Raw genomic sequence first — 57,671 nt, 5'->3', positions numbered from 1 at the left:
TGTTTCTGCACTTGTAGTTACAGTAACTGTTTTTGTAAAAGCTCCTTTGTTTGCTGCGTTATAAGTTGCAGTAACTTTAGCCGATTTACCTGGCTGAACTGGTTCTTTTGTGTAATCTGTTGCAGTACAACCACAAGAACCTTGAACATTTGTAATTACTACAGCTGTTTTTCCAGTATTTTTAAATTCGTAAACAATTGCTTTTGGAGTTCCTTGTGGGATTTGTCCAACATCAATTGTTTCTGCTTTCCAAACAATTGTAGAGGCTGTAGTTTCTGAAATTGCAGTTTCTGAAACTAAAGATTTTACCGGAGCAATTGCCGAAAAAGACATTAGGCCTAAAGCCAAAGCTAACATCGAAATTTTGATCATTTTCATAATGGATATATTTAAAATGGTTTGTAGTTCATTTTGATATTACAAAGGTAATTCAGACAAAACCGAATCGCTGTTAACCGCTTTCAAATGTTTGTTAATGACTTGTTAATCGCCTGTTTTCAGGCTAAAATTCATTAATATTACACTCTCAAAATCCCATATTCTTGAAAATTAATAAACTCAACAGCATCATTCTCTTAGGATTGGTAGCCATCATTAGTATTTTGGTGGCACAATTGCTTTGGACAAAAGAGGCTTTTACGATTGAACAGAAAAAACTGAGTCAGAAAGCACACATTGCTTTACTAGAGGTAGCTAAAAAATTGTACGAAGGAACGAATCATGAACTGCCTGCTCAGAATCCGGTTCAGAAAATTTCTAATGACTATTATATTGTAAATGTTGATAATGAATTTGAACCCGAAATTTTAGAGTTTTATCTAAAGACGGAATTCAAAAAAATGAACATCACGACCGATTTCGAATATGCCATGTACAATTGTCAAAGCGATGAAATGATTTATGGCGATTATATTACGCTAACGAAGAAAAAAGCGGAATGCAAAAAGACTGTTTATTTTCCCAAACATAAAAATCTGGTTTATTATTTCGCTGTTCGTTTTCCGAATGAAACTACTTATTTGTTTAGTTCCATGCGATTTTGGTTTATCCTTTCAACCGCTTTGATTTTAATTTTATTGATTTACGTTTATTCTATTTTTAAACTTTTACAGCAGAAAAAATACTCTGAATTACAGCGTGATTTCATTAATAATATGACGCATGAATTTAAAACGCCTTTGGCTTCGATTCTGATTGCTTCCAAATATTTGATCGAACAAAAGCCGATTAAAGAAGATAAAAAATTGTATACTTATACGGATATTATCATCAATCAAGGAAATAAATTAAATGGTCATATCGAAAAGATTTTAAACATTGCCAAATCAGATTATACGCCTTTAGAACTTAAAAAGGAAAGTGTTTTAATTGTTCCAATAATTGAAGAAGCGATAGAAAATATCAAGCTGAAATATCCTGAAGCTTCTCTTTCTATTGAAACGGCATCCACTAAATATTCAATAGAAACAGATTCTTTTCATTTTGGCAATCTGGTTTATAATTTATTGGACAATGCAGTGAAATATTGCAATGAAAAACCTGAAATCAAAATTAAAATCACAGAAGAAAACAGCTGTTTAAAATTAGAGTTTAATGATAATGGAATTGGGATTAATCCTAAAAAAATATCTTTTATCTTTGATAAGTTCTATCGCGTTCAGAATGAAAAAAGCAATGAAGTCAACGGATTTGGTCTTGGCTTGTACTATGTCAAAGAAATCTGCAGTATTCAGAGCTGGAAAATAAAAGCCGAGAATAATCCAGAAAAAGGTGTTACCATAACTTTATCTATTCCTTATAAAAAATGAGAAATTTCAAAATACTTTATGCAGAAGACGATGAAACTCTTGCGTTTTTAACCAAAGACAATTTGGAACAAAATAATTATGATGTAATTCATTGTCCGGATGGAAAATCGGCATTAAAAATATTTGAAGAGGAAGAATTTGACATCTGTATTTTTGATATTATGATGCCAAAAATGGACGGTTTTGATTTGGCTCAAGCTGTGCGAAAAATTGATATTGATGTGCCGATTATTTTCCTTTCGGCAAAAACCTTAAAAGAAGATAGAATTAAAGGCCTTCGTTTAGGTGCCGATGATTATTTGGTTAAACCTTTTAGTATTGAAGAATTGCTTTTGAAGATCGAGATTTTCTTAAAGCGCTCGCAGAAAAATATTCCGCCGGTAAAAACCATTTACGAAGTTGGAAAATATCAGTTTGACACTAAGAATTTTATTCTTTTTAATGATGAAGAAAAAGTCGGACTAACACAACGTGAAGCCGAATTATTGAAACTTTTTCTAGATCATAAAAACTCCGTCTTGAAGCGTGAACAAATCTTAACTTCTTTATGGGGAACCGATGATTATTTTATGGGAAGAAGTTTGGATGTTTTCATTTCTCGTCTTCGTAAAATTCTAGCCAATGAAGACGGAATTTCTATCGAAAACCTGCATGGAATTGGGTTTAGGTTTTCTATTGGGTAAAACATTCTATTTTTTTTAAAGCAAAGTAACCACAAAGATTTGTCATTCCGACGAAGGAGGACACGAGCGATAGCGAACTGGCGAAGCAATCTCCGCGACAATATTCTGCAAAGTTATCCCAATCTTTGGCGAGCTACTTGCGGAGATTCCTCGTTCCTCGGAATGACAAACTAAACTTGAAATTAGGCAATTAAATATCCGGTAACCGCAAAGATTTGTCATTCCGACGAAGGAGGAATCTCCGCGACAATATTCCGCAAAGTTATTCCAATCTTTGGCGAGCTACTTACGGAGATTGCTCGTTCCTCGGAATGACATACTAAACTCGAAATTAAGTAATTAAATATCCAGTAACCACAAAGATTTGTCATTCCGACGAAGGAGGAATCTCCGCGACTATATTCCGCAAAGATATTCCAATCTTTGGCGAGCTACTTGCGGAGATTCCTCCTTCGTCGGAATGACAAACTAGACTTGAAGTACTGTGTTTACAACTAATAATCCAAAAATTCTAAATCAGGATTCATGGTTTTTATAAGCGCTATTTTCTTTTCTCTTCTCCAACCTTTAATTTCCTTTTCTCTTGCAATTGCTTCCTGAATCCAGGTAAATTTTTCATAATATAATAGAAACTCAACATTATATTTTGAAGCAAAAGTTTTATTTCTACCCAAAATATTCTCTTTATGTTTCAATAATCTATTTTTTAAATTATTAGTAACTCCAACATAAAAAACAGATTTTGCTTTATTTGTCAAAATATAAATGAAATAAGTATGAAAACCTTCTTGTAAATACATAAATTTAAATAATAACAATTCTGCTAAAAATAAAGAAAAATCTGTAAATACATTTTCGAAAAACTTTGTATTTTTAATATCTAAATTTCCTCGATATGAAATTACATCACTTGCGAAATGCCACTTTGGTAATTGAAACAGAAAAGCATGTTATTTTAGTGGATCCTATGTTAGGTAAAAGAAAAACGATTCCGCCTTTTACTATTTTCAGATATAAACCCAAACGAAATCCGCTGGTAGCACTGCCAAAAAACAGTCGCGATATTTTAAGCCGTGTGACACATTGTTTAATAACGCATTTGCATCCTGATCATATTGATAAAGCAGGCGAAGTATTTCTAAGAAGAAAAAGTATTCCCGTAATCTGTAGTGCTAAAGATGAAAAAGCGCTTGTACAACGCGGACTCAGCGTGATTCAAACTTTAGAATATTGGGAACCACAAAAATTCCTCGACGGAAAAATCACTGGAATTCCAGCTATTCATGGTTATGGTTTTATTGCCAAATTAATGGGAAATGTAATGGGATTTCATATCGAATTAGCTGATCAAAAATCAATTTATATTAGTTCTGATACCATTTTTACAGAACATGTAGAAAAAGTTTTGACGCAATTAAAACCAGATATTTCGATTGTTGCTTGCGGTACAGCAAGACTAGATTTTGGACAACCATTATTAATGCGAATGGATGATATTCTAAAATTTGTTACTCTTGCTCCAGGAAAAGTTCTTGCCAATCATTTAGAAGCTTTAAATCATTGTCCTACGACTAGATTACAATTAAAAACGGCATTGTCTGATCATGGACTTTTAAACAAAACTGCTATTCCGAAAGATGGAGAATGTTTGGAGTATTAATTTATAAAACTAATAATCCAAACTCCCGTAAAGTATTGACAGGTTTTGAATACCAAAACAATTCAAAATCTTCTAATTGGGTTTCAAAATCATTTTTCACTTCTTGGAAAGTAAAGTTTTTAGTATTTGAAATCGAAATTTTAGATAGAATTGAAATCAACCAATCTCCTTCATCTTTACTGGTTTGAATATCGAAACTTTGTTTTTTGTCATGAAATGTTAACGACATCATTTCCCAGCTTCTTCCCTTTTTTGATTTTGTGAAAAGTTCTGCCGAAGGTTTTCCGCCCAACCAAACTACTTTTGCATTTGGTTTTGTGTTGAAATCATTTTGTTCTTCAAGCGCATTAAAAATAAAATCGGGATGAATTTTAGTTTTCGGAATTTTAAAATCGAACCATTCCTGAAGTTCATAATCAAAACAGATTCCATGCATGAAGTTGAAAAGCGATTTCTTTAATCCGAAACTAAATTTATCATGATTGATGCCTGTTGCATCGGTATATTCAATGTCATTATTGGCAAAAGTTCCAATTGCTTCTGTTTTCTTGGTCACGCCAAACTGTTCCGGATACAACCCAACCGGACTATGAGCCGTCAAAGCAAATTGATGCCAAAAACCCGATTGTAAAACCCCAGCTTCAAACAATTGGCGAACCATTTCTAAACTGTCAACCGTTTCCTGAATCGTTTGAGTCGGATATCCATACATTAAATACGCATGAACCATAATTCCGGCTTCGGTAAAATTTCGTGTTACTTTGGCAACTTGTTCCACTGTTACTCCCTTATCAATTAATTTCAGTAATCGATCTGAAGCCACTTCTAAACCGCCAGAAACAGCTATACAACCAGAAGCTTTTAATAATAAACACAAATCTTTAGAAAAACTTTTTTCAAATCGAATGTTTGTCCACCAAGTTACTGCCAGTTTTCTTTTTAAGATTTCAAGTGCTAAAGCACGCATTAAAGCTGGCGGTGCCGCTTCGTCTACAAAGTGAAATCCGTTTTGACCTGTTTTTTCAATCAATTCTTCTATTCTATCGCAAAGCAGACTTGCCGCAACGGGTTCGTACACTTTTATATAATCTAAAGAAATATCGCAGAAAGTACATTTTCCCCAATAACAGCCGTGCGCCATTGTGAGTTTATTCCAACGTCCATCACTCCACATTCTGTGCATCGGATTTACAATTTCTATAACCGAAATATATTTATCCAAAGGTAAATCGGAATAATCTGGAGTTCCAACCTGTGATTGTTTGTAATCGTGTTTTAACGAATTATTTTTATAAACTACTTCTCCATTTTCCAACAGAAAAGTTCTTTTATAAGAATTGTAATCAGGATTTTCTAAATTGGCTATTAATTCCACGATTGGAACTTCGCCATCGTCTAAAGTAATAAAATCAAAAAACTCAAAAACGCGTTTGTCCGAAAGCGAACGTAATTCTGTATTCGGGAAACCGCCACCCATCGAAATCTTAATTTCGGGATGATTTTGTTTTACCCATTGAGCAGAACGAAATGCACTATATAAATTTCCTGGAAACGGAACAGAAATTAAAAATAACGTAGGTTTTACCGCTTCGATTTTTGCTTTTAAAAGTGAAATTAAAATGGAATCGATATAAGTTGGTTCTTTTTGAAGCTCCAAATATAATTCATCAAAAGAATTGGCGCTTCTTCCTAAACGTTCCGCATATCGGCTGAAACCAAAATTCTCATCCACACATTCTACAATAAAATCTGAAATATCTTCAAGGTATAAAGTAGCTAAATGTTTGGCTTTATCCTGAGTTCCCATTGTGCCAAAAGCCCAATCCAATTCTTCCAACTGCGCAAAACGAGAAGCCTCGGGCAGGAAATCTTCCTGACAAATCTGCAAGGCTAAAGTTGGATTTTTTCCCTGTAGAAATTGAATTACAGAATCAATTGTTTTGATGTATTCATCCTGTAAAGCAAAAATACGTTTTGAGTTATCCGAAACATCAGAACCTGAAACTTGAAACCTAAAACTTGAAACTTCAAACAAATCTGAAAGCCCTTTCTTAGAAAACAATTCCAAAATGACATCAATACCCAAATCAGCCTGAACCGATTCTATATTTTTGGTATTCAGAAAACCTTTTATATAAGCCGTTGCCGGATACGGGGTATTCAGTTGGGTAAAAGGCGGTGTAATTACAAAAAGTTTCGTTTTCAAAAGGGAATTATTTTTTTGCAAAAATACGGGATATTTAATGACTTTTAAGGAAAAGATTCAAGTTGTGATTTTAGTTTTATTTCGTAGATATTTAATTACATTTGTCACTATACCAAAATAAACCTATGAAGCATAAATTACTTTTTATTTTTTTGTTTTTTTCAATATTTTGCTATTCTCAGGAAAATTGTAATAACGGAATTGATGATGATGGTGACGGCAAAATAGACTTAAATGATGAAGATTGTATTTGTAATAATACGATTTCTATTTTACAAAATCATTCTTTTGAAGAAAAAACAAATTGTCCTCAGGGTTATGATGACATTCCAACAACCACTTACTGGACAAAAGGAACAACCCCATCCCCAGATTATTTAAATAAAGACTGCTCTCTTTTTAGTACTATTTACAGCAAAAATCTTCAAAATTTCCCCGATGGTAAAGGAATTTTCAGGGCAGTATACAAAAACAATAAAAAAGAATATATCGCTACAAAATTATCAAGCCCATTAAGTACCGGAATAAATTATCAGTTAACACTGAATATTGCTACATTGATGAGTATTGAAACAAATAACCTAAGTAAACGTTTTGATTTTAATTTCTTAGCGCCTACTTATATAACACTTTATGGATGTACCAATAAAGATAATTTACCATTATATACCAATTCAGATCCAAATTCGTTTGACTCATCCTGGATTGAAATTGGAAAAGTTTTATACCAACCTCAGACTAATTGGGGAGAAGTAACAATTAGTTTTACTACAAATACTGCTATTAACGCAATAATGCTAGGGCCAGAAAAGATATTGCCTCCATCCTTTAACACAGACTATGAACCTTCTTTCTTATATGATAATTTAAGATTAAATACTGCTGAAAATTTTGGTGTTACTATTGTTCAAAGCGGCAATTTCTGCAATAATGATTTAATATTGACTGCTAATCTGAATAAAACCATTAATTTAGCAACAACTTTTCAATGGTATAGAAATGGAATAGCGATCGATGGGGCCACTAATAAAACGTATCCAATTCCGTCAGTTAAAACAAATCTGGGAGAATATGCTGTAAAAGTTACAGATCAAAATGATTGCTTCATAAGTTCAAAATTAACTATAAACAATTCAATTCTTAATCCTTCTATAACAGTAGTTCAGCCTACGTGTCAAGATATAAATGGTTATATCAAAGTTAATGATCCTGGAATAGAATATAGCTTTGATAAAGGCTTGCCCTTCCTTTCAGATGACAACTATGTTACAAAAGATTTGGTTTGGCAAACAGATGCCAACTTTGCCACAAAAGAATATGGCAAATATTATGTCCAAATGAGAACCGCTTCGGGCTGTATTTCTACACCTACGATTGTAACAATTAATCCCCCAATATTACTAGACCGCCCAACATTTTCGATTGTTCAGCCAACTTGTAATTCTGGTGGAACTATTACTATCACAACTCCGGGATCACAATTTAGTTTTGATAATGGTTTGACTTGGGAAAACAGTCCTGTCAAAACAAATTTACCTACTGGAAATTATTTACTTAAAATAAAAAACAGCAGCGGATGCGAATCCTATTCTCAAAGCGTCTTGCTTTTTACTTCATACATTAATTCTCCAATCTATACTTTAATCCAGCCTAACTGTAGTCAAGGTGGCAGTATTACTATTACCAGCCCCGCATCCGAATATAGTTTTGATAATGGAGAAACATGGACAACAAATCCAACGGCAACTAATTTACCTTCTGGTTATTATAATGTTAGAATTAAAGATGAATTTGGATGTGTATCCAAACCATATTTTAATCAAATTTATTTAAATCCATTTTCTAAATCATACCCGGAAGTTAAAATTACTCAACCAAATACTTGTAGTAATACCGGAAGTATTATCTTTTCAAAGCTTTCATCTAAATATAGTATTGACAATGGGCAAACATGGCAGGAAACACCTACTTTTAATAATTTAAAACCTGGCAATTACGTAATTAAAACGAAAAATGAACTAGGTTGTGAATCCGATATCTATCCAGTTAAAATAAATTTTTATTTATCTAAACCAGCTTATACGACAATAAATCCTGCATGTACAACAAACGGCAGTATCACTATTACCAGCCCCGCATCCGAATATAGTTTTGATAATGGAGAAACATGGACAACAAATCCAACGGCAACTAATTTACCTTGGGGTTCTTATAACATTAAAATTAAAAATGAATTAGGTTGTGAATCCGATGTTGCATATGCCTACTTACCAGCTTTCTATCTTAATGATCCTACATTCAAAATAATAAATCCCGATTGCGAAACGGAATCAAAATGGAGCATTTTAATTACAACCCCGGCTGCATCTTATAGTTTTGATGGGGGAAGAACATGGGGTACAAGTCCAAGCATTTCTAATTTAGATTATGGAACTTACTTCTTGAAAATAAAAAATTCTTTAGGCTGTGAATCAAATTATGCAATTGCCAATATAAGTAATGCTTATTATTTAGCTCGTCCCGAATTTTCAGTTACACAACCTACCTGTGCCACTCCAGGACGTGTTACCATAACCACTCCTGCTGCATTTTATAGTTTTGATGACGGAGCCACATGGAGTACAGATCCAAATCTTACTAAATATCCTCATGGTAACGTAAGTGGTTATCTTAGGATTAAAAATAAAGCAGGCTGTGTAAGTGAACCCAATTGGTTTAGTCTTAACCATAATTATCTTAATCCTCCAACTTATACAATAGTACAACCAACGACTTGTGACAGTAATGCTACCGGAAGTATTACTATTACAACACCAGCCGCCTCATATAGCTTTGATGGTGGTTTAAGCTGGAGTACTAACCCTAAAGCTTCAAATCTTCCCGTAGGTTTTAAATATCAATTAAAAATAAAAAATAACGAAGGATGTGAATCAGGAAACCTTGTAGTTGAATTCACACCTCTTAAAATAAAGGAGGTCGATTACAAAGCCACTTATCCTAGCTGTGGTAAAGGAGGTTCTATTACAATTACTACACCAGCGCCATTTTACAGTTTTGATGGCGGTGAAACTTGGGGCACAAATCCAACTGCTTCAAATTTACCAGTTGGTTTTTATTATCCTAAAATAAAAAATGAATCCGGATGTATCTCACAAACACTTTATTCTGTGAATTTCACTGAAGAATATTTATCTAATTTTAATGTAGCAGTAACTCAACCTACTTGTGAATCAAAAAATAAAGGGAGTATTACAATAGATCCCATATTTGATCAATATAGCTTTGATGACGGTAGAACCTGGAGTCAATACAACTCAGCTACAAATTTATCTCCTGGTAATTATTACATAGTAGTTAAAAATAATTTAGGTTGTGAGTCCTGGTGGCGAACTGTAACACTTTATGATTTTTATCTACCCAGACCAAATTATACAGCAACTCCTCCTGAATGTGGAACTGGAGGAAGTATTACGATAACTACTCCAGCTGCATTATACAGTTTTGATAATGGAGAAAATTGGACAACTAATCCAACAGCTGTAAATTTAGATGAAGGATATTATACAATAAAGATAAAAAATGAATTAGGATGTGAATCCTATTCGCAAAATATTTATATTCCAAAATTTTACCTTAGTTCCCCATTATATTCAACAATACAGCCAAATTGTGAATCTTTAGGCAGCATAACTTTTACTACAGTTGCTTCAGAATATAGTATAGATAATGGTAGCACGTGGAAAACTGACCCTACTTTTCCTAATTTAACTCCTGATAATTATTATTTAAAAATAAAAAGCAAATTAGGATGCGAATCAAATTCAAAATACATTTCTCTAAGTAATACGAATCCATCGCCTCAAAAGCCAAATGTTACTGTTCAACAGCCAAGTAGTTGTACAAGTACAAAAGGAATTATTACAGTGTCAACAAATGCTTATCAATACAGCTTTGATGATGGACTTACCTGGACAACAAATTCTAAGGCAGTTGATTTAGACCCCGGCACTTATTTTATTAAAATCAAAAACAGCAGTACAGGCTGTCCTTCTCTTGCAACAAAAACAAGTATCAACTCTCCTTTAGACGCCATGGTACCTCCAAATTATACAGTTTCTCAACCTATAAGTTGTACCAATCCTTTTGGAACAATTACTATTACAACCACAGCTTCAAAATATAGTTTTGACAATGGATTAACATGGAAAACAAATTCCGATTCTGGAAATTTAGCTGTAGGAAATTACAAGGTTAAGATTCAAAATGCTGCAGGATGTGAATCCGAAGCTGTTTCGATTAACATAAATGCTCCTACAGATTTCCCAACTATCCCAACAAACAGTATAATTCAACCTAATTGCAATAATAGCCAAGGAAAAATAACTATTCTTTCTACAGCATCAGAATATAGTTTTGATAATGGTCTAAACTGGTCTACTAACGCAACATCGCCATTTTTAAATCCAGGCGAATATTATCTAAAAATAAAAAATGCCAATGGATGTATTTCTGAAGCAATAAAAGCCACTATAACAACTTTTGTTAATTCTACACCATTACCTGAAAATATAAGTCCAAAGACCTTCTGTATTCAGGAAAATGCAACTTTAGACAATATTCAAATTATAGGGAACAACATAAAATGGTATAACGCTCAAACTGGTGGAACACTTTTACCCAATACAACATTACTTCAAAATAATGGAGCTTATTTTGTATCACAAACTATTGATGGGTGCGAGAGTTTGAGAGTTCCTATATCGGTTACGATTCAAAATACATTAACACCAACCGGAAATGCAAATCAGACATTTTGTACAGGACAAAATCCAACAATTGCTAATATTCAAATAACCGGAGATCAAATTAAATGGTACGATGCAATAACCAATGGTAATTTATTGGCCGAAACAAATAATCTGATTGATGGAAAAGTCTATTATGCTTCTCAGACAATCAATACTTGTGAAGGTCCCAGATTTGGAGTTACAGTTTCTATTGTCAATACACCTTCTGCTCCAACTGTAAAAGGAAATGTAGCGTTTTGCAAAATTGAATTTGCAAAATTGAGCAACATTCAAATGACTGGCCAAGATATAAAATGGTATGACACCAGTTTTTCTGCAGCTCCTCTGCCTAATAACACTTTACTGGAAAACAACAGAACCTATTACGCTTCGCAAACTGTTGGCTGCGAAAGCGACCGAATATCTGTTTTAATAAAAGTTCATGACACTGGTTTGCCTACTGGCAACAATAATCAACAATTTTGCATTGATGAAATTGCTACTTTAGAAGACCTTAATATAATGGGAACGAACCTTAAATGGTACGATACCGAAACAGACGGAACTATTTTACAAGAAACAACCTTATTGCAAACTGCAGTTTATTATGCTACCCAAACTTTAGATAATTGCGAAAGTCCGCGATTCGCTGTAACAGTAAAAATTCAGGATACCCAAATTCCTATTTCTGATTCTCCCCAGCAATTTTGCATCCAAAAAAATGCTAAAATCAGTAATATTGATGTTTTTGGACAAAATATAAAATGGTATGAAAGTATTTCTTCAAACAATTCTATATCAGAATCAACATCTCTTGAAAATGGTATGACTTATTATGCTTCACAAACCATAAGTAATTGCGAAAGTGACAGAATTCCTGTTGTCATAAATATCCTGGAAGCAACAACTGGTGATTGTATCAATTTTGTTGAAGAACTTCCATATCCAAAATTCTTTACTCCAAATGGTGATGGTTATAATGACCTTTGGACAATTGATCCCGCATATTTAGCTCCAAACACAGGAATTAAAATCTATGATCGTTACGGAAAACTCATAAAAGAATTAACGCCACACACTTCCTGGAACGGAACTTATTTGGGCAACCAGCAACCCGCATCAGATTATTGGTTTATTGCGAAAAGATTAAATGGAACAGAATTTAGAGGGCATTTTAGTTTGAAAAGGTAGATAAAAAAGTACAAACCCCACAAGATTTAAAATAATCTTGTGGGGTTTGTACTTTTGAAGTTTCATAATCACGAAATTTTCGGTTACATCGACTCTAAAACTTATGCTCGTCTTTACTAATTACCAAAAATGAAATTAAGGATATCAGTGCGGCAGTAACTAAATAAAAGCCCACATAACTCACATCATATGTCTTGGCTAACCAAATTGCAATCATAGGTGCAAACGCAGCTCCCAGAATTCCTGCCATATTAAAAGTCAAAGATGCTCCGGAATAACGAACATTGGTTGGAAATAACTCCGATAAAAAAGTTCCTAAAGGACCATAAGTAAATCCCATCAAACTCATTCCGATACAGGCAAAAATGGTTACTAAAGTGATGTTTCCTGAACTTAAAAAATAAGAAAAGAAAAATCCAAAAATGGCAATAGCGGCTGTAGCCAGAATCAACATTTTACGACGACCGATTTTGTCTGCAACAACAGCAGAAATTGGAATAAAAAGAGCAAAAAATAACACAGAAAACAATTGAATTAATAATCCGTCTCTTTTTACAATCCCTAAATCTGAAGTTGCCCAGCTTAAGGTAAAAACTGTCATTAAGTAAAAAACCAAGAATGTTGTAATAGCCGCAAAAGTTCCAAAAATCAATTGGTTTTTATATGATTTCACTAATTCTAAAAACGGCACTTTAACTTCTTCCTGTTCTTTTTTAGCATTTTCAAAAGAAGGTGTTTCGGTAATTTTTGTTCTGATATAAAAACCAACAATTACCAATAATGCACTGGCAATAAATGGAATTCTCCATCCATAATCCATAAAATCTTCATTACTCATCGAATCGGTTAACAATAGGAAAGTCCCCCCTGAAAGCAATAATCCAATTGGAGCTCCTAATTGCGGAAACATTCCATACCAGGCACGTTTATTTGGTGGTGCATTTTCTATTGCCAATAAAACAGCTCCTCCCCACTCGCCTCCTAAACCTACACCTTGTCCGAATCGGCAAAGCATCAATAATAAAGGAGCAGCAACACCAATACTGGCATAACTTGGCAGAAATCCAATAGTAACAGTCGAAATTCCCATGGTTAATAAAGCGGCGACTAAAGTAAACTTACGTCCGATCTTATCCCCGTAATGTCCAAAAAATGCAGATCCTAAAGGTCGTGATAAAAACGCAATTGAAAAAGTTGCTAAAGATTCCAGTGTCGCCATTGTCGAATCTGAACTAGGGAAAAATAACTGAGGAAAAACCAATACTGCTGCATTGGCATAAATATAAAAATCAAAAAATTCGATTGTTGTGCCAATAAGGCTTCCAAAAAGAACATGTTTTAGAGAGTTTTTTTTATTTGGGTTCGTTTCCATGTAAAATTGATATAACTTTTTTTTTGCTTACAAAAATAGAGTTTCATTATTAATAATTCATCTTTCGAAGCATTAGTTTTAAAACACCTTCTGTTTTTTAACAAAATTCATGTATTTTACATTTTAAAAACCATTATTTCTTTTGTTTTCAAAAACCTGATTTTCGGAACTTTAAAACAAAATTTAAAAATCAAATCTTAAGCAATCGTTAAAAGCGTTTTTAACTGTATATTTTCATTAAATTTACAGCTGTCAAAAATAAATTCAAAATTATGCCTACCGACTGTATCAGCTTTCAATCTTCTGGTTATTTTTCTAAACTAATGCAAGATTACTTAGATCAAAAAGCAGAATTAAAACCGCTGTACAACAATTTTCCAACTCTAGAAAATTTCGAAAAACAGATTGCTGAAAAAGCTTCCAATTTTGATAATAGCAACAGGACAACATTATTTGAAACTTTGCAAAAGCAGTATCAAAATATTGCAACTTCAGAGTCGACCCAACATAATATTACGCTTTTAAAACTCGAAAATACATTTACCATTACAACTGGACATCAGTTAAATTTATTCACCGGTCCATTGTATTTTTTATATAAAATCATTTCGACCATTAATCTTACCAAAGAATTAAAATCGAAATATCCTTCCTATAATTTCGTTCCGGTTTATTGGATGGCAACAGAAGATCACGATTTCGAGGAAATTAATTATTTTAATTTTAAAGGAAAAAAAATCCGCTGGAATGCTGAAAGTACTGGGCCTGTTGGAAGATTATCTACTAACGGATTAGAAGATTTATTTGAAATTTATTCTAAAGAATTAGGTTCAAGCACGAATGCAAACACGCTGAAAAGGTTATTTGAAGATGCCTACTTAAAGCATGAAAAACTAGCTGATGCTACACGCTATTTAGCCAATACCTTATTTGCGAATTATGGTTTAGTGATTATCGATGCTGATGATGCTGATTTAAAACGCAATTTTATTCCATATGTAAAAGAAGAATTAGAAAATCAAACTTCATTTAAAACGGTACAAAAATCAATTGAACAGCTTTCTGATTATACAGTTCAGGTAAATCCGAGAGAAATCAATTTATTTTATATTGAAGATAAGCTTCGCGAAAGAATCATTTTTGAAGATGATAAATACATTGTCAATAATACCAGAATCTCATTTTCAAAAGAAGAAATTTTAAAATTACTGGAAAGCAATCCTGAAAAATTCAGTCCGAACGTAATTATGCGTCCGTTGTATCAGGAAATTATCCTGCCAAACCTTTGTTACATTGGTGGAGGCGGAGAAATTGCCTATTGGCTTGAATTAAAAGGATTTTTTGATGTTGTAAATGTTACTTTCCCAATTTTATTAGTTCGAAATTCCGTTCTTTTAGCAACCGAAAAACAAGCTAAGAAAGCAGATAATTTAGGTTTAACCTGGAAAGATTTATTCAGCAAATCAGATAATTTAATCAATTCGATCACACATAAACTTTCTCCATTCCCAATTGATTTAACAGAACAGAAAGAAGCTCTTGAAAAACAATTCAATTATCTATTCGAATTGGCTGAAAAAACAGACAAATCATTTTCTGGTGCTGTAAAAGCACAGGAAGTAAAACAGAAAAAAGGATTAGAAAATTTAGAAAAACGTTTACTTAAAGCGCAAAAAAGAAAACTACACGATCAATTACAACGTGTTAATGATTTACAATGCGAATTATTTCCAAATCACAGCTTACAAGAACGTCAAGCCAACTTTTCCGAATTTTATTTAGAAAACGGAGAACAATTGATTCCACTTTTAATTCAAAAATTAAAACCTTTAGAACATAATTTTAATATCATAATCACCTAAAATAATTATCTTTAAAAATTCAAAGTAATCATTTCGGAAACAAATAACCAGCTCATCTCCGAAATTATTGCTCTCTCAAACCAAATAGAATTATATTTTATAACCTATTAACGAACTAACCAAATGGTAAGAGAACGCCTAATTTCGCTTGATGTCTTTCGCGGACTGACTATTCTATTAATGACTATTGTAAACAATCCCGGAGACTGGGGCAATGTTTATCCACCACTTTTACACGCACACTGGAACGGCTGTACACCAACCGATCTTGTTTTTCCTTTTTTTATTTTTATAATGGGAGTTGCTGTTCCGTTGGCTATGCCGGACAAAACTTATGACGATACGACATTCAACAAAATCCTCGTTCGTTCCTTAAGAATGCTTTGTCTTGGAATATTCTTTAATTTCTTTGGAAAAATCCAGTTGTTTGGTTTGGAAGGTATTCCCCTACTTATTGCCCGATTAGCTGTAACTATTGTCGTTGGCTATGCATTAATGGGAAACTTCAGTACCAAATTAAAAAACATCTTTGCTTTCGGCATACTGGCATTATATCTCATTTTAGCGTATGGAGGTTTTGAAAATTATCAGGATGTAAGACTTCCAGGTGTTTTACAACGTATTGCCGTAGTCTATTTTATTGTTTCTCTTTTGTATTTAAAAACATCACGAAAAACACAATTAATTACAGGAATCGTTTTGCTTTTAGGTTATTGGGCAGTTATGACCTTAATTCCCGTTCCCGGATTTGGAGAAGCCAATTTAGAAAGAGGAACCAATTTAGCCGCTTGGTTAGACAGCGTTTTGCTAAAAGGACATATGTATCACGAAACCAAAACTTGGGATCCAGAAGGAATATTAAGCACAATTCCGTCTATTGTAAACGGGATTATCGGTTTATTCATTGGACAAATTTTATTACTCAGCATAACTAAAATCCAAAAAGCGCAAAGAATGGGAATAATTGGTGTCGGACTTATTTTTTTCGGATTAATGTGGGATTTAGTTTTCCCGATAAACAAATCGATCTGGACAAGCAGCTATGTTTTATACACTACTGGTTTGGCAACTGTATGTTTAACGGCACTATATTATGTTATTGATATAACAGAATATAAAAAAGGATTCAAACTATTTGTAATTTGGGGAGTTAATCCAATGATTGTGTTTTTTGCATCACAGATTATTCCACAGGCATTAACTATGATCCGATTTCAAAATCCACATAATCCAGAAGAACAAACCAATCTTTTAGATTATTTATATCGTTTCGGAATTGCACCATTTTTTAGCAATCCAATGACCGCTTCACTAGCAGGAGCATTAACCTATGTAGCAATTTGGACTTTTATCCTTTGGATTTTCTATAGAAACAAATTAATATTTAAAGTCTAATTTTTATCCTAATATGTAAAGACGCACCGCAGTGCGTCTTTTTTTTTATTATAATTCAGATCATTCTCATTAGATGCACTGCAGTGCATCTCTACAAATATGGTTTCAAAAAATACATTTTTTATCCAAAACATCCTTTTTAAGGAGTTTTAATTAAGAATTTATTAAAATCAATTGATAAAAAAAGTATACTTTTGCACAAAATTTAATAAATACAAAATGGCAACAAATAGAACTTTTACAATGATTAAACCAGATGCTGTTGCAAACGGACACATCGGGAACATCTTAGCAATGATTACTAATGGTGGTTTCAAAATCGTTTCATTAAAATTAACTCAATTAACTGTAGCAGATGCTAAAGCATTCTACGCAGTTCACGCAGAAAGACCTTTCTACGGAGAATTAGTTGAATTCATGTCACGCGGACCAATTGTTGCTGCTATTTTAGAAAAAGAAAATGCAGTAGAAGATTTCAGAACTTTAATTGGAGCTACAAACCCAGCTGAAGCTGCTGAAGGAACTATTCGTAAAGCATACGCTACTTCAATTGGAGAAAATGCAGTGCACGGATCTGACAGCGACGAAAATGCTGCTATCGAAGGTGCATTCCACTTTGCAGGAAGAGAGCAGTTTTAATTTAAGATTTTAGAGTTCAGTCCCAATAGCTATCGGGATAGATTGTTGAGCTTACACATAAAAATAAAAAATCCATTCGCACAGCGAATGGATTTTTTTATATCGTAAATCTAAAATCAGCGCAGCACAACATCTTTAACAACATCACGCCTAAGTTCCTCATTAATCATTTTAACAATTTTAGATTTTCCGTGGCTTAATTCTTCACGCAGTACTGCCGAACCTAATTCAACATACAGCGTGCTACCTTTTAGAACAACATTTTTTGTATACGTGTTTACCCCACTTCCCATAAGATTTTTCCATGCGTCACGCACATCAATCTGATCCATTCCCGCTTGCAGTTTATTGACCTGAATAATCTGCTGTAAAACAGCACTAATTGTAGATTCGCTATTTAGTCTTTTCGCCATCGTTTAAGAGATTAATTGGTGCTGCTTTTTTATAATGATATTCTATTTTTTGTGGATTTTTAACCACTAATTCTTTATCCGAAAGCGAAATAATCTCTTCGCTCCATTTTGTGTAATCTGTTTTATAATCCAAGAAAACATGTTCTCCCGCAAAACGAACCGAAACATTTTCAAAAGTATCTGTAGTTAAAAATGTACCGTCAAATTGTGGCATTACTTTCGTTCTAACTCCTTTATTATTCTTGATCTGGAAAAAATCAAAAGTTTCATTCATCTTATAATCTTTCTGTTCGCCTTTATCAAAAATTACCTTTTCAATTTCCCAGTAACCATTTAGTTTAGCAATATCAGCAGGTTTTATTTCCTGTTTGCAACTAACAAACAAAACTGACAAAACCCAAATCATCCAAGTGTTCTTCATAATTATATCTACTATTAATAAGGAGCTGAAACCTGCTGTCCGCTGTATCTTTTTCTTTTTAAAGAAAAAAACAAAAGGATGCCGCTTCCATCAGAGCTAGGATTTCAGTTTTCAAAAAAAATCCCAGACTACAAAGGTAGTCTTATAATCATCAAAAGAAATAGTTTCTTTCTTAATTCTTTATCAAAACATAAAACAATTTTTTAACCAAACAAATCGTCTTATATTATCAACATTAAAACGTATAGGTGCTAAAACTGATCTAAAAGTTAAAGATATTTAGACCAAAAATAAACCGTAAAATTATTGAAAAGATTAAAACTAAAGTTCAAACCTCCTTTTCTGAATTAAAATGAAAAATATACCAATACTACTTTTAAGTACAATGCTTTTATTTTTTAAATGCGCTAAAACAACGGACCTACATAACAAGCAGCACCATTCAGAATTAGTAAAAAATAGCACCATTACTTCAACAAATTTTAAATCAAACGACGGCCTTCCTGCGAAAAACAAACTTATCTCGCCTATAAAAATCATAAATGCATCATTACACAAAAACAACTACTCAGACCATAAAGATATTAAGATCACTTTTAAAAACTTAGGAACGAAAAGCATTAAAGCTATTAAATTTGAGTGGCTCTGTACCAACTCATTTGATGAACCTGCAAATGGAAAATATTTCTATGGTGAAGGAAGATTTACAGAAAACTCTATAAACATATTAAAACCAAATCAGACAAGAAGTGAATTCTGGGAAGACTTTTCAACAGATGCAGATAAAATAATTGAAATAAGAGCTTACTATATTGTTTTTACTGACGGCACAAAATGGGAACTTGATGAAGAATTTAATCATAATTTACTAAAGGATATAGAATGAAATAAACTCAAAAGCCATTAAACTTTTTTGCCTATTTTTGGTCAAACCCCAAACCAAAAACAAATAGACATGACCAAAATTTTTCACACAACAATTGCAGTTCTGTTGTTTATAAGTTGCACAAAAGATTCAACAGACCCCAACACAACTCCAACAGAAAACATGTATTTCCCTCCTCTTACGGGAACAACCTGGGAAACAAAATCAATCGCAGATTTAAAGTGGAATCAAAATGCCGTGCAGCCTCTTTTAGATTATCTGGAACTAAAGCATACCAAATCCTTTATAATTTTAGTAAACGGAAGAATCGTATTAGAAAATTACTTTAACAACCATACAGCTACTGCAAACTGGTACTGGGCTAGCGCAGGAAAGACATTAACTTCAACCGTTACAGGAATTGCACAACAAGAAAATCTCGTAAACATTAACAACAAAGTTTCTGATTATATTGGAACAGGGTGGACAAGTGAAACACTTGCAAAAGAAAATCTCATAACCTGCAAACACTTATTAACCATGACATCCGGCTTAGACGATTCTACCGATGATGTAAATCCGGAAAACTTAATTTACAAAGCCAACGCCGGAACGCGATGGGCTTATCACAATGTTTATGTAAAACTGCAGGATGTTGTTGCAAAAGCCAGTGGACAAACCTGGGAAAACTATTTCAACACCAAAATAAGAGACAAAATAGGAATGAATGGCACTTGGGTTCAACTCGGAGTCAACAGTGTTTATACGAGCACAACAAGAAGCATGGCACGATTTGGTCTATTAATGCTTAACAAAGGAAAATGGGAAAATAACGTAATCCTAAACGAAGCTTTTTTCAACGAAGCAACAAATACCTCGCAAAATATTAATTTAGGTTATGGCTATTTATGGTGGTTAAACGGCAAAGCAAACTATCATTTACCGCAATCCCAATTAACCTTTCAGGGAAGTGTAATTCCAACCGGACCAAACGATATGTTTATGGCTTTAGGGAAAAATGATCAAAAAATTTATATAATACCAAGTAAAAATATGGTAGTTATAAGAATGGGAGATGCAGCAGATAATGTTAATTTAGCTCTATCTGATTTTGACAAAACTTTATGGGAGAAAATTAATGCCTTGTATCAATAGCTATTAAATCAACTGCCATCCTTTATCCTTTAAAAAGCTTTTGCATTTTTTACAAAAATCTTTTTCCTCATCCAGTGGGTTTCCTCCTTCAGCATCACGCATTAAACAAGTTTTAATATTGCAATGTGCCAAACCCGCTGTATGACCTAATTCATGAAGAACCAATTTATAAAACTGATTATTTCTGTTCTTTTTAGATAATCTAAAATCAGAAACAACACAGGCTTTTCCGGGCATATATCCCAGCCCCATTACTCCCCAGTCTACAATATTGTTTTTTGTTGTACTTATATCAAAATGAGACAACCCAACGATAACAGAATCATTGCCGATCTTATTTTTAAGACTTTTAATAATACTATCAGCGCGATATCTATTACGTGGTTTATAAAATGAAGTTTCAGGAAACTCAATATTCTGTTTTAAAATAACCTTTGGATTGATTGCTTTTATTTCAGAAAAAACTTTTTGGGATTGTTTGGAATCAAAATTACCTAAAGGTTGAATTACAATAACCTTTTGATTCTTTTCTGCACTTTCATTCTCTCGTTTGTTTGTACAACAACACAAAATAAATATCAGAATAAAAATACTATATTTCATATTATCACAATACGAATCAATTCTTCTTATTAGAATTTACTCTTTTAAGAACTCCTAAAAAAAACAAAATAATTCCGGCTACCAGTAAAATATAATAAACCGAAATATTATTATCCTTCAATACATTTGCCAAAACAAAACATATCACACTGGCAAAATAAAAAGCAACAGCTGATATATTTTTTAAAGATTCGAAACCCATTATTTTTTATTTAAAGAAACTGTCAACAAATTCATATTTATTAAAGACTTGTAAATCTTCAATTCCTTCGCCGACACCAATATATTTTACCGGAATTTGAAATTGGTCTGAAATTCCAATTACCACACCCCCTTTTGCAGTTCCGTCCAGTTTCGTTACAGCAAGTGAAGTAACCTCTGTTGCGGCTGTAAATTGTTTAGCCTGTTCAAAAGCATTCTGACCTGTAGAACCGTCCAAAACCAAAAGCACATCATGAGGAGCATCAGCAACTACTTTCTGCATTACACGTTTTACTTTTGAGAGCTCATTCATCAAGTTAATTTTATTATGAAGACGTCCTGCAGTGTCAATAATAACAACATCTGCATTTTGAGCTACCGCAGATTGCAAAGTATCAAAAGCAACAGAAGCCGGGTCGCTCCCCATGTTTTGTCTCACAATTGACACACCAACACGATCTGCCCAAACCTGCAATTGATCAATTGCTGCTGCACGGAAAGTATCTGCTGCACCCAAAACCACATTATGCCCTGCTTTTTTAAACTGATAAGCCAATTTACCAATTGTTGTTGTCTTACCTACTCCATTTACTCCAACAACCATTAAAACGTAAGGCTTTTTATCTTTCGGAATTTCAAATTCAGTAGCTTCTCCTGTATTTGTCTCAGAAAGCAAAGATCCAATTTCATCTCTCAGAATCTGGTTCAATTCATCTGTTCCCAAATATTTATCTTCAGCAACACGTTTTTCAATTCTTTCAATGATTTTTAATGTTGTATTTACACCAACGTCCGAAGCTACAAGAACTTCTTCAAGATTATCTAAAACATCATCATCAACTTTAGATTTTCCTGCAACCGCCTTGCTTAACTTTGAGAAAAAAGTAGTTTTTGTTTTTTCAAGACCTTTGTCTAAAGTCTCTTTTTTTTCGGTAGAGAATAATTTTTTAAAAAAACTCATTTTTTGTAGATTATTTAGATTTACTAGATTTCCTGATTTTCAGACAAGAAATCCAAATCTTTAAAGAAAGTGCAATGGTTTCCTTAAAAAGAGCCAATTGTTACGATTCTTCAAATTTTTAGACAAATATAGGTAATAAAAAAGCTACTTCCGAAAGAAAGTAGCTTTTCTATATATTGTAATTGTAATTATTTCTTTTTCAAGAATTCATCAACTTCTTCAGGAGCCATAATAGATTCTACGAATGTATATGCACCAGTTTTAGGAGATTTCACCATTTTGATGGCTTTTGATAATCTCTTAGAAGATGTTTGTAACGATGCTACGGTTTTCTTTGCCATGATTCAAATGTTATTGAACTTTTCATAAAACTCGAATGGCCAAACCATTTGAGATTTATAAAAATCTCTAATTATTACTTAATTTCTTTGTGAACAGTTACTCTTTTTAAGATTGGATTAAATTTTTTAATCTCTAATCTGTCTGGAGTATTTTTTTTGTTCTTAGTTGTAATATATCTAGAAGTTCCTGGAACACCAGAAGTCTTGTGCTCAGTACATTCTAAAATTACTTGGATTCTATTACCTTTCTTTGCCATCTTGCTATATATTTATTTAGGAAAAGATTATTTGATAAATCCTTCTGACTGCGCTTTTTTCAAAACAGCAGTGATTCCATTTTTATTAATTGTTTTTATCGTAGATGCTGCTACTCTAAGAGTAATCCATCTATCTTCTTCTGGAAGATAAAAACGCTTTTTAACTAAGTTTACAGAAAACTTTCTCTTAGTTTTGTTCATAGCGTGAGAAACGTTATTTCCTACCATCGCTCTTTTACCTGTAAGGTCACAAACTCTTGACATTATACTTATCTTTTATCGTTATTCAAAATCAGGGTGCAAAGAAAAGAAAAATAAACCATTGTAGCAAAAAATTATTGCACAAATTTTAAAATTTCTTTCTGTAATATTTCCAAACTCTTAACAGATGCCCTATCTATCACTTTTTCACGAGGTTGTCCGAAGTTAAATTCCTCCACAATTACTCCGTCTGGCGTTGCCAAAGCAATAAAAACAGCCCCTATTTCGGCATCAGAATCGCCTTTTGAAGGTCCTGCATTGCCCGTCGTTGCCAGAGCATAATCGGTTTTTAGCAAATCTTTCACACTCAAAGCCATAGCCGAAGCTACCTCAGCACTTACAACCGAAAACTGATCAACTAAATTTTGTGGAATTCCCAAAACACTTATCTTGGCTTCTGTCGCATAAGAAACAACACTTCCTTTAAAATAACCTGAAGAACCAGGAACAGCCGACAATAAGGAAGCTATTCTTCCTCCCGTACAACTTTCTGCTGTTGAGATCGTTTTATTTTCTTTAGAAAGCAATTTACCAATAACCGTTTCAATTGTTTCATTTTCTTCGTAACCCACAATAATATCGTGAATTATTGCATCCAATGACTGAACATTTCTTTCTATCGCTTCTTCTAATTCTTCTTTATTAGTTCCTCGGGCAGTCAAACGCAGACGAACTCGTCCCGGATTTGGCAAATAAGCCAGCTTTATAAACTCCGGAAGATTGTTTTCCCACTGCTCAATACGTTCTGCTACTAAACTTTCTCCCTGACCATAAGTCAAAATTGTTTTATGAATAATATAAGGACGTTTGTATTCGCGTACAATTTTTGGAATTATTTCTTCTTCAACCAAATATTTCATTTCATAAGGAACTCCCGGAAGCGAAATAAAAACGGTATTCTCTTTCTTCATCCACATTCCTGGCGCGGTTCCCACTTTGTTATGTAAAACAGTGCAAGTAGACGGAACCAAAGCCTGATCTTTATTTAGTTGCGAAATCGGTCTTTTATAAAATCCTTCAATTAATTCTGTCACATGCGCCAGCACTTTTTGATCAACCACTAATTCATCATCAAAGTATTCGCAGAAGGTTTTCTTTGTCACATCATCTTTCGTCGGCCCCAATCCGCCTGTCACAATCACAACATCTACTTTGTTTTGCAACTGCGCAAAAGTATTCAAAATATGTTTTTTATCATCGCTTATCGACAGCATCTCTGCCACCTCAACTCCAATCCTATCGAGTGATTTGGCAATAAAAGCTGAATTTGTATCTACGATTTGGCCAATTAAGATTTCATCTCCAATAGTAATAATTGCTGCTTTCATATCAGTGAAATATTTTTGTTGCTTAAATAAGTAAGCCTATAATTTATAAGTAGAAAATTTAAATTTTGTCTTGAAGGAAGGTATTAACGGCTTTTACAGACTATAAGCCCGTTTACAAAATTTAAAAAATGTTTTGACTTATTCCTTTTATCAAAATTAGGAATAAGTCAAATTTTATATTAAAGATCAAAATCTTTTTTAATTTCTTTAATCGCTTCTTTTACTTGTACTTTAATACTTTTAAAAGTTTCGATAATATCTTTTTTCTTGCCCTCAGCTTTTGTCCAGGCTTCTACCTGCAAAATTTCTTCAAAAGCCACATTTAACCCCATCAAATCCAATGTAGGCTTTATTTTATGAGCATAGGAATAGGCGTATTTATGATCCTTTTTTTTAATTCCTTCTTTGATTTGTTTCAAATCTTCCGGAACTTCTGTAACAAATAAAGTTAAAATCTGATTTACAAATTCAGGATCGTTATCTGAAAGCGCATACACTTTCGAAAGGTTGTACTTTAAAGCCATTATTTTACTTGTATTCTGAATAATTTTTTATCTTCTAAAAAGCCTTCTAAAACATCATTTGGTTTTACAGCCGACACACCTGCCGGAGTTCCTGTAAAAATAATATCTCCAATTTTTAAAGTAAAAAACTGAGAGACATGCGAAATTAATTCATCAATCTTCCAAAGCATCATACCTGAATTTCCTTTTTGAACTGTTTCGCCATTTGTTTTCAATTCAAAATTAAGATTTTCCATAGAAACAAAATCAGTTTTTGGCAAAAAATCACCAATAACTGCCGAGCCGTCAAATGCTTTGGCTTTTTCCCACGGAAGTCCTTTTTCTTTTAATTTACTTTGTAAATCTCTTGCTGTAAAATCGATTCCAACACTTATTTCATCATAATATTTATGAGCAAATTTTGGTTCGATGTATTTTCCAACTTTATTAATCTTTACAATTATTTCTATTTCATGATGAACATCCTCAGAAAACTCCGGAATCACAAACGGATGTTGTTTTAACAAAACCGCTGAATCCGGCTTCATAAAAACAACCGGCTCACTCGGACGCTCATTTTTTAATTCTTCTATATGATTGGCATAATTCCTGCCTACACAAATGATTTTCATTCTTTTTAGTTTTCAGTCACAGTTTTCAGTCGCAGTTCACTAAATACAGAAATAGTCCCAGTTAAAACTGAAAACTGAGACTGCGACTGATAACTTACTTGGTATTTAATTTTCTCAATTTAATTGCCGTCAAAACCTTTTTGGTATACAATGGAAAATCAGCATTTTGAATCCAACTGAAATATCCTGGTTCTGCTTCTAAAACCTTCTCCACTTTTGCGCCCTTGTGTTTTCCAAAAGTAAAAATTTCCTCGTCATCTTTATCAAAAGCAATCATTCCTGCAAAATCAGCGATTTTTTTACGAGTGGTAAACTCAGCCAGTGATTTCATGTCGTTTTCCAATTCCGGATAGCGATCCAACTGTGCTTTTAAAATTTCATAGGTTGCCATAGTATCAGCTTCAGCAGAATGGGCATTTTCCAAACTTTTTCCACAGTAAAATTTTAAAGCTGCACTTAAAGTACGTTCTTCCATTTTGTGAAAAATAGTCTGTACATCAACAGAAACTTTATTTTTCATATCAAAATCAACTCCGGCGCGAAGTAATTCTTCTGCCAAAAGAGGAATATCAAAACGATCTGAGTTAAAACCACCCAAATCACTATCTTTAATCATATTATGAACTTGCGGCGCTAACTCTGCAAAAGTAGGCTCGTTAGCTACTTTTTCGTCTGTAATACCGTGAACAGCCGTTGTCTGAGGAGGAATTGGAATTGTTGGATTAACCAGCCAGGTTTTACTTTCTTTATTTCCGTTCGGAAAAACTTTGAATATTGAAATTTCTACGATTCTGTCTTTACCGATATCAATTCCCGTTGTTTCGAGATCAAAAAAGCAAATTGGTTTGTTAAGTTTTAATTCCATTTCTAATTTTTATAAGTTTACAAATGTAATTTTTAAAGCCGAATATCCTCCTTTATTCTCATTTTTTTTGTCGAAAAAAGCTTTCATTTCGCTAATTTAACTTTTAAAAAATATATCGCTAATAAGTTCACACTTTCAAACATAACCTTTTCTTACAAAATAAAAAAAATCCGATTAGCATAAACTAATCGGATTTGAAATATTTTTTATAATTGATTTTAGAAATCTCTGTCTACATCAAAAGCTTCTAAATATTCTGCAACTCTTTTCACGAAACTTCCTCCTAAAGCTCCGTCTACAACTCTGTGGTCGTAAGAGTGCGATAAGAACATTTTCTGACGGATTCCTATAAAATCTCCTTCCGGTGTTTCAATAACCGCAGGAACTTTACGAATTGCTCCAAGAGCTAAAATTCCAACCTGAGGCTGATTGATAATTGGCGTTCCGAAAACACTTCCAAAAGTACCAACATTTGTTACTGTATAAGTCCCGCCTTGTGTATCGTCTGGTTTTAGTTTTCCAGCTTTTGCACGGTTTCCTAAATCGTTAACCGCTTTTGCCATTCCAACCAAATTCAACTGATCTGCATTTTTAATTACAGGAACAATTAAATTTCCATTTGGCAATGCCGCCGCCATTCCTAAATTAATATTTTTCTTTTTGATGATATAATCCCCGTCAACAGAAATATTCATTCCAGGGAAATCTTTTAAGGCTTTAGCAACCGCTTCCATCATAATTGGCGTAAAAGTCAATTTCTCGCCTTCTCTCTTTTCGAAAGCCGTTTTTACTTTATCTCTCCATTTCACAATGTTTGTTACATCTACTTCAATAAACGACTGTACGTGAGCCGAAGTCTGAACTGAAGCCGTCATATAACCTGAAATCAGTTTACGCATTCTGTCCATCTCTACAATTTCGTCACCTCCATTTACAGAAACCGGAACTGCCTGCTGGCTTTTTTGAGCAACTGGCTCAACTGCTTTAGGAGTTTCAGTTTTTGGAGTTTCTGCAACTACTTTCGGAGCTTCTTCAACCACTTTTGGCGCTTGTGCTACTCCAGATTTGCGATCTTCTATATATTTTAAAATATCTTCTTTAGTAACACGTCCGTCTTTTCCTGAACCTGCAATATTTTCAAGTTCGTTTAAAGTCACGTTTTCTTCTTTTGCGATATTTTTTACTAACGGAGAAAAGAATTTATCTGAACCTGAAAAATCTGTACTTGCTACAGTTTCTTTTACCGTTTCAATAGTTTTTTCAATTTCAACTGCTTCAGCCGGAGCTACAGTTTCTTCTACTGAAATTGTTTCTGTAATCACCGCTTCACCACCTTCAGTTTCAATAATGGCAATAGTCTGCCCTACTTGTACTAAATCATCTTTACCAAACAATTGCTCAACTAAAATTCCCGATACTTCGCTAGGTACTTCACTATCAACTTTATCGGTTGCAATTTCGAGTACCGCTTCATCAGCTTCAATTTTGTCTCCAACTTCTTTCAACCAATTTGTAATAGTTGCTTCAGCGACGCTTTCTCCCATTTTTGGAAGCTTTAATTCAAATCTTGCCATATTGTTAATCTAAAAGATGTTTTTGATTTTCAGATTGCGAAATTAACGAATATTTTAAACATAAATTACACTTAATATAATTTTTTACTCAATTTTTATAATTTGCCCTCTGTCATTTCTTGAATTGCTTCCAATAATAAAACCCGTCTTTTTGGGAAATATTTTAAAAGTAACCTTCTTATCTTTAAGAGTTTCTATGATTTCGATACATTTTTTGAATGAAATATAGTGATTATCCAAAATGATCTCTGCCTTTTTACCCTTTAAAATCAGGCACGAATTTACCATTTTTTCCTCTTTGAATTCTAAAAAACCAACTTTATTTTCCAAAATCGAAGCCAGTTTTTTAGCGAAATTCTCATTTTCGGAGCATAAAAAATAGCTTTCCGGCAACGGATTCTCTTTTGGTTTTCCCTGAAACATTTTAGCAAATGAAAACAAAAATGTCCCAATTTTAATAAAAAGGCTAAAGAACCAGGATTTCTTAAAATGCTTCTGATAAAAGAAGTTCATCGATTCCTGAAATCGCTTCATGTACTGCTCATCTTTTATCGTGCTTTCTCCTTTATAATGCAGAACTGTTGTTTCGTGAAAATAAAAATTAGCTTTTCCTAAAAGCAATGCACGATACGACAAATCGATATCGTCTGCATACATAAAACAATCTTCATCAAAACCGTTTAAATCTTCATAAAGTTTACTTTCTAAAAACATAAAAGCTCCAACCAGAATTTCTACTTTTCCGGTTTCGTCTTGATTTAAATGCTGAGCGTAATATTGATTGAAAAGCTGGGCTTTAGGAAAAATTTTATACAAACTGAAAATCTTCGTAAAGGCAACCCAGGGTGTTGGAATTCCTCTTTTACTTTCAAGCAAAAACTCTCCTGTTCCATCAATCAGTTTACAACCGATAATCCCTGGATTATTTTGCTTTTCGGCGAAAGCCAGAATCTTTAAGAATGTATCTTCTGCAACAACGGTATCGGGATTTAAAATACAGATGTACTTTCCATTCGCTTGACGAAAACCGATATTATTTCCCTTCGGAAAACCAAAATTTTCCTTGTTTTCAATCAATTTTACTTTTGGAAATTTTTCTTTCATCATCAAAACACTGTCATCTGATGAATTATTATCTACTACAATAATTTCGGCATCGATTGCCGTAATTGATTCCTGAACACTTAAAACGCATTGTTCGAGAAAGTAACGCACATTATAATTGAGAATAATAATCGATAACTGCATGTAAAATTGATCTTGTAGATTTTGGCCGAAAGTTAGAAATTTTCTGATAACCCCAAACGAAGTGACCAGTCGTTTTTACTAATTCCGTAATCAAGTGCCAGATTACTGCCATTTCTTTTATTCCATTTGATACGAATTCCGGTTCCAACCGCAGGATTCCATTTTTTGAATTGGTAAGTATCGAGTTTGGAAACCGAAGAAATATTAGTAAAAAAGACAGCGCCAAAAAAACCATTTCGACTGATATCCGTTCGATATTCGGTTTCAAAGTAAATTAAGGCATTGCTTCTGTATCTGTTTTTAGTAAAACCTCTTCCTGTTTTTCCGTCACGATCCCAGCCAATACTTGGTAAATCCAGATAATGAGGCTTTCCGCCAAATGTTGACCAGTAAAAAGCTCTTGAAGCCCAAACTCTGTGTTTGGTTTTACTGAAAGAATGATACTTTCGAACATCTATATATAAAGACTGCCATTTATCATTTTCTACTCCGCTGGTATTGATACGTAAATCGGCTTCAACATATAATCCTTGCTTTGGATTAATGATGTTTTCCCTCGAATCGTACAAACCCTGAATCGCAAATCCAAACGAAGTCTCGTCTGAGAAATCTCCATTCATATATTGATAATAATCGGTTTCACCATCTATATAAGATTCTTCAGAAATATTCTGATAATTATCAAAAAGGAAACCAGCGCCTAAACGATAATTTCCAATAACCTTTCTGGTAATAAATTGATAAAATCGCCATTGCTGATAATCTAATGTTGACATTTTATCTTTTGAATCGTGCTCACCCAAACCGTAAGTATCCTGAGGATAAATCATATACCGGTAATCACCAATAAAATTCCATTTATTTTCACTTGTATAGATGTAAGATTGAATAGGAAAAACATATTGTTTCGTAAAACTAAAATAAGGCGAAAAGGTAATCTGAGACATTTTAGTCTTTTCGTGATCTTCGCCCAGATAAAAAGTAGTTAAAAAGGAAACAACCAAACCTGTACTGGAATTTACATCAACGGGAACCGGAAGCAATGAGAAAGCCAGTTTTTTTTGCTTGTCTTTTTTGATGGTATCGTTTTTATCAAAGATTTTGTGAATAACATCTAATATATCCTGATTTCCCACAGTCAGACTATCGTTTTGAGCGTTGCAAAACGAGCTTATTAAACAAAAACAGCATACATATATAATTTTTAAATTACTCACTCACAATATTTTAAAAACCATCTCTTACAAATTTAGAATTTTTAATTTAGAATTATGTTTAAATTTTTTGTAGAATAAAAACGAATTTAAAATGATTCAAAAAAGCTACATTTGGGTTTCTAATTATCCGATTTTAAAAAGTCTTATGCGTCAATTATCACTTTATTTTTTAGCTTTTAGTCTTATTTGCTTTTCAGCTAAAGCTCAGGAAAAGAGAGAAAATCTAGTAAAAACTAACAAATGGTTTATCGCAGGTCCTTCAAAAGAAAGTGAAGAAATGATAAATGTTATTCGAACAAAAAAAGGAATAATTACAGTAACCGCGAACGATAATCCAAAAGGTGAAATTGAGCTCAATGTTATGATTACCACATCAGAAATCAATGACGGAATTCCAACCAATCTTTCCAGCAAATCAAAATTTGTCGAAATCACTTATCAATCTTCTCAGATTATAAAATTACAAGCAAGAGAAGGAAATTCAGAAGGGAGTGGTTGCATACATGGAGGTTCACATCCAAGAGTTAGTCTGTCTGCTTCTCCCCATCAATTTAAAACTATAAAAATTCCATGGTCGGATTTTAAACAAGACGAACTTCCTGATGGAAAACTTCTGAATATTCACAATTTATGCAAGTTCAATTTTGTGAATTACAATCCAATTTCAGGATCGGTCTTTAAGATTAAATCCGTTATTATAAATTGAAAGTTTTTTTTAAACGCAAAGAGCGCAAAGAGTTTTCGCAAAGTACACAAAGAATTTTGAGAGGAATATTTAAAAATATAAAAGTTCGCAAAGCTTATTCTACACAAAGCCTTGCGAACTTCGAAGTTTGTAAAACTCACTTAAAAAAAACTTTGCGCACTTTGCGAAAACTCTTTGCACTCTTTGCGATAAAATCTTCTCATTTCAAAAATTACAAATGCAATTGAATTTTATATCTGTTTAAGACTTTCATTACGAAAAGCATAATTGTAGAGAATACTAAAGACCAAATAATTCCCGGAACACCTACTCTGAAATATCCTGGAATAATATGCATATTAATCGCTTTGCAGAAATAATAAATTACTCCCGGCAAAATATAAATCAATAGTGGATTTGCGGCTGCAGGCATAAAAAAGGCACTCCATTTAGTTTGCTTTTTAACTTCCATCAGCCAATATAAAAAGTAAAATAATATTGTACAGATGCCCGCCGAAATCATTGTCCACGATGGAGTTCCTTGTATTTTTGAAATTCCGAATAAAGGTCTTAAACCAAATCCAACTGCAAAAAACGATATAATAAAAGCAATTACAGGCCAGTTGATTTTGTTTTCAATTTTTCGATCAAAAAAGAGCAGCGAAATTACAATTCCAGCCGAAACGAGTGCTGCATGGGTAAGATGACCAGCAATAAAACTCAACCACGAAGTATTTTGAACAAAAGAATTTTCTGTTAGATTTAGCGAATTCATCACAACGCAGAAAATTAGAAATCCGATCATTGCCCATAAATTACCGGAAACCAGCCAATAATAAATTACAGTAAATAAGTAAGCCCAACCAATTAACCCCAAAATTCCCCACCATTTTGGCGTCATTCCTCGTTCACCCGTATCCTGAATATATAAAAAGTAAAGCACAATAAGAACCAAAATCCCTCCATATTGAAGTACATTTTTTAACCAAACCGGAAAATCTTTAGGATATTTATTCCAAATCGGAATTGGCATTATATAGGCTAAAAGTCCCCAAAACACGGGTGTGATAATCATTTTAGAAGCATCATAACCATATTCGGCATTAACCATAAAAACACCTATAATTATAAGGGCAATTGCTCTTTTTAAAGTGTGTGTCCAAATGGTTTTGGCACTATCCCCTTTTAGCAGTCTGGCATTAAAAGCAAACGGAACAGACATTCCGACAATAAATAAAAAAGCAGGAAAAACTAAATCTACGAAAGTCATTGCATCTGCATCAGCGGGCATGTGTTTCATCCATTGTGGTACATGTTGAATACTTGCTAATTCATTTACAAAAATCATTACAAAAATGGTAATTCCACGTAGAGCATCAATAGAAATAATCCTTTGATTAAACAAATTCTCTTTTATTTTCATAATTTTTTACTTTTTTACTAAAAATCAAATATAGTATAATTCTAAAATGTCTTATTAGAAATTCTACATTAATTTTGCATTTTATAAATTTGATTTACACGCTTTTGCCCCATGTTTACTTTCTTCAAATCAAAGCCTAAATTAAAAGAACTGCTTAATGGTAATTTTGTAGATATACATTCTCATGTTTTGCCGGGCATTGACGATGGAGCCAAAAACTTAGCAAAATCAGTCCAGCTTACGCAATTGCTCAAAGGTTTGGGAATCGCTCAAATTATAACTACACCACACATCAGCCATTATGTCTGGAACAACACCCCTGAAATAATAGATCTAAAACTAGAGGAAACTAAAAATGCATTAGCAGAAAATAACATTCTGATTCCTTTTAAGGCTGCTGCAGAATATTTTATCGATTATTGGTTTGAAAATCATTTTAAGGAAGAAAAACTACTGACTTTAAAAGACAATTATGTTTTGGTTGAAATATCCTATTTAAGTGCTCCTATCAACCTTCTAAAAACTATTTTTGAAATACAGGTAGCCGGTTATATTCCAGTTTTGGCACATCCCGAACGTTATGTGTTTTATCATGAAAATTTTAATGAATATGAAAAACTCAAAAATGCAGGTTGTCTTTTCCAATTAAATCTGCTTTCAACAGTGGGTTATTATGGTTCTAAAATCACAAAAACTGCAGATGAACTTTTAAAAAAAGGAATGTATGATTTTTGCGGAAGTGATGTTCATCACAGGAAACACATTGCTTCTTTTGACGAAAAAATAAAAATTAACAATATTGATTCATTAAAAGAAGTTATTGTCAACAATCAGTTTTTTAAATTCTAATACGCGTTTTCTTCTCCTTTAAAAACATTAATTATTGTTTTTATAATTATTCGGATATCCAATAGAAAACTCCAGTTTTCGATATACCAGATATCATAAGCCACGCGATTTTCCATATCGCTTAACACTTTCGTTTCGCCTCTAAATCCGTTTACCTGCGCCCAGCCTGTAATTCCGGGCTTTGCATATTGACGCACTAAATAATTATTAATTAAATCACTGTATTCTTTAGCAAGATTTACCATATGAGGTCTCGGCCCAACAACCGACATATCTCCCCAAAAAACATTAAAAAACTGAGGCAATTCGTCTATACTGGTTTTTCGAATAAAAGCACCAAACTTAGTAATACGACTATCTCCTTTTTCGGCCTGTTTATTATGTGCCAATTTATTGACATACATACTTCTGAATTTGAGACACATAAACGTTTCATTATCTCTTCCGGATCTTTCCTGCTTAAAAAACACAGGCCCCGGAGATTCCAATTTTATAATAATCATAATGATCGGAAAGAGCCACGGAAAAATAAGCAAGATTACAAAACTGGAAAATAATATATCAAAAACCTTTTTTATTACCCTGTTAGAAGCATACTCCAGCGGTTCTGTACGAAACATTAATACCGGTATATTTTCATAAAAAGAAACTTCGACTTTGCTGGCTTTTGTATACTGCTCAAAATCCGGAATAAATTTAATACGAACCATATTTTGTTCGCAAATTCGAATCAGTTCATTAATTATTTCGATGTTTTCAATATGTAAAGCGACATACATTTCATCGATCTTTTTCTCTATCACAAATTTTTCGATGTTTTCAAACTGACCTACAATTAGAGCCGGATCAACAATTGTTACATTTTCCCTTTTATCGAAAAAACCTAAAAAACGATATCCATAAGTCAGATCTTTTGCAAGAACTTTTCTAATTCTTTCCCCAGTTTCATTGGCACCAACAATTATAAAGGTTTTAAAATTATATCCCTGTGCTCTAATGTATTTTAAAAGCCCCATAGACAAAACCCTTGAAACCATTAAAATTCCGAAAAAGATAAGATAAAAATAAACCATTCGAAGTCTTGATATGTCCTCATACTTTAGATAGACAACAAATATAGAAATGACCGCCGCGTGAATTAAGATCTTCTTTATGGTTCTCCATAAAATATTTTCTATCGGTTCAACACGGATACTTCTGTTGGAATCATTTTGAAGCAATAAGGCTATCCAGATTAAAATAGCCAGAAGAGAAATAGTACGTTCTTCTTTGGAAAGAAGTTTATCTAAACTGCCAAATCTCGCAAATGCAGAAAGCAGAGTTGCCAGATTCAACAATACAATATCTACTACAACAAACAAAAATTTGAAGTAACGTGAAATTCGGTAATGAGATAACTCTTGTAAAATTTTCATAACGGGGTAATCCTATTCTTAAAGAATAAAATTTAGTGACTGCAAAGTAACATTTAAATTATATTTCCTGATAGTTATTTTACTGTATTATTTAAAATTTTACATTTAACTTGTGCAAAAATAACATTGCAATTATGATAAAAATTATTTTCTTCTTCCTTGCAATTACAACAATCAGTTATTCTCAAATTTCAGGATGCACAGATCCTCAAGCAGAGAATTACGATTCAAAAGCGATACAAAACGTAAATTGCAATTATAAGTCTTTAAAATTAAAGCCTGAATACTCTATACACTTAAGCGACTCATTGCATGAAACTTCAGGCTTAGTTGCTTTCGAAAATCTACTATGGACACATAACGACGATCACGACAAAACCATTTACGGTTTAGATTCTTTAGGAAAAATTAAAAGAAAAATTATTCTAAACGAAGTTATTAATCATGATTGGGAAGAAATTGCACAAGACGATCTACACCTATATATTGGAGATTTTGGAAATAATTATTCCGGAAACCGAACAAATCTGCAAATTCTCAAAATAGAAAAAAAATCATTTTTAGAAGAAAAACCAAAAATAGAAACCATTTCCTTTACCTATTCCGATCAAACTGATTTTTCTCCTTCCAAACCAAACAAAACCAATTTTGACTGTGAAGCTTTTATAATTACAAAAGACAGTATCTATTTATTTACCAAACAATGGAATACTTCTAAAACTTCTATTTATTCAGTACCAAATCAAACAGGAACCCAAGTCGCAAAATACAAATCAACTTTAGACACAAAAGGCTTAGTAACCGGAGCGACTTATCTTGAAAACAAAAATTTAATTGTCTTATGTGGTTATACTAAACTTGGAAAACCTTTTTTATACCTTCTTTACGACTTCAAAAACCAGGAATTCTTGTCTGGAAACAAAAGACGGATAGATTTAAAACTCCCTTTTCATCAAATCGAAGGAATTACCACAAAAGACGGTATTCATTATTATTTAACGAATGAAGCTTTAATTCGAAAACCGATACTAAATGTAAAACAACAAATTCATTATTTTGACCTAAGTACTGTACTGGCTTTGTATCTCCATAAATAATTCGCAAATCGTAAGATAATAGTTTACTTTTGCAAAAAATTTTATTCTTGTGAATTACTTATCTGTAGAAAATATATCAAAGTCATTTGGTGAAAGAGTCCTTTTTGACAACATTTCTTTTGGAATTAATAAAGACCAAAAAATCGCTTTTATTGCCAAAAACGGTTCTGGAAAAACGACCATTATGAGTATCATCAACGGTTTGGACGAACCTGATACGGGACAAGTCGTTTTAAGAAAAGGCATTCGAATGGCATTTCTTTCACAAGAAAACAATCTTCAGGATGAACTTACCATTGAAGAAAGTATTTTTGCATCTGATAACGAAACTCTTAAAGTAATTGAAGCTTACGAAAAAGCCTTGGAAAACCCTTCAGATGAAGAAGCTTATCAAAAAGCTTTTGACGCGATGGACCAGCACAATGCGTGGGATTTTGAAACACAATACAAACAAATTCTTTTCAAATTAAAACTGGAAGACTTTAAACTTAAAGTAAAAAATCTTTCAGGAGGACAAAAGAAACGTCTTTCTCTTGCTATCATTCTAATCAATCGTCCGGATTTATTGATTTTGGACGAGCCAACCAACCACTTAGATCTCGAAATGATCGAATGGCTGGAAAGTTATTTTGCCAAAGAAAACATCACTTTGTTTATGGTAACGCACGACCGTTTCTTTTTGGAGCGTGTTTGTAACGAGATTATCGAATTGGACAACGGGAAATTATATCAATACAAAGGAAATTATTCGTATTACTTAGAGAAAAAAGAAGAAAGAATTACATCTGAAAACGCCAGTATTGACAAGGCCAAAAACTTATTTGTAAAAGAATTAGAATGGATGCGCCGTCAGCCAAAAGCAAGAACAACCAAATCTAAATCCCGTCAGGACGATTTTTACATTATAAAAGAAAAAGCACAGAGCCGACGAAAAGAAAATAAAGTTGAGCTTGAAATTAATATGGAAAGAATGGGAAGCAAAATTATTGAGCTTCATAAACTTTCTAAAAAATTCAAGGATAAAGTTATTCTGGATAATTTCAGTTTTGATTTTCAGCGTGGTGAACGTATTGGAATTATTGGTAAAAACGGAACCGGAAAATCTACTTTCCTAAATTTATTAACCGGTACAATTCCACCGGACAGTGGACGTGTTGTAAAAGGTGACACTATAAAAGTGGGGTATTATACACAATCCGGAATTAATCCAAAACCGGGTCAGCGTGTTATAGATATTATTAAGGAATATGGTGAATATATTCCGCTTTCTAAAGGAAAAATCATTTCGGCTTCCCAGTTATTGGAACGTTTTCTTTTTGATGCTAAAAAACAATACGATTATGTTGAGAAATTAAGCGGAGGTGAATTAAAACGTCTGTATTTATGTACCGTTTTAATTCAGAATCCTAACTTTTTAATTCTTGATGAGCCAACCAACGATTTAGATATTGTGACTTTGAATGTTTTAGAAAGTTTCCTTCTTGATTATCCGGGTTGTTTATTGGTTGTTTCTCACGATCGTTATTTTATGGATAAAATTGTAGATCATTTATTTGTATTCAGAGGAGAAGGAGAAATTGAAAATTTCCCTGGAAACTATTCTGATTTCAGAGCTTATGAAGACAGCGCAGATATTGCACAAAAAGAAGAAAACAAAGCCGAGAAGAAAGACTGGAAACAAAATAACCCAACCGGAAATTTAAGTTTCAATGAGCAAAAAGAATATCAAAAAATCGAAAGAGAAATAAAAGATTTAGAAATTGAAAAAACAAAAATCGAACAATTATTCTCTGACGGAAAAGTAGCTGATTCTGACATTGAGAAAAAAGCAAATGAACTACAAAATATAATTAAGAAAATTGATGCAAAAGAAGAACGCTGGTTTGAACTTTCTGCTAAACTTGAAGGGTAGTTTTTAGTTTTCAGTTGCAGTCACAGTTTTCAGTTTTTCATAAAAGTAATTTTTTTCTTTCTTTTTTTATTATTTTTATAAAATAATAAAAATAATAATGGATTTTAAAGAATTGTTGGCGTATAAAAAGTCATTTGAACTTGCAATGGGGATTTTCGAATTGTCAAAAACTTTTCCCGTAGAAGAAAAATATTCTCTAACTGATCAAATACGACGGTCTTCTAGAAGTGTTTCAGCAAATATTGCTGAATCTTATCGAAAAAGAAGATATCCAAATCATTTTGTAAGTAAGTTAACTGATAGTGACGCTGAAAATTCAGAAACATATACTTGGCTTGAATTCTCCCTGAAATGCAAATATATCAGCACAGAAACATTTGAAAAGTTACATCTAAAAAGTCTGGAAATAGGAAAATTGATAAATTACATGATAAATAATCCTAGCAAATTTGGCTCCAGTTAAAATTTAAAGATTCCAACAAACTGAAAACTGCAACTGTGACTGTGACAAAAAGTAATTTCCCTATATTTACGACCTTAAAAAAACAAATACCATATGAAAAAATTAGTAACTGCATTTTCAATTCTTACATTTTTTATTTCTTGTTCAAGTGATTCCGGATTAGAAAGAATTCCCGAAAAAATAGACTACAGTGTTGAAAACGAAAAAGAAATCACAGATTATTTAGCTAAAAATAATTTGACTGCACAAAAAACAAATACAGGTCTGCATTATATTATTAAAGAAGCAGGAACAGGTAAACAACCAACCCTACAATCAAATGTAACGGTAACCTACAAAGGCACTCTTACTAATGGAACTGTTTTTGATCAAACAACCAGCGCTTCAGGAGTAACATTTCCATTAAACAAATTAATATTAGGATGGCAGGAAGGACTACCATTTTTAAAAGAAGGTGGAAGTGCTTCTCTATTTGTTCCGGCACATTTAGGTTATGGCAGTAGTAAAGTTGAAAACATTCCTGCAGGTTCTGTTCTTATTTTTGAAATTAAACTAATTACAGTAAATTAATTTCGTCTGAAAGGAGAAAATCACAAGAATGCTGTTTCAAATTATATCTTATCTTAAATTTTTATGGAATTCTAAAAACGAACATGCGGTTCATTCGCCGTTCGTTTTTAGTTTACTAACAAAATGTTTCTACGATAAGAAAGCAAAACCTGAATATACTGTTCTAAAAAACTATAGAAAATCTCTTCTGGAAAATAAAAGCTTTATCGAAGTAACTGATTTTGGCGCGGGATCAAAAGTCTTTAAATCAAACCGGAGACAGATTTCTAAAATTGCCCAGACTGCAGGAATTTCAGTAAAAAGAGCCGAATTATTATTTCGTGTTACAAGCTATTTTCAGCCTCAAACTATCCTTGAAATAGGCACATCGTTGGGATTGGCAACGTCAGCTTTGGCTTTGGGAAATCCTAAAGCTAAGGTAAAAACAATAGAAGGCTGTCCAAATACTACAGCTATTGCGGAAAGCCAATTAAATCAATTTGATTACAAAAATGTAGAGAATATAATTTCAGAATTTGAATCTTTTCTAATTTCTGAAAATTTAAACTCTAAAATCTACGATTTGATTTACTTTGATGGCAATCATTCCAAAAAAGCAACTTTAGCTTATTTTGAGCTTTTGTTATCTACAACAAACAACGATTCTGTCTGGATTTTTGACGATATTCATTGGTCCAAAGAAATGGAAGAAACCTGGGAGATAATTAAAAATCATCCCAAAGTAAAAGTCACAATTGATACTTTTCAGTGGGGATTTGTATTTTTTAGAAGAGAACAGGAAAAAGAACATTTTATAATAAGAGCATAAAAAAGGCGACTGGAACGGTCGTCTTTTTTATTGTAGTTTAATACTATCAGATCCGTTTTTCAACTTCTTGTCCTTCTCAGATTTAGATACAATATCTGACAAAAAGAATCTTTTATGAGATGTTTTTTTATCTTTGAAATCCAGACTTTTTTGTCTGGATAATTTTATCTTTGAACCTTCAGAAAAATCACATTCATTATGGAACAGAAAATTCATCAGGGAAGAAACGTAAAACGTTTTAGAGAAATGCTTGGCATTAAACAGGAAGCACTGGCCTATGATTTGGGTGAAGACTGGACTCAGAAGAAAATTTCTATTCTGGAACAGAAAGAGGTAATCGAAGACAATTTGCTTCAACAAATCTCCAATTCTTTGAAAATTCCTGTTGAAGCTTTTCAAAATTTTGATGCGGAACAGGCTGTGAATTTAATTTCGTGTAATTTCTCGGATAATGCAATGTTCAATAATAAAATAGAAGTTTTTAATAATAATCCAATTGAAGAAATCAAAAAACTTCATGAAGAAAAAATCGCATTGTATGAACGTATGCTGAAAGAGAAAGATGAAATGATGATAAGGCTTGAAAAACTAATCAAGTAAATATTTTTTTTTGCAGGAAAGATGCTCACGCTGGCACTAAACATAAAAAAAATGACGATCATTTCTGATCGTCATTTTTTTACTAATTCAAAATTTTAAAGCTTATTTTTTTGCTTCTTTATTCTCTTCAGCTTTTGCTCCCATTCTATTTACAGTATACATAGGTGCAAACTTAATTTTCAAACCAGCTATTTTTCTATTGTCTGCTGCAGTCAGTCCTTCTTTTTCAACAGTATTTTTTCTGCTGTCTAAAGCTTCATACAATACTTTAATTTCATCCCAGTCTTCTCTGGAATATTTATCTTTATTATTTTCAACTGTATGAACAAATTGTTGGTACACACTATGAATGTTTTGTGCATTTACCCAGGCAAAGCTCATATCGTCTCCAATTTTTCCTTCACCAAACAAGGCATTTCTTAATTGTTGTTTAGGACTTGGAGCCGGAGGGGCAAGAAGGGTGGTCATTTCGTTTTTAAAAGTCTCATATTTTGCTTTGCTCGTATTTATTTTTTCAGTTTGAGCAGCATTATCTTTAATATCTGCTAAAGCCGCATCAGCTTCTGCAGCTCTTCTGTCATATTCTGATTCTACAGCATTCCAATTCTCTTTTAAATCTTCGGCTTTTACATTTTTAACCGAATCTACGTAGGTTACATAAGAGTCAATTGTTTTCTGTGCCTTTTCTTGTTTTTCATCTTTACACGATGTAAAGCTCAAAGCTAATAATGCAATTCCTGTAGCTATTTTGATATTTTTCATAATCTTGATTGTTTTAATTAATAATATCAAATTTACTTAAAAGGCATTGTCTAAAATTACATTATTTACATATTTTTAAGATTTACAAAGTAATAATTTTATAAAAACCACCAAATAATGCTAATTATACAAAATAACATCAAAACGATATAACAACTTTAAAAATATATTGCTCATTAATTGAATAGAACAATAAACTATAATGATGTTTTGTAACAAAAATCAATTATCAGCTACTTATCTCTTTAATTCAAAAGTGTTTTGTACTTTTAAATCCAAAATTGTAAATCAAAATGGCTGAACCATTAATTAAAATAACTGATATCAAACGAAATTTCGTTTTAGGTAACGAAATTGTATATGTTTTAAAGGGAATTGATTTAGAAATAAAAAAAGGCGAATATGTTGCCTTAATGGGACCTTCCGGATCAGGAAAATCTACACTAATGAATTTACTGGGCTGTTTGGACACTCCAACTTCCGGGCGTTATGTTTTAAATGGAAAAGATGTCAGCCAAATGAGAGACGATGAATTGGCCGAAATTAGAAATAAAGAGATTGGTTTTGTATTCCAGACTTTTAATTTATTGCCAAGAACTACAGCACTTGATAATGTAGCACTTCCGATGATATATGCCGGTTACGGAAAATCTGACCGAATTGCACGTGCAACAGAAGTCCTAAAACAAGTAAACCTTGCCGACAGAATGGACCACCAGCCAAATCAGCTTTCGGGGGGACAACGCCAGCGTGTTGCTGTTGCGAGAGCTTTGGTAAACAAACCTTCGATTATCTTAGCCGATGAACCAACGGGAAACTTAGACAGTAAAACTTCTGTAGAAATCATGAAACTTTTTGGAGATATTCATGCACAAGGAAATACTGTAATTCTGGTAACACACGAAGAGGATATTGCGGCTTATGCTCATAGAGTTATTCGTTTGCGAGACGGTATAATTGAAAGCGACACGACGAAATAATTTTAGATTTCTGATTTTAGATTACTACAAAGAGAAGAAAAACTTAGTCCCGATAGCTATCGGGATAGCATCTCAAAACCTTAGCATCTTAAAAAAATGAAAGTATACACCAAAACAGGCGATAAAGGTACAACAGCTCTTTTTGGAGGAACACGCGTACCAAAAGATCATATCAGAATTGACAGTTATGGAACTGTTGATGAACTTAATTCTTATATCGGATTAATCCGTGATCAGGAAATAGACTCGCATTATAAGACTATTTTAATCGAAATTCAGGATCGCCTTTTTACTGTTGGTGCCATTTTGGCAACTCCACAGGAAAAAGAAGTATTGAAAAATGGAAAACTTCGCTTAGAAAATCTTGGAATAATAGAGTCCGATATCGAATTACTAGAAAACGAAATAGATAAAATGGAAGAAAGCCTTCCGCAAATGACGCATTTCGTTTTACCGGGAGGCCACCCAACTGTGTCACATTGTCATATAGCACGCTGTATTTGCCGTCGCGCAGAACGTTTAGCAGTGCATTTAAGTCACAATGAGCACGTTCCAGAAATCGCAATTATGTACTTAAACCGACTTTCTGACTACCTTTTTGTCTTGGCACGAAAGTTGTCCTCAGACCTTAAAGCGGAGGAAGTGAAATGGATTCCGAGAAAGTAACAGTCACAGTTTTCAGTTTTCAGACTGCAAAACAGCATTAAAAACTGAATACTTAAAAACACAGTAATTAGCAGCAAATTTCAGCTTTAGAAACTGAAAACTGGCATTGAAAACTGAGTACTAACAAGGACGTTCTTAAATTTTATTAAAATAAATCAAAATTTACTTGTCTTTTTCGGTAAAAAATTTATTTTTGCACAAACTAAACAGATAACAGATGTATTGGACATTAGAATTAGCATCTTATTTAAGTGATGCGCCATGGCCTGCTAACAAAGATGAACTTATTGACTACGCTATTAGAGCTGGTGCTCCATTAGAAGTAGTAGAAAACCTTCAGTCTATCGAAGATGAAGGCGAGATATATGAATCAATGGAAGAAATTTGGCCTGATTATCCAACAGACGAAGATTATCTTTGGAATGAGGATGAATATTAAAAAAATAAACCAAAGGAAAAAGTCTCATCACAGAGGCTTTTTTTTTGGTTCAAATACATATTAAATAATAAAGAAATACAATAAATCATGAGTTTCATAAACAGTATTATTAAAGTCTTTGTGGGTGATAAATCACAGAAAGATGTCAAAGCTTTACAACCTTACTTAAATAAAATTAAAACATTCGAAGCTCCCTTAATGAGTCTATCTAACGACGAATTGAGAGGAAGAACTGTTTATTTTAAAGACAAAATTAAAGAAGCCAGAGCTGACAAAGATGCTAAAATCACTTCGCTTAAAGCAGAAGTAGAAAACATCGAAGACATCGACAAAAGAGAAGACCTTTATGATGCTATTGATGCTCTTGAAAAAGAAGCTTACGAAATCTCTGAAAAAACTTTATTGGAAATTCTTCCGGAAGCGTTTTCTGTAGTAAAAGAAACAGCTCGTCGTTTCAAAGAAAACTCTTTTATTGAAGTTACCGCAACTCCAAAAGACCGTGAATTTTCTGCAACAAAACCATATATTACTATTGAAGGTGATAAATCGGTTTGGGCTAACAAATGGAATGCTGCCGGAAAAGATATCACTTGGGACATGATTCACTATGATGTTCAGTTAATTGGTGGTATGGTTTTGCACGAAGGTAAAGTTGCCGAAATGCAAACGGGTGAAGGTAAAACTTTAGTGGCTACTCTTCCACTTTACTTAAATGCTTTGACAGGAAACGGAGTTCACTTAGTAACGGTGAATGACTACTTAGCAAAACGTGATAGCACTTGGAAAGCACCTTTATTCGAATTCCATGGTTTATCTGTAGACTGTATCGATAACCACCAGCCAAGTACAGAACAAAGAAAAAAAGCATACGACGCCGATATCACTTACGGAACCAACAATGAGTTTGGTTTTGACTACTTAAGAGATAACATGGCACACTCTCCTAGCGATTTAGTACAGAGAAAACACAATTTTGCTATTGTCGACGAGGTTGATTCTGTATTAATTGATGATGCCAGAACACCGCTTATCATTTCTGGACCGGTTCCTCAGGGAGATCGTCATGAATTCAACGAATTGAAACCAAAAATTGAAAACTTAGTTGCCCAACAACGTCAGTTAGCGAATGGTTTCTTAGCTGAAGCTAAAAAATTAATCAAAGAAGGAAATACTAAAGATGGTGGTTTCTTATTATTAAGAGCTTACAGATCTTTACCTAAAAATAAAGCATTAATTAAATTTTTAAGTGAAGAAGGAATTAAACAATTACTTCAAAAAACTGAAAATCAATACATGCAGGATAACAATCGCGAAATGCATAAAGTTGACGAAGCTTTATATTTTGTGATTGAAGAAAAAAACAATCAGGTAGAATTAACAGACAATGGTATTAAATACCTTTCCGGAGATACTGATGCTGATTTCTTCGTTTTGCCAGACATCGGAACAGAAATCGCTGCGATTGAAAAACAAAAATTAGACAAAGACGCTGAAGCGGAAGCTAAAGAAAGATTATTCCAGGACTTTGGAGTAAAAAGCGAGCGTATCCACACTCTTACACAGCTTTTAAAAGCATATGCTTTATTCGAAAAAGATGTAGAGTATGTGATCATGGACAATAAAATTATGATTGTCGATGAGCAAACAGGTCGTATCATGGATGGTCGTCGTTATTCTGATGGTCTTCACCAAGCGATCGAAGCAAAAGAAAACGTAAAAATCGAAGCTGCTACACAAACATTTGCAACTGTTACATTACAGAACTATTTCAGAATGTACAGCAAATTAGGTGGTATGACTGGTACTGCTGTTACAGAAGCTGGCGAGTTATGGCAGATTTACAAACTGGACGTTGTTGAAATTCCAACTAACCGTGGAATTGCAAGAATTGACAAAGAAGATTATATCTACAAAACTACACGTGAAAAATTCAACGCTGTTATTGAAGATGTTACTGAATTATCACAAGCTGGAAGACCAGTATTGATTGGAACAACTTCTGTAGAGATTTCAGAATTATTAAGCCGTATGCTTAAAATGAGAGGAATCGCGCACAACGTATTGAATGCTAAAATGCACAAGCAAGAGGCACAAATCGTTGAAGAAGCTGGTAAAGCCGGAGTTGTAACCATTGCAACAAACATGGCTGGTCGTGGTACCGATATTAAATTATCTCCAGAAGTAAAAGCTGCGGGAGGTTTAGCAATCGTGGGTACAGAACGTCATGATTCTCGTCGTGTAGACAGACAGTTACGTGGTCGTTCTGGTCGTCAGGGAGATCCGGGAAGTTCTCAGTTCTATGTTTCTCTTGAAGATAACTTAATGCGTTTATTCGGTTCTGAAAGAGTAGCGAAAGTTATGGACAGAATGGGATTGAAAGAAGGTGAAGTTATTCAGCATTCTATGATGACTAAATCGATCGAACGTGCTCAGAAAAAAGTAGAAGAAAATAACTTTGGTGTTCGTAAACGTTTATTAGAATATGATGACGTAATGAACTCTCAACGTGAAGTAGTTTACAAACGTCGTCGTCACGCTTTATTTGGTGAGCGTTTGAAACTGGATATTGCCAATATGCTTTATGATACTTGCGAATTAATCGTTAGTAACAGTAAAGTGGCAAATGATTTCAAAGGATACGAATTTGATTTAATTCGTTATTTCGGAATTACATCTCCAATTTCTGAAGCAGATTTCTTAAAACTATCTGATATTGAAGTTACCGGAAAAGTGTATAAAGAAGCTTTAGCATTCTACACAGAAAAAACTGAAAGAAGCGCAAGAGAAGCTTTCCCAATCATTAAAGGAGTTTACGAGGAGCCTAATAACCATTTCGAAAGAATTGTAGTTCCATTTACAGACGGAATCAAAACTTTGAATGTAGTTACTGACTTAAAGAAAGCTTACGATAGCGAAGGCGCCCAGTTAATTGCTGATTTCGAGAAAAACATCACACTTTCTATTGTTGATGAAGCTTGGAAAAAACACTTACGTAAAATGGACGAATTGAAACAATCTGTTCAATTGGCTGTTCACGAACAAAAAGATCCATTGCTTATTTACAAATTAGAAGCTTTCAACTTGTTTAGAGGAATGCTGGACAACGTTAATAAAGAGGTAATTTCATTCTTATTTAAAGGTGACTTACCTGCTCAAAACGCTCCTGAAATCCACGAAGCAAGAGAAGTGGTTCGTCCAAAAGAAAATTTACAATTAAGTAAAGACGAAATTCCAAACAGCGAAAGCATCAACCGTGAAGCCGGAGAAACTCAACAGCGTCAGGTTACAGAAACTATCGTTAGAGATACACCAAAAATCAACAGAAATGACACTGTTACAGTTCAGGAAGTTGCTACTGGTAAAACAGAAACAATGAAATTCAAAAAAGCTGAAAGTTTATTAGCTGCCGGAACATGGGTTTTGGTTAATGAATAAAAGGTTTTAATCTTAAATATAAAATCCCCGATTACTAATGTAGTCGGGGATTTTTTTATACAGTTTTCTAACTACAATTCAATAAATTAAAAATCTTTTTCCTACATTTGATTTTAGAATTTTATTTTAAATCTGAGTTGAAAAAACGCATACAACCATATTTAACATTCGCATTAACGTTTTGCTTTAGTTATTTTTTCATACTAATGACTCAAATTACTTTTAAGTATATTCCATTTAAGAATGATGCCGCTTTTCTTCAAATCAAGCAAACAGAAGTAACAGAAATACCTTTTTATATAGTATTCTTTTACATTCATGTATATTCGGCCATCTTTGTTTTACTTTCCGGGTTTACTCAGTTTAATTCTTACTTATTAAAAAAATGGCCTCTCGTTCATAGAAACATTGGGAAATTATATGTTTTTACTGTGTTATTCCTGAGTGCTCCATCGGGTCTGTTTATTGGTGTTTTTGCAAATGGCGGATTATATTCTCAAATATCTTTTGTTTCGCTGTCTGTACTCTGGTTTTATTTTACACTAAAAGGTTTGCTAACCATTAAAAACAAAAACATCAAACTGCACAAAACTTTTATGTTAAGAAGTTTTGCCTTAACATTTTCTGCCATAACACTCCGTCTTTGGAAAGTTATTTTAGTATTTATTTTTCATCCTTCTCCCATGGATTTATATCAAATTATTGCCTGGATCGGATGGATTCCTAACTTATTAATTCTTGAATATTATCTTTATAACCAATCAAAAAAATGAAGAAACTTTGCTGTTTACTAATTGCTATTACATTCTTCTCTTGCAATAAAAAAGAGAAAAATAATGATGAGAATTTATCAAATAAAACACAAGAAAACGAACTAATGACTGAGCTTTATGGCTCATGGGTTGGAGATTTTGTAGCTGAAGATCAGGATCCTGACGGGAATGAAATGCCCGTTAATAAAATCAATATTTCTATCAAAAAAATAACTCATTCCGAAGTTACAGGAAGAAGTATTGTTGCCGGAAACAATAGACCTCTTAACGGCAGAATGACAAAAAAAGGAGATACGGTACGTTTTGTTCTTAATGAACCTGGAGATGATAAAAATGACGGCGTTTTTGAATTTGAAATAAAAGATGATACTCTTCTTGTTGGAACCTGGACTGCCAATAATCCGAATAAATCAGTACGAAAAAGGACTTTTTCTCTCACTAAAAAAGATTTTAGATACAATCCTTACGTTATGCTTCCTGAAGAAGACATGTATGTCGATTATCAAAATCCTAAAATAGAGAAAGTAGCTATGGTTGAAGAAGGAGACGAAGAAAATGAGAATAAAGAAGGAAACGAAATTGAATATGAAAATACTTCTTTATACAGGATAGCATCTGAAAGCATTATGAAACTTAATTCATCTACTCAAAAATTAACCGAATCCGATTTAAAAAACTTAAAAAAAATTGATTTAGAAATCCTTAGAAATACCATTTTTGCGAGACATGGACTTACTTTTAAAACAAAAACCGTTCGCCAGTTTTTTGACCAAGTAGAATGGTACATACCTGTTTCAAGCGATGTCAGCAAGGAATTAACACAAATAGAAAAAGAAAACATTACAATTCTAAAACGTTTCGAAAAATATGCAGAAGATAATTATGATTCTTTCGGAAGATAATTTTCCAGCATAAAAAATCCCCGACTATAATTAGTAATCGGGGATTTTTTTCTAAACATACAACTTAGTCTCTTAGAAACTTAGCATCTTAGAACCTTATCTCGGGTTATCCTGATAATATCTCTGTTCAATTCTTTTAATATCTTTAATAGAATTCTTTGCCCAAAGCAAACGTTTTACCAAAATTTCTTCATCAGTTAGTTTCCAGTTAATATCAGATCTTCTTAATCTATTAGTTAAGCTTTGGATGATAATTGCTGCAGAAACCGAAATATTTAAACTTTCTGTAAAACCAACCATTGGTATTTTTAGGAAACCATCAGCGTTATCCATAATTTCTTTTGACAATCCTTCTTTTTCAGTTCCAAAGAATAAAGCACTTGGTTTAGAAATATCGAAATCTTCCAGCATACAATCTTTTTCATGCGGAGTTGTTGCAATAATCTGATAACCTTTACCTTTCAAATCAGAAAGACATCCTGAAACGGAATCAAATCGATTGATATCAACCCATTTTTGTGCCCCTAATGCAATTTCTTTATCGATTCTTTTACCGAAACGTTGTTCGATTACATTCAATTCCTGAATTCCAAAAACTTCACAACTGCGCATTACAGCACTGGTATTATGCATTTGATAAACATCTTCAACAGCAACTGTAAAATGCTTTGTGCGGTTTTCCAGTACTTTTAAAAAATTACTTTTTCTGTTATCTGTTAATATATTTTCTAAGAATGCGAGGTAATCTAAATCAATCATTTTGTTTGTATTTGAGCGCAAAAATACATTAGAATTAGACAAAATGAAAATTCATTTGTATTTTCAGAGTTCTACAGAATCCAGAAACATATTATTCAGTTTTTCATGCAATCGATTCAGTTTCAAAAAATCCACATTTAAAGCTTCTTCTTTAAAAGAATCTCCCGTAAAAACTGCACTTTCATCCTTAGAATGTCTTTTAAGTCTTTCAAACATTTTATCGCATTCCGTCTCTGAATAATTGATTTTTACAAAAGAGATAAATTTTTCTATAACGCCTTTCATCCCTTCATTATAATTAAGAAGCGTAACTTTTTCATCTATTTCGAAAAAATCCAGAAATCCCTTAAAATATTTTTCAAGAACTAAAGCCTGATATTGGTGCAAATGAGTTGACTGCATTTCCTGAATTTTAATTCCAAAAACAGCCGAAGGAATCAAACCCGGAACCATGTGCAAACCGGGTAATTTCTGATGTGATTTTAAAACTTCAACAGGATTTCTATAAAGTAAAGTAAATGGAATTTCCGGAAAAAGTTTTCTTAGATAAGAAACTTTAAAAATATGCCAGGCATCAAGTTTAAAAATCAGATTTTTTTGTTCCGGGAATCTCTTTTGTCCCAAAAATTTAAGAACTGCTTTTATAAGAACCGCTTTTATATCGGGACTAAAATAATCACTTCTTAAAATCTCATCAAAAATAGGAGCTTCTGAAATCATTATATTTTCTGATGAAGTTGCCAAAGATTGACTCAGCATTGTTGAACCGCATCTTGAAACATGAAAAACAAGCGCTTTTAAATCAACCGAAATCAATTCTGACGACCATTGTATTATATTTTCCGCTGAACTTACCGGTTTAAATTTTTTCGAATTATATTCATGGCTTTTACATTTTGCAATCGTTTCATCAAAAAAAGGATCTGTAATTTTCAGGTCTGACAGATAAACCCATTCAAAATAAACCTCATCATTTTTTTCGATTAATTTATACGGAATCCAGTTAAAAAGGGCATGATTATTATTTTCCATTATTTAATTATTTGGATTGAAGTTCTGCAATAATTCTAGCATTAGTTTCTGATGGATTTCTTGAAAGCTCAGCAATAATAAACTTTTTCTCTTCCTCTGTATACTCTTTTTTTACAACAGCCTGAACATCAAACCCCATTTCTGCAAATATTTTATCAGACCAGTCATTTCTGATACAATCAATGGTAAGATGAATTCGGGGCTCTAAACTTTTATTTTCTACACTATGAGGAAGCTGAAAATTGGCATACCAACACTCTCCCATTTTCATTGGAACCAATTTGTGATCAACATAAAAATAGACTTGTGAATTGGTTATAATAGGAACATGAATCCTAAAAAAACCATCTTCATAGGAAGTATCGTTATCGACATGCTCTTTTATCTCGCTGTTTGGGCCTAGACGAAGTAAACGAACAGCTTCTTTTTCGCACTGAAACCAATCCATAATTTCTTTAAAATAATGGCAACGATCAAGAAGCTTTGTATTTTTATATTCTTTGTTAGGGAAAGAATAAATATCATTTATCATTCCGGATTGTGATCGTAGAGAAACACTGGTCCAGTTTCCTTCATAACGATTGGTATTAAAATGCGGTGTCCACAATTCGCTTTCGCATAATGCAAGCTCTTGTTGTAATTTATCTATTGAAAAAGTAATGGGTAGTTGTATAGAAGAGGGGTTCATGATTTTATGTTTTTAATTATTGTAGTTCAGATAAATTATTTAGAATAAAATGATAGAGCTTTTGCGTAGAAACCGAAACCGTTTCAAAATCTGTCTTCAGAATTAAATCAGCATTATCAGGTTTCTCATATACATCACTTATTCCTGTAAATTTTCTAATTTTATTTATGTCGTTATCGGGTAATAATGCTTTTTTGTATAAACCTTTAGGATCTCTTTTAATCAAATTGTTAAGTGAACAATCTAAATAAACCGTTCTTACAAATTTATACTTCCCAATTTCATTGCGTAATTCCTGATAAGGATTTATTACCGACATTAAAACAATTACTTTAGATTTTATAAAATCCTGACTCACATTAAACAATCGTCTTACATTCTCACAACGATCCTCTTTAGAAAAACCTAAATCTTTGCAAATTGTTTTTCGATACACATCACCATCAACGATTTTTACCTGATATCCATTTTCTGTCAACAAAATGCTGACATTTTCTGCAAGAGTCGTTTTTCCTGAACCGGATAGTCCTGTAAATTGAATAAGAATCATTTGGGAAAATCTTTTTCTAAAAATAAATAATTAAAAAGGCATGCACAATAAGTATAAATACGCTTTATTCTCTCAAACAACTCATAATAAAACAGATAGAAAAGCTTTCATTTTTTATAAAGACTAATTTTAGAAATCACTATTTTTATCCATAAATTAAAATCAAAATGAAAAAGAAACTTGTAGTCTTGACCGGAGCAGGAATCAGTGCTGAAAGCGGTATCAAAACTTTTCGAGACAGTGATGGTTTATGGGAAGGACATGATGTAATGGAAGTTGCAACACCAGAAGGCTGGCACAAAAACCAGGAATTAGTTTTAGATTTTTACAACAAACGTCGTCAGCAGTTAAAAGAAGTCAATCCGAATTTAGGACATATTATTCTGGCTGAACTCGAAAAAGATTTTGATGTTTACGTTATTACTCAAAATGTTGACGATTTACACGAACGCGCCGGAAGTACAAAAGTGTTGCATTTACATGGAGAATTATTAAAAGTGAGAAGTGTTCGGGATAAAAATCTAATTTTAGACTGGACAGAAGATTTAAATACTGGAGATCTTGACACAAACGGACATCAATTAAGACCTCACATTGTTTGGTTTGGCGAAGAAGTTTCAGCATTGGAAGAAGCAATTGACATCACAGAAACTGCAGATTATTTTGCTGTAATTGGAACTTCGCTTCAAGTCTATCCTGCAGCAGGACTAACGTCTTATGTTCCAAGTACTACACCTATTTTTTATATTGACCCAAAACCAATTGCAATTCCGAATATCCGAAATAAAGTAGAAACGATTGCCAAATTCGCCTCCGAAGGAGTTGCTGATTTGAGAACACAATTAAATTCATTTTGAATGCACAAATGCGTGTTTTAATTAGCTGTAATCGCCAAATTCTGTTTATATTTGCAGCTTTCGAAAAACAACATAACAATGACTACTCTAAACGAATTGAATGCTATTTCTCCTATTGATGGAAGATATAGAAATAAAACTCAAAATTTAGCACCTTTTTTCTCTGAAGAAGCTTTAATAAAATATCGCGTTTTAGTTGAAGTGGAATACTTCATTGCTTTATGCCAAATTCCATTACCACAATTACAAGGTATTGACTCTAGCTTGTTTGAAAGCTTAAGAAATATCTATAAAAACTTTTCTACTGAAGATGCACTTTGGATCAAAGAAACAGAAAAAGTAACCAACCATGACGTAAAAGCGGTAGAATACTTTATCAAAGATGCTTTTGAAAAATTAGGTTTGTCTCAATACAAAGAGTTTATTCACTTCGGATTAACGTCTCAAGATATCAATAATACTGCTATTCCGCTTTCTACAAAAGAAGCGTTTGAGCAAGTGTATATGCCAACTTTAGTTGCTGTAATTGCCAAATTAAAAGAATTAAGTGTTGAATGGAAAGATATTCCAATGCTGGCACGTACACACGGACAACCAGCCTCTCCTACTCGTTTAGGAAAAGAGATTTTGGTTTTCGTGGAGCGTTTAGAAGAGCAGATGCGTTTGTTATTTAATGTTCCGTTTGCAGCTAAATTTGGTGGTGCAACAGGAAACTTTAATGCACATCATGTAGCGTATCCGCAAATTGACTGGAAACAATTTGGAAATAAATTTGTTGAAACAGATCTTGGCTTACAGCATTCTTTCCCAACAACACAAATTGAGCATTATGATCATTTTGCAGCGTTTTTTGATGCTTTAAAAAGAATCAATACTATTATTATAGACTTAGACCGTGACATTTGGACGTATGTGTCAATGGACTATTTCAAACAAAAAATCAAAGCTGGAGAAATTGGTTCTTCTGCAATGCCCCATAAAGTAAATCCAATTGACTTTGAAAACTCTGAAGGAAACTTAGGAATTGCAAACGCTATTTTTGAGCATCTTTCTGCAAAATTACCTATCTCAAGATTACAACGTGATTTAACAGACAGTACTGTTTTAAGAAACGTTGGTGTTCCGTTTGGACATACTATTATTGCTTTTGAAGCAACTCTAAAAGGTTTAAATAAATTACTTTTAAACGAAAGTAAATTTGCTGAAGATTTAGAAAGAAACTGGGCTGTTGTGGCTGAAGCAATTCAGACTATTTTACGCCGCGAAGCGTATCCAAACCCTTACGAAGCTTTAAAAGGCCTAACAAGAACAAATGAAGCTATTGATAAAAATGCAATTCATAATTTTATTGCAACTTTAGAAGTTTCTGACGCTGTTAGAGCAGAATTATTAGCGATAACTCCTAGTAATTACACAGGAATCTAAAGAAAATACCAAATATTTTGTCAAAAAAAGCTATCTTTATCGAGATAGCTTTTTTTATTTAATTCGGAGCTAAACCAGTATTACCTAGCCATTTATTCTTATAAAAGTGCAGTGGATTTCATTACAATGAAAAGCTGGATCAGCTCCTTAAAAAAATACCACGTTTTTATATGATTGCATTAAATGCCGCTGCCGAAAGTACACACCACTTACAACCTTTAATTAGTGATTTGGGATTAATCCTGATGACTGCCGGAATTGCCGTTCTACTATTTAAAAAAATGAAACAGCCTTTGGTTCTAGGCTACCTGATTGCAGGATTTTTAGCTGGAAACCATTTTGATTTTTTCCCTTCTATAACAGACATGAAAAGTGTTGAAGTTTGGGCAGAAATCGGGGTTATATTTTTACTTTTTAGTTTAGGACTCGAATTCAGCTTTAAGAAACTTATGAAGGTTGGAGGAACCTCTTCTGTTACCGCCATAACCCAAATTATGTTTATGACATTGATTGGTTATTGTGTCGGCCAATGGATGGGATGGGGAAAAATGGACAGTATTTTCCTTGGAGCGACACTTTCTATTTCGTCCACAACGATTATTATCAGGGCTTTTGATGAATTGGGAGTCAAAGGAAAAAAGTTCGTTGGAATCGTATTTGGAGCCTTAATTGTCGAAGATATTGTGGCCATTTTAATGCTCGTTTTATTATCAACAATTGCAGTAAGCGATCAGGTTTCGGGAGGCGAATTATTGCAGTCTGTTTTAAAATTAGTATTCTTTTTGATCATTTGGTTCTTAGGAGGAATTTTTATTATTCCAACGATTTTGAAAAAGGCCAAACATCTTTTGACGGATGAAATGCTCTTGATTATTTCATTAGCATTGTGTTTAATGATGGTAATTTTTGCAGCAAATGTTGGTTTTTCTCCCGCTTTAGGAGCTTTTATTATGGGCTCTATTATTGCCGAAACAACAATGGCAGAAAAAATAGAACATTTAATTCAGCCTGTAAAAGATTTATTTGGTGCTGTTTTCTTTGTATCTGTCGGAATGTTAATTAATCCTGATACCTTATTGACTTATGCACTTCCAGTTGGTTTAATTACCCTTATAACCATTTTCGGAAAAGCATTTAGTTCTTCTATAGGAGCCTTAATTTCTGGCCAGCCTTTGAAGCAATCTGTGCAGACCGGAATGAGTCTGGCACAAATTGGAGAATTCTCTTTTATTATTGCAACTCTTGGGATGACACTGAAAGTAACCAGTGATTTCTTGTATCCAATTATCGTAGCGGTATCCGCAATAACCACTTTTACAACTCCGTTTTTAATTAAGTATTCGGAAAGATTTGCTTTGTTCTTAGAATCAAAAATGCCGAAACGATGGGTTAAAAACATTAATCGATACAGTGTAAATGCTCAGGCAATTAAATCGGTAAGTACCTGGCAGATTGTATTGCGATCTTCAATTACTCAAATTATACTTCATACTATTATTATTACCGCAATTATTCTGTTGTCTTCTAAATTTGTTGCGCCTTTAGTAGCCGATACTAGATTTGGAAATACTTTAGCTGCTTTATTGACTTTAGTAATTATTGCGCCATTTTTATGGGCATTGTCGCTTCGTCGTGTCAAAGTAGAAGAAGTTGAAATCCTTTGGGAAGAACGCAAATACCGTGGGGCATTATTAATGCTTATTTTAATAAGAATGAGTCTCGGATTATTCTTTGTCGGCTTTTTATTGAATATCTTCTTCTCGCCTTTGGTTGCTTTTATAGCGCTTATTATCGCTATTGGAGCCTATCAAATTTTTCCTAAAAAATTAAATGAACAATATCATAAAATCGAAAATCACTTTTTGAAAAACCTCAACGATCGTGAAAACAAAAAGATTGATAGAAGATATGCTAATTTGATGCCGTGGGACGGTCACATGTCCTTTTTTGAAATTAAAAAAGAATCGAATCTTGTTGGAAAAACATTGCAGGAATTAAAGATCCGAGAATCATTAGGAATTAATATCGCTTACATCAAACGTGGCGAAGTAACCATTCCGATTCCGACAAAAAATGAGAGGTTATTCCCAGGAGACGAAATTTGTGTAATTGGTACCGATGCCCAAATTGTTGAATTTACAAAGTATCTAAATCAAAATGAAACTGAAGCCCCTGGAAAAGTAGAAGAAACAGATATTGTTTTGCGTCAGCTGGAAGTTTCCCAAGATGAATTTATTCAAAAAAGCATTGGCCAATTCAGAGCCAAAACCGACGGAATGGTTGTAGGTATTGAACGAAACGGAAATCGTATCCTAAATCCGGAATCCAGTTTAATCCTAGAAAAAAATGATATTCTTTGGGTTGTTGGAGATAAAAAGAGAATGAATGCTTTGTTAGCGGCCAAATAAAGATGCTAAGGTTCTAAGACGCTATCCCGATAGCTATCCGGACTAAGTTTTTCTAAAAAAGCGTTGAGATTTTTCATAAATTGAAAATCTCAACGCTTTTTTATTTTCTTTGTTTTCATAAAAACAAAAATGCTAAAACTCTAAGCAAAAAACGTAGAACCTTATCACTTAGTATCTCAGAACCTCAAAAACTATTTATTCGGCTGCGGTGTCAAACGCAAATAAGGTTTTATTGGTGTATGTCCTTTTGGGAATTTTGCCGGAATATCGCTGTCCGGAATTGCCGGTGCGATAACTACATCTTCTCCATCTTTCCAGTTTGCAGGAGTAGCAACGCTATAATTTGCTGTCAATTGCAAGCTATCAATAACACGAAGTAATTCATCAAAATTTCTTCCTGTTGAAGCTGGATAGGTCAAAGTTAATTTGATTTTTTTATCAGGTCCAATCACAAAAACAGAACGAACTGTAAATTTGTCACTTGCATTTGGATGAAGCATATCATATAAATTCGCTACTTTTTTATCTTCATCTGCAATAATTGGAAAATTAACTTCTGTATTTTGAGTTTCGTTAATGTCTTTAATCCATTCTTTGTGCGAATCTAAACCATCTACACTCAAAGCAATAACTTTTGTATTTCTTTTAGTAAATTCAGGAACATAATTCGCTACAGTTCCCAATTCAGTTGTACAAACAGGAGTAAAATCTGCTGGATGCGAAAATAAAACACCCCAGGAATCTCCTAACCATTCATGAAAATTGATTGGTCCCTGCGTGGTTTGTGCGCTGAAATCCGGTGCTATATCGCCTAATCTTAATGTTGACATAATTTATCTTTTTTAGTTCCTCTAAAATTAACTAAAAAATACATTTAGAAAACATTCAAAAGGTAAAAAAAAGTTAAAATTCTACCTTATCTATCTAATTACTATTTTGAACTAAATAAAACTTAGTATGAAGTACCAAACAGCAAGGGTTATGAAAGAAATCGGAATTCCGAAACCAATCATCATGCTGCTTAATTTTGGTTTTAATCCGTAAGTCGAAGCCAGAATCGCTCCTGTAATCATTGGAGCCATTGCCGTTTCCATCAAAGTAATTTTTATAGCTTCGGAACGCTGATTAAAAATAAAAACATAGAGCACAAAAATCACAAACGGAACTAAAATCAGCTTGAAGAAAAGTCCCAGTCTTAAAAATTTCCAATGCTGGCTTTTTCGATCAAAAGTCAATTGCAAACCAACAGAAAGTAGTGCTAACGGCGTTACTAAACTTCCAATTTTAAGTAAAATACCCTGAATATTTTCATGTAAATCATAATTCAAAACATTGAAAATACAAGCCAAAACAAACATCAAAAACGGTGGAAACGTAATAATCTTCTTGAAAATCCCTAAAAAGTTCGGACTTCCTTTAGAATAAAAAGCTGCCGTAAAAACACCAAGCGTAGAAACCACTACAAAAGTTCCCGGCTGATCTACTAAGACTGCCGTTTCTAATCCCTTTTTTCCAAACAAAGCTTCAATTATCGGATAACCTAAAAAGGAACTGTTGCTCAATCCAGCTGTTAAAATCAGACAGCCAATTAATTTATTAGACCAGCCTTTTTTTCTTCCTAAAATATGAAAAAACAGAAAAGCTAAAATATAAGTAATCCAGCCTGCTCCTATTGGAAATAACAATTCATTACTCCATTTTATTTTTGGAATGTGATACAAAGTA

Annotated in this window: 53 protein-coding genes (2 of these 53 cut by a window edge); 26 read left to right on the top strand and 27 right to left on the bottom strand. The window is 33.1% G+C overall.

Features of this window, described 5'->3' with window-relative positions; all coding sequences use genetic code 11:
• Positions 1-378 carry the 5' portion of a DUF1573 domain-containing protein gene (locus tag ACFS3A_RS10900; RefSeq protein WP_331139388.1) on the bottom strand. 39 nt of this gene lie to the left of the window's left edge, so 378 of the gene's 417 nt are visible here — the first part of the coding sequence; its start codon is at positions 376-378; the stop codon falls past the left edge of the window.
• A 164-nt stretch (positions 379-542) separates the two neighbouring features.
• Between ACFS3A_RS10900 and ACFS3A_RS10895 the strand changes: the two genes are divergently transcribed.
• Positions 543-1,808 (top strand): sensor histidine kinase, encoded by a 1,266-nt coding sequence (locus tag ACFS3A_RS10895; protein WP_379825465.1) that lies wholly within the window; start codon positions 543-545, stop codon positions 1,806-1,808.
• Positions 1,805-2,491 carry a response regulator transcription factor gene (locus tag ACFS3A_RS10890; RefSeq protein WP_379825463.1) on the top strand — a complete coding sequence of 229 codons (687 nt, stop codon included), beginning with the start codon at positions 1,805-1,807 and terminating at the stop codon, positions 2,489-2,491. Before ACFS3A_RS10895 ends, ACFS3A_RS10890 begins: the two co-directional genes overlap by 4 nt.
• A 494-nt stretch (positions 2,492-2,985) precedes the next feature.
• Here the strand turns inward: ACFS3A_RS10890 and ACFS3A_RS10885 are convergent, their stop codons facing one another.
• On the bottom strand, positions 2,986-3,291 hold the full coding sequence (locus ACFS3A_RS10885) for a GIY-YIG nuclease family protein (RefSeq protein ID WP_379825462.1): 306 nt from the start codon (positions 3,289-3,291) through the stop codon (positions 2,986-2,988).
• Between the two features lie 95 nt (positions 3,292-3,386).
• On the opposite strand from ACFS3A_RS10885, the gene ACFS3A_RS10880 reads away from it, so the two are divergent.
• Entirely contained in the window at positions 3,387-4,151 is a 765-nt protein-coding gene (locus tag ACFS3A_RS10880; RefSeq protein WP_379825461.1) for an MBL fold metallo-hydrolase, read from the top strand.
• Between the two features lies 1 nt (position 4,152).
• On the opposite strand, the gene ACFS3A_RS10875 is transcribed toward ACFS3A_RS10880, so the two are convergent.
• Entirely contained in the window at positions 4,153-6,357 is a 2,205-nt protein-coding gene (locus ACFS3A_RS10875) for a B12-binding domain-containing radical SAM protein (protein ID WP_379825460.1), read from the bottom strand.
• Positions 6,358-6,482: 125 nt separating this feature from the next.
• Between ACFS3A_RS10875 and ACFS3A_RS10870 the strand changes: the two genes are divergently transcribed.
• Positions 6,483-12,335 (top strand): Ig-like domain-containing protein, encoded by a 5,853-nt coding sequence (locus ACFS3A_RS10870; protein ID WP_379825459.1) that lies wholly within the window; start codon positions 6,483-6,485, stop codon positions 12,333-12,335.
• A 94-nt stretch (positions 12,336-12,429) separates the two neighbouring features.
• Here the strand turns inward: ACFS3A_RS10870 and ACFS3A_RS10865 are convergent, their stop codons facing one another.
• Complete coding sequence (locus ACFS3A_RS10865) at positions 12,430-13,707, bottom strand: MFS transporter (RefSeq protein ID WP_379825458.1); 1,278 nt, start codon at positions 13,705-13,707, stop codon at positions 12,430-12,432.
• Positions 13,708-13,979: 272 nt separating this feature from the next.
• Between ACFS3A_RS10865 and bshC the strand changes: the two genes are divergently transcribed.
• The 3 genes from bshC to ACFS3A_RS10850 all read left to right on the top strand — a co-directional run bounded on the left by bshC (position 13,980) and on the right by ACFS3A_RS10850 (position 17,603).
• Positions 13,980-15,569, top strand: a complete 1,590-nt coding sequence (gene bshC / locus ACFS3A_RS10860; protein WP_379825457.1) for a bacillithiol biosynthesis cysteine-adding enzyme BshC — start codon at positions 13,980-13,982, stop codon at positions 15,567-15,569.
• Between the two features lie 123 nt (positions 15,570-15,692).
• Entirely contained in the window at positions 15,693-16,964 is a 1,272-nt protein-coding gene (locus tag ACFS3A_RS10855; RefSeq protein WP_379825456.1) for an acyltransferase family protein, read from the top strand.
• 219 nt (positions 16,965-17,183) lie between these two features.
• Positions 17,184-17,603: a nucleoside-diphosphate kinase gene (locus ACFS3A_RS10850; RefSeq protein WP_223704072.1), complete on the top strand. Its 420-nt coding sequence runs from the start codon at positions 17,184-17,186 to the stop codon at positions 17,601-17,603.
• A 116-nt stretch (positions 17,604-17,719) separates the two neighbouring features.
• On the opposite strand, the gene ACFS3A_RS10845 is transcribed toward ACFS3A_RS10850, so the two are convergent.
• Both ACFS3A_RS10845 and ACFS3A_RS10840 read right to left on the bottom strand, forming a co-directional pair.
• The gene (locus tag ACFS3A_RS10845) at positions 17,720-18,016 is read right to left on the bottom strand and encodes a DUF721 domain-containing protein (protein WP_379825455.1); all 297 of its coding nucleotides are present in this window, start codon (positions 18,014-18,016) and stop codon (positions 17,720-17,722) included.
• Positions 17,997-18,437, bottom strand: a complete 441-nt coding sequence (locus ACFS3A_RS10840; RefSeq protein ID WP_379825454.1) for a lipocalin family protein — start codon at positions 18,435-18,437, stop codon at positions 17,997-17,999. Before ACFS3A_RS10840 ends, ACFS3A_RS10845 begins: the two co-directional genes overlap by 20 nt.
• Before the next feature lie 352 nt (positions 18,438-18,789).
• On the opposite strand from ACFS3A_RS10840, the gene ACFS3A_RS10835 reads away from it, so the two are divergent.
• Together ACFS3A_RS10835 and ACFS3A_RS10830 are read left to right on the top strand one after the other, a co-directional pair.
• Positions 18,790-19,323, top strand: a complete 534-nt coding sequence (locus ACFS3A_RS10835) for a hypothetical protein (RefSeq protein ID WP_379825453.1) — start codon at positions 18,790-18,792, stop codon at positions 19,321-19,323.
• A 69-nt stretch (positions 19,324-19,392) separates the two neighbouring features.
• A complete protein-coding gene (locus ACFS3A_RS10830; protein ID WP_379825452.1) occupies positions 19,393-20,457 on the top strand; it encodes a serine hydrolase domain-containing protein in 1,065 nt (354 codons plus the stop codon).
• A gap of 3 nt (positions 20,458-20,460) precedes the next feature.
• On the opposite strand, the gene ACFS3A_RS10825 is transcribed toward ACFS3A_RS10830, so the two are convergent.
• The 12 genes from ACFS3A_RS10825 to ACFS3A_RS10770 form a co-directional block, all read right to left on the bottom strand.
• Positions 20,461-21,060: a Zn-dependent protease gene (locus ACFS3A_RS10825; protein WP_379825451.1), complete on the bottom strand. Its 600-nt coding sequence runs from the start codon at positions 21,058-21,060 to the stop codon at positions 20,461-20,463.
• Positions 21,061-21,268: 208 nt separating this feature from the next.
• On the bottom strand, positions 21,269-22,222 hold the full coding sequence (ftsY, locus tag ACFS3A_RS10820; protein WP_379825450.1) for a signal recognition particle-docking protein FtsY: 954 nt from the start codon (positions 22,220-22,222) through the stop codon (positions 21,269-21,271).
• Positions 22,223-22,410: 188 nt separating this feature from the next.
• Entirely contained in the window at positions 22,411-22,563 is a 153-nt protein-coding gene (locus ACFS3A_RS10815) for a DUF4295 domain-containing protein (protein ID WP_008468081.1), read from the bottom strand.
• Positions 22,564-22,637: 74 nt separating this feature from the next.
• The gene (rpmG, locus tag ACFS3A_RS10810) at positions 22,638-22,820 is read right to left on the bottom strand and encodes a 50S ribosomal protein L33 (protein ID WP_008253902.1); all 183 of its coding nucleotides are present in this window, start codon (positions 22,818-22,820) and stop codon (positions 22,638-22,640) included.
• A 27-nt stretch (positions 22,821-22,847) separates the two neighbouring features.
• On the bottom strand, positions 22,848-23,084 hold the full coding sequence (gene rpmB / locus ACFS3A_RS10805) for a 50S ribosomal protein L28 (RefSeq protein ID WP_008468080.1): 237 nt from the start codon (positions 23,082-23,084) through the stop codon (positions 22,848-22,850).
• A 71-nt stretch (positions 23,085-23,155) separates the two neighbouring features.
• Entirely contained in the window at positions 23,156-24,409 is a 1,254-nt protein-coding gene (locus ACFS3A_RS10800) for a CinA family nicotinamide mononucleotide deamidase-related protein (protein ID WP_379825449.1), read from the bottom strand.
• A gap of 179 nt (positions 24,410-24,588) precedes the next feature.
• Positions 24,589-24,933 carry an Hpt domain-containing protein gene (locus ACFS3A_RS10795; protein ID WP_008468078.1) on the bottom strand — a complete coding sequence of 115 codons (345 nt, stop codon included), beginning with the start codon at positions 24,931-24,933 and terminating at the stop codon, positions 24,589-24,591.
• Positions 24,933-25,544 (bottom strand): fumarylacetoacetate hydrolase family protein, encoded by a 612-nt coding sequence (locus tag ACFS3A_RS10790; protein WP_379825448.1) that lies wholly within the window; start codon positions 25,542-25,544, stop codon positions 24,933-24,935. Before ACFS3A_RS10790 ends, ACFS3A_RS10795 begins: the two co-directional genes overlap by 1 nt.
• A gap of 94 nt (positions 25,545-25,638) precedes the next feature.
• Positions 25,639-26,409: an exonuclease domain-containing protein gene (locus ACFS3A_RS10785; protein WP_379825446.1), complete on the bottom strand. Its 771-nt coding sequence runs from the start codon at positions 26,407-26,409 to the stop codon at positions 25,639-25,641.
• A gap of 218 nt (positions 26,410-26,627) precedes the next feature.
• A complete protein-coding gene (locus ACFS3A_RS10780; RefSeq protein WP_379825444.1) occupies positions 26,628-27,983 on the bottom strand; it encodes a dihydrolipoamide acetyltransferase family protein in 1,356 nt (451 codons plus the stop codon).
• Between the two features lie 84 nt (positions 27,984-28,067).
• Positions 28,068-29,231: a glycosyltransferase family 2 protein gene (locus ACFS3A_RS10775; protein WP_379825443.1), complete on the bottom strand. Its 1,164-nt coding sequence runs from the start codon at positions 29,229-29,231 to the stop codon at positions 28,068-28,070.
• A gap of 32 nt (positions 29,232-29,263) precedes the next feature.
• Positions 29,264-30,367 carry a hypothetical protein gene (locus ACFS3A_RS10770; protein ID WP_379825442.1) on the bottom strand — a complete coding sequence of 368 codons (1,104 nt, stop codon included), beginning with the start codon at positions 30,365-30,367 and terminating at the stop codon, positions 29,264-29,266.
• A 172-nt stretch (positions 30,368-30,539) separates the two neighbouring features.
• Between ACFS3A_RS10770 and ACFS3A_RS10765 the strand changes: the two genes are divergently transcribed.
• Entirely contained in the window at positions 30,540-31,154 is a 615-nt protein-coding gene (locus ACFS3A_RS10765) for a hypothetical protein (protein ID WP_379825440.1), read from the top strand.
• A 211-nt stretch (positions 31,155-31,365) separates the two neighbouring features.
• Here ACFS3A_RS10765 and ACFS3A_RS10760 read toward each other — a convergent pair whose 3' ends face one another.
• Complete coding sequence (locus ACFS3A_RS10760) at positions 31,366-32,556, bottom strand: DUF5009 domain-containing protein (RefSeq protein ID WP_379825439.1); 1,191 nt, start codon at positions 32,554-32,556, stop codon at positions 31,366-31,368.
• 111 nt (positions 32,557-32,667) lie between these two features.
• Here ACFS3A_RS10760 and ACFS3A_RS10755 point away from each other — a divergent pair, with 111 nt between their 5' ends.
• A complete protein-coding gene (locus ACFS3A_RS10755; protein WP_379825437.1) occupies positions 32,668-33,405 on the top strand; it encodes a tyrosine-protein phosphatase in 738 nt (245 codons plus the stop codon).
• Here the strand turns inward: ACFS3A_RS10755 and ACFS3A_RS10750 are convergent.
• The gene (locus ACFS3A_RS10750) at positions 33,402-34,820 is read right to left on the bottom strand and encodes an undecaprenyl-phosphate glucose phosphotransferase (protein WP_379825436.1); all 1,419 of its coding nucleotides are present in this window, start codon (positions 34,818-34,820) and stop codon (positions 33,402-33,404) included. The genes ACFS3A_RS10755 and ACFS3A_RS10750 overlap by 4 nt on opposite strands.
• 134 nt (positions 34,821-34,954) lie before the next feature.
• Between ACFS3A_RS10750 and ACFS3A_RS10745 the strand changes: the two genes are divergently transcribed.
• The 6 genes from ACFS3A_RS10745 (at position 34,955) to ACFS3A_RS10720 (ending at position 40,270) form a co-directional block, all read left to right on the top strand.
• Positions 34,955-35,917 (top strand): T9SS C-terminal target domain-containing protein, encoded by a 963-nt coding sequence (locus tag ACFS3A_RS10745; protein ID WP_379825435.1) that lies wholly within the window; start codon positions 34,955-34,957, stop codon positions 35,915-35,917.
• Positions 35,918-35,966: 49 nt separating this feature from the next.
• Entirely contained in the window at positions 35,967-37,829 is a 1,863-nt protein-coding gene (locus ACFS3A_RS10740; RefSeq protein WP_379825433.1) for an ABC-F family ATP-binding cassette domain-containing protein, read from the top strand.
• Positions 37,830-37,926: 97 nt separating this feature from the next.
• The gene (locus ACFS3A_RS10735) at positions 37,927-38,292 is read left to right on the top strand and encodes a four helix bundle protein (RefSeq protein WP_379825432.1); all 366 of its coding nucleotides are present in this window, start codon (positions 37,927-37,929) and stop codon (positions 38,290-38,292) included.
• Positions 38,293-38,385: 93 nt separating this feature from the next.
• A complete protein-coding gene (locus tag ACFS3A_RS10730; RefSeq protein WP_379825431.1) occupies positions 38,386-38,862 on the top strand; it encodes an FKBP-type peptidyl-prolyl cis-trans isomerase in 477 nt (158 codons plus the stop codon).
• Positions 38,863-38,890: 28 nt separating this feature from the next.
• Positions 38,891-39,670, top strand: coding sequence for an O-methyltransferase (locus ACFS3A_RS10725; protein WP_379825430.1), 780 nt, complete (start codon positions 38,891-38,893; stop codon positions 39,668-39,670).
• A gap of 198 nt (positions 39,671-39,868) precedes the next feature.
• Positions 39,869-40,270: an XRE family transcriptional regulator gene (locus tag ACFS3A_RS10720; protein WP_379825429.1), complete on the top strand. Its 402-nt coding sequence runs from the start codon at positions 39,869-39,871 to the stop codon at positions 40,268-40,270.
• Positions 40,271-40,372: 102 nt separating this feature from the next.
• Here ACFS3A_RS10720 and ACFS3A_RS10715 read toward each other — a convergent pair whose 3' ends face one another.
• Positions 40,373-41,032: a DUF6565 domain-containing protein gene (locus ACFS3A_RS10715; protein WP_379825428.1), complete on the bottom strand. Its 660-nt coding sequence runs from the start codon at positions 41,030-41,032 to the stop codon at positions 40,373-40,375.
• A 293-nt stretch (positions 41,033-41,325) separates the two neighbouring features.
• Between ACFS3A_RS10715 and ACFS3A_RS10710 the strand changes: the two genes are divergently transcribed.
• From ACFS3A_RS10710 to ACFS3A_RS10685, 6 genes are all read left to right on the top strand, one after another.
• A complete protein-coding gene (locus ACFS3A_RS10710; protein ID WP_379825427.1) occupies positions 41,326-42,012 on the top strand; it encodes an ABC transporter ATP-binding protein in 687 nt (228 codons plus the stop codon).
• Between the two features lie 96 nt (positions 42,013-42,108).
• Complete coding sequence (locus ACFS3A_RS10705) at positions 42,109-42,678, top strand: cob(I)yrinic acid a,c-diamide adenosyltransferase (protein ID WP_379825426.1); 570 nt, start codon at positions 42,109-42,111, stop codon at positions 42,676-42,678.
• A gap of 217 nt (positions 42,679-42,895) precedes the next feature.
• Positions 42,896-43,117, top strand: coding sequence for a DUF2795 domain-containing protein (locus ACFS3A_RS10700; RefSeq protein ID WP_007138072.1), 222 nt, complete (start codon positions 42,896-42,898; stop codon positions 43,115-43,117).
• 87 nt (positions 43,118-43,204) lie between these two features.
• The gene (gene secA, locus ACFS3A_RS10695; RefSeq protein WP_379825425.1) at positions 43,205-46,552 is read left to right on the top strand and encodes a preprotein translocase subunit SecA; all 3,348 of its coding nucleotides are present in this window, start codon (positions 43,205-43,207) and stop codon (positions 46,550-46,552) included.
• 206 nt (positions 46,553-46,758) lie between these two features.
• Positions 46,759-47,325, top strand: a complete 567-nt coding sequence (locus ACFS3A_RS10690; RefSeq protein ID WP_379825423.1) for a DUF2306 domain-containing protein — start codon at positions 46,759-46,761, stop codon at positions 47,323-47,325.
• Positions 47,322-48,227: a YARHG domain-containing protein gene (locus tag ACFS3A_RS10685; RefSeq protein WP_379825422.1), complete on the top strand. Its 906-nt coding sequence runs from the start codon at positions 47,322-47,324 to the stop codon at positions 48,225-48,227. The genes ACFS3A_RS10690 and ACFS3A_RS10685 overlap by 4 nt, the downstream gene beginning before the upstream one ends.
• Before the next feature lie 96 nt (positions 48,228-48,323).
• Here ACFS3A_RS10685 and ACFS3A_RS10680 read toward each other — a convergent pair whose 3' ends face one another.
• The 4 genes from ACFS3A_RS10680 to cysC form a co-directional block, all read right to left on the bottom strand.
• Entirely contained in the window at positions 48,324-48,986 is a 663-nt protein-coding gene (locus ACFS3A_RS10680; protein WP_379825421.1) for a TrmH family RNA methyltransferase, read from the bottom strand.
• Between the two features lie 63 nt (positions 48,987-49,049).
• A complete protein-coding gene (locus ACFS3A_RS10675; protein WP_379825420.1) occupies positions 49,050-50,018 on the bottom strand; it encodes a sulfotransferase family protein in 969 nt (322 codons plus the stop codon).
• Positions 50,019-50,025: 7 nt separating this feature from the next.
• Positions 50,026-50,706, bottom strand: coding sequence for an aspartyl/asparaginyl beta-hydroxylase domain-containing protein (locus ACFS3A_RS10670; RefSeq protein WP_379825418.1), 681 nt, complete (start codon positions 50,704-50,706; stop codon positions 50,026-50,028).
• Between the two features lie 16 nt (positions 50,707-50,722).
• Positions 50,723-51,256 carry an adenylyl-sulfate kinase gene (gene cysC, locus ACFS3A_RS10665; protein ID WP_379825417.1) on the bottom strand — a complete coding sequence of 178 codons (534 nt, stop codon included), beginning with the start codon at positions 51,254-51,256 and terminating at the stop codon, positions 50,723-50,725.
• A 167-nt stretch (positions 51,257-51,423) separates the two neighbouring features.
• Between cysC and ACFS3A_RS10660 the strand changes: the two genes are divergently transcribed.
• The 3 genes from ACFS3A_RS10660 (at position 51,424) to ACFS3A_RS10650 (ending at position 55,946) form a co-directional block, all read left to right on the top strand.
• Positions 51,424-52,113, top strand: a complete 690-nt coding sequence (locus tag ACFS3A_RS10660) for an SIR2 family NAD-dependent protein deacylase (RefSeq protein ID WP_379825416.1) — start codon at positions 51,424-51,426, stop codon at positions 52,111-52,113.
• A gap of 78 nt (positions 52,114-52,191) precedes the next feature.
• The gene (gene purB, locus ACFS3A_RS10655; protein ID WP_379825415.1) at positions 52,192-53,538 is read left to right on the top strand and encodes an adenylosuccinate lyase; all 1,347 of its coding nucleotides are present in this window, start codon (positions 52,192-52,194) and stop codon (positions 53,536-53,538) included.
• A 170-nt stretch (positions 53,539-53,708) separates the two neighbouring features.
• Positions 53,709-55,946, top strand: a complete 2,238-nt coding sequence (locus ACFS3A_RS10650; RefSeq protein WP_379825414.1) for a cation:proton antiporter domain-containing protein — start codon at positions 53,709-53,711, stop codon at positions 55,944-55,946.
• 191 nt (positions 55,947-56,137) lie between these two features.
• Here the strand turns inward: ACFS3A_RS10650 and ACFS3A_RS10645 are convergent, their stop codons facing one another.
• A complete protein-coding gene (locus ACFS3A_RS10645) occupies positions 56,138-56,776 on the bottom strand; it encodes a peroxiredoxin (protein WP_184159842.1) in 639 nt (212 codons plus the stop codon).
• A gap of 111 nt (positions 56,777-56,887) precedes the next feature.
• On the bottom strand, positions 56,888-57,671 hold the 3' portion of the coding sequence (locus ACFS3A_RS10640; RefSeq protein WP_379825412.1) for an AEC family transporter. Its footprint extends 128 nt past the window's final position; the window shows 784 of its 912 coding nt (coding positions 129-912); its start codon lies beyond the right edge, outside the window; it ends in the stop codon at positions 56,888-56,890.

This window comes from Flavobacterium notoginsengisoli, assembly GCF_042686225.1.
GTDB lineage: Bacteria > Bacteroidota > Bacteroidia > Flavobacteriales > Flavobacteriaceae > Flavobacterium > Flavobacterium notoginsengisoli.
Note: the sequence above shows the minus strand (reverse complement) of the source record. Positions and strands in the feature narration are given on the sequence as shown.

Bases quoted from the DNA above. Each gene is read 5' to 3' on its own strand.
- ACFS3A_RS10685 (WP_379825422.1), top strand. From the start codon at position 47,322: ATGAAGAAACTTTGCTGTTTACTAATTGCTATTACATTCTTCTCTTGC.
- ACFS3A_RS10880 (WP_379825461.1), top strand. From the start codon at position 3,387: ATGAAATTACATCACTTGCGAAATGCCACTTTGGTAATTGAAACAGAA.
- ACFS3A_RS10790 (WP_379825448.1), bottom strand. From the start codon at position 25,544: ATGAAAATCATTTGTGTAGGCAGGAATTATGCCAATCATATAGAAGAA.
- secA (WP_379825425.1), top strand. From the start codon at position 43,205: ATGAGTTTCATAAACAGTATTATTAAAGTCTTTGTGGGTGATAAATCA.
- ACFS3A_RS10850 (WP_223704072.1), top strand. From the start codon at position 17,184: ATGGCAACAAATAGAACTTTTACAATGATTAAACCAGATGCTGTTGCA.
- ACFS3A_RS10825 (WP_379825451.1), bottom strand. From the start codon at position 21,060: ATGAAATATAGTATTTTTATTCTGATATTTATTTTGTGTTGTTGTACA.
- ACFS3A_RS10755 (WP_379825437.1), top strand. From the start codon at position 32,668: ATGTTTACTTTCTTCAAATCAAAGCCTAAATTAAAAGAACTGCTTAAT.
- ACFS3A_RS10715 (WP_379825428.1), bottom strand. From the start codon at position 41,032: ATGAAAAATATCAAAATAGCTACAGGAATTGCATTATTAGCTTTGAGC.
- ACFS3A_RS10890 (WP_379825463.1), top strand. From the start codon at position 1,805: ATGAGAAATTTCAAAATACTTTATGCAGAAGACGATGAAACTCTTGCG.
- ftsY (WP_379825450.1), bottom strand. From the start codon at position 22,222: ATGAGTTTTTTTAAAAAATTATTCTCTACCGAAAAAAAAGAGACTTTA.
- ACFS3A_RS10815 (WP_008468081.1), bottom strand. From the start codon at position 22,563: ATGGCAAAGAAAACCGTAGCATCGTTACAAACATCTTCTAAGAGATTA.
- rpmG (WP_008253902.1), bottom strand. From the start codon at position 22,820: ATGGCAAAGAAAGGTAATAGAATCCAAGTAATTTTAGAATGTACTGAG.
- ACFS3A_RS10720 (WP_379825429.1), top strand. From the start codon at position 39,869: ATGGAACAGAAAATTCATCAGGGAAGAAACGTAAAACGTTTTAGAGAA.
- ACFS3A_RS10725 (WP_379825430.1), top strand. From the start codon at position 38,891: ATGCTGTTTCAAATTATATCTTATCTTAAATTTTTATGGAATTCTAAA.
- ACFS3A_RS10710 (WP_379825427.1), top strand. From the start codon at position 41,326: ATGGCTGAACCATTAATTAAAATAACTGATATCAAACGAAATTTCGTT.
- ACFS3A_RS10795 (WP_008468078.1), bottom strand. From the start codon at position 24,933: ATGGCTTTAAAGTACAACCTTTCGAAAGTGTATGCGCTTTCAGATAAC.
- ACFS3A_RS10675 (WP_379825420.1), bottom strand. From the start codon at position 50,018: ATGGAAAATAATAATCATGCCCTTTTTAACTGGATTCCGTATAAATTA.
- ACFS3A_RS10660 (WP_379825416.1), top strand. From the start codon at position 51,424: ATGAAAAAGAAACTTGTAGTCTTGACCGGAGCAGGAATCAGTGCTGAA.
- ACFS3A_RS10765 (WP_379825440.1), top strand. From the start codon at position 30,540: ATGATTCAAAAAAGCTACATTTGGGTTTCTAATTATCCGATTTTAAAA.
- ACFS3A_RS10730 (WP_379825431.1), top strand. From the start codon at position 38,386: ATGAAAAAATTAGTAACTGCATTTTCAATTCTTACATTTTTTATTTCT.
- ACFS3A_RS10835 (WP_379825453.1), top strand. From the start codon at position 18,790: ATGAAAAATATACCAATACTACTTTTAAGTACAATGCTTTTATTTTTT.
- ACFS3A_RS10780 (WP_379825444.1), bottom strand. From the start codon at position 27,983: ATGGCAAGATTTGAATTAAAGCTTCCAAAAATGGGAGAAAGCGTCGCT.
- ACFS3A_RS10645 (WP_184159842.1), bottom strand. From the start codon at position 56,776: ATGTCAACATTAAGATTAGGCGATATAGCACCGGATTTCAGCGCACAA.
- cysC (WP_379825417.1), bottom strand. From the start codon at position 51,256: ATGATTCTTATTCAATTTACAGGACTATCCGGTTCAGGAAAAACGACT.
- ACFS3A_RS10855 (WP_379825456.1), top strand. From the start codon at position 15,693: ATGGTAAGAGAACGCCTAATTTCGCTTGATGTCTTTCGCGGACTGACT.
- ACFS3A_RS10670 (WP_379825418.1), bottom strand. From the start codon at position 50,706: ATGAACCCCTCTTCTATACAACTACCCATTACTTTTTCAATAGATAAA.
- ACFS3A_RS10785 (WP_379825446.1), bottom strand. From the start codon at position 26,409: ATGGAATTAAAACTTAACAAACCAATTTGCTTTTTTGATCTCGAAACA.
- ACFS3A_RS10650 (WP_379825414.1), top strand. From the start codon at position 53,709: ATGATTGCATTAAATGCCGCTGCCGAAAGTACACACCACTTACAACCT.
- ACFS3A_RS10690 (WP_379825423.1), top strand. From the start codon at position 46,759: ATGACTCAAATTACTTTTAAGTATATTCCATTTAAGAATGATGCCGCT.
- ACFS3A_RS10680 (WP_379825421.1), bottom strand. From the start codon at position 48,986: ATGATTGATTTAGATTACCTCGCATTCTTAGAAAATATATTAACAGAT.
- purB (WP_379825415.1), top strand. From the start codon at position 52,192: ATGACTACTCTAAACGAATTGAATGCTATTTCTCCTATTGATGGAAGA.
- ACFS3A_RS10840 (WP_379825454.1), bottom strand. From the start codon at position 18,437: ATGAAGAACACTTGGATGATTTGGGTTTTGTCAGTTTTGTTTGTTAGT.
- bshC (WP_379825457.1), top strand. From the start codon at position 13,980: ATGCCTACCGACTGTATCAGCTTTCAATCTTCTGGTTATTTTTCTAAA.
- ACFS3A_RS10750 (WP_379825436.1), bottom strand. From the start codon at position 34,820: ATGAAAATTTTACAAGAGTTATCTCATTACCGAATTTCACGTTACTTC.
- ACFS3A_RS10830 (WP_379825452.1), top strand. From the start codon at position 19,393: ATGACCAAAATTTTTCACACAACAATTGCAGTTCTGTTGTTTATAAGT.
- rpmB (WP_008468080.1), bottom strand. From the start codon at position 23,084: ATGTCAAGAGTTTGTGACCTTACAGGTAAAAGAGCGATGGTAGGAAAT.
- ACFS3A_RS10800 (WP_379825449.1), bottom strand. From the start codon at position 24,409: ATGAAAGCAGCAATTATTACTATTGGAGATGAAATCTTAATTGGCCAA.
- ACFS3A_RS10760 (WP_379825439.1), bottom strand. From the start codon at position 32,556: ATGAAAATAAAAGAGAATTTGTTTAATCAAAGGATTATTTCTATTGAT.
- ACFS3A_RS10700 (WP_007138072.1), top strand. From the start codon at position 42,896: ATGTATTGGACATTAGAATTAGCATCTTATTTAAGTGATGCGCCATGG.
- ACFS3A_RS10845 (WP_379825455.1), bottom strand. From the start codon at position 18,016: ATGGCGAAAAGACTAAATAGCGAATCTACAATTAGTGCTGTTTTACAG.
- ACFS3A_RS10705 (WP_379825426.1), top strand. From the start codon at position 42,109: ATGAAAGTATACACCAAAACAGGCGATAAAGGTACAACAGCTCTTTTT.
- ACFS3A_RS10735 (WP_379825432.1), top strand. From the start codon at position 37,927: ATGGATTTTAAAGAATTGTTGGCGTATAAAAAGTCATTTGAACTTGCA.
- ACFS3A_RS10870 (WP_379825459.1), top strand. From the start codon at position 6,483: ATGAAGCATAAATTACTTTTTATTTTTTTGTTTTTTTCAATATTTTGC.
- ACFS3A_RS10865 (WP_379825458.1), bottom strand. From the start codon at position 13,707: ATGGAAACGAACCCAAATAAAAAAAACTCTCTAAAACATGTTCTTTTT.
- ACFS3A_RS10885 (WP_379825462.1), bottom strand. From the start codon at position 3,291: ATGTATTTACAAGAAGGTTTTCATACTTATTTCATTTATATTTTGACA.
- ACFS3A_RS10745 (WP_379825435.1), top strand. From the start codon at position 34,955: ATGATAAAAATTATTTTCTTCTTCCTTGCAATTACAACAATCAGTTAT.
- ACFS3A_RS10775 (WP_379825443.1), bottom strand. From the start codon at position 29,231: ATGCAGTTATCGATTATTATTCTCAATTATAATGTGCGTTACTTTCTC.